Source organism: Sphingomonas albertensis, assembly GCF_014358075.1.
Taxonomy (GTDB): domain Bacteria; phylum Pseudomonadota; class Alphaproteobacteria; order Sphingomonadales; family Sphingomonadaceae; genus Sphingomonas; species Sphingomonas albertensis.
In genome coordinates, this window is the sequence record NZ_JACONT010000029.1 from 1 (window position 1) to 55,169 (window position 55,169).

Below are 55,169 nucleotides of genomic sequence, written 5' to 3' on the forward strand. Positions count from 1 at the left end.
CACGAAACGCTTCAGGGCATCGATCTTCAGGGCATCAAGACGGTGTCGACGACGTGTACCACACCGTTCGACTGCATCACGTCTGCCGTCGTTACGGTCGACTTGCCACCCTTGGCGTCGGTCAGCACGATCTTGCCACCGGAAACGCGTGCCGTCAGAGCCTCGCCCTGCACGGTGGTGAGCGTCGCCTTGCCGCCCCCAGCCTTGATCGCCGCCAGCGCCGCCTTTGCCGTGATCGTCCCCGGCACGACGTGATAGGTCAGGACACCGGCAAGCTGAGCCTTGTTCTCCGGCTTCAAGAGCGTCGGCACCGTGCCGGCGGGTAGCTTCGAAAAGGCCGCGTTCGTGGGTGCGAACACCGTGAACGGGCCAGGACCAGACAGGGTCTCGACCAGATCCGCGGCCTTCACCGCGGCCACAAGCGTGCTCAGGTTGCTCGCGGCGGACGCATTCTGGACGATCGTCTTGCTTGCATACATGGCGGCGCCGCCAACCTTCGGGTTAGCCGCCACCGCAATAACCGGCACCGATACCGATAGGGCTAAGCAAACGCCCAATGTGCGCGCGATCCGTGATGTCATGTTGATTTCTCCTAGCGTCATACACCCCCGCTTGCTCGCCACCGACAAGCTTTCGGGACCCTGAAACGACAGGCTTGGAGTAAAACCACACCCCCACTTGGGGGCGCGACATGCCTCTCTGTCGCTCCGTTGCGGTGTTTTGCTACTCGACGTGCGGCAAGCAATACGGACTAAGGGATAGGTTCGACCTAGCAAGGGTACGAAGACATCGATTGATCACGAGACGACGACGTTGGCGGCGACGGGATGTGGGACAGGCGCGCAACGGGAAGCACGGCCGATCGCTTCCAAATTTCTTTGCCGGCGCCTGATCCAGCGGGATAGCGTACATGATGGCTCGACTCAAAACCACGATTCGCCAACTCAGCTATTTCGTTGCGCTTGCCGAAGAAGGCAGCTTCACGCGGGCCGCCGAACGCATGGGCATTTCGCAGCCTTCGCTGTCGCAACAGATCCGCATCCTCGAAACGATCGTCGGCACCACGTTGTTCGAGCGGGGCGGACCCGCCATCCTGACCCCGCTCGGGCGGGATCTGCTCGACAAGGCGCGGCGCATCCTCCTCGATGTCGCCGATCTCGAAGACTTCGGGACGACATCGAGCGATCCGTTGATCGGCACGATCCGGCTCGGCGTGTCGCCGACGCTGGGCGCCTATCTGTTGCCCGGCCTCGTCGCGCGCCTGCACCGCGAGCATCCGGCACTCCGGGTCCATGTCCGCGAAGGCCTGCCGACCGCACTCGCGTCCGGGCTTGCCAGTGGCATCCACGATCTGATCCTGGCGCAACTCCCCGTGCCGGGCGGCGCGTTTCACAGCGAACGGCTGTTTCGCGAGCCGCTGTACGTCGCGATGGCAACCGATCATCCGCTCGGTGCCAAGGCGATCATTGCCCCCGCCGATCTGCGCGGTGCCAATTTGCTGACCCTGCTGCCCGAATATCGGCTTTCCGAGCAGATCGCGGCGATCGCCGCCGATGTCGAGGCAACGGTCTTGCGCGATTACGAAGGCACCAGCCTCGACGCGATCCGGCAGATGGCGGGCATGAACATGGGGCTCGCCTTGTTGCCCGAACTCTATGTCCGGCAGGAAATTCGAGAGGGTGACGATGTCACGGTCAGGCCGATCAAGGGTGGCCGCTATTACCGGGAGATCGGCCTTTTGTGGCGACAGGGCGCAGGGCGAGCACCTGCCTATGGCCTGATTGCCGATCTGTTACGCGCCGTCGGCCCATAGGCAAATCCTATCGAAGAGATAGGCACCGCTGCCTTGCTCCAATGCAAAGGACCGGCGATCCTTGTATCAAGTGAGGTGCGAGGGTCGGATGGCGAGCGAACATATCGGATGGCGGGCGGCATCGGGCTGGCTCGCGGAGATCGTCGGGCCGGACATGCCCTATGTCCGCCTCGCGATGGTATATGGCGTGGCGATCAGCCTGTTGTCGCTCGCCACGCCGATCTCGGTCCAGCTACTGATCAACAGCGTCGCCAATACCGCGATGCCGGCGCCGCTCTGGACGCTCGCGGGGTTGCTGCTGGGGCTGCTGCTGGTGGTCGCAGGGCTGAGCGCGATGCGGTTCTGGATGATGGCGTTGTTCGAGCGACGGCTGTTCGCGCGCATCGTCGCCGAGATCACCGTCCGCGCGGTCCATGCGCAGAACCCGTTCTTCGCGGATCAGAACCGCGGCGACCTGTTCAACCGCTATTTCGATCTCGTGGTGGTGCAGAAAGCCGTGCCGAGCCTGGTCATCGGCGGGTTCACGATCATCCTGCAATCCGCGGTCGGGCTGATCGTCACCAGCTTCTACCACCCGTTCTTCCTCGGCTTCAACGCGCTGCTGCTGCTCGTCATCCTGGCCATCTGGATGATCTGGTCGCGCGGCTCGATCCGCTCCGCGGTCCAGCTCAGCCATGCCAAACACGACGCTGCGCGCTGGCTCGAAAGCGTCGGCGGATCGAACGGCTTCTATAAATCGAGCCGTCATTTCGACTTCGCGATGGACCGATCGGAGGCGGTCACTGCGACCTATGTCGACCGGCATCGCCGCTATTTCCGCTACAGTTTCACCCAGACCGTCGCATTCCTGCTGCTCTATGCCTTTGCGAGTGCGGCGCTGCTCGCGCTTGGCGGCAATCTGATCCTGCGCGGCGAGCTGTCGATCGGGCAGTTGGTCGCCGCCGAGCTGATCCTCAGCGGCGTCTTCTACGGCGTGTCGCAGCTCGGCTGGTATCTCGACTCGTTTTACGATCTCGTCGCGAGCGCGGAGGAATTGTCGCTGCTCTACGCGATCCCGCAGGAGGATGCGGTGCGGACGTCCGGCAAGGCGCCTGGCGATGGCGCGGTGCGTCTCGACGGCGTGGTGACCAAGGGCGCCCGGTTCGATTTCACGCTCGCGGCGGGCGAACAGCTCGTCATGCGGGCCGATGGCGACGCCGAGCGGCAGCTGGCGATGGTGCTCAAGCGCCATGTCGTGCCCGAGCGCGGGCTGGTGACGGTGGGCGGCGCCGACATGGCGACGTTCGACATGTATCTGCTGCGCTCCGAGGTGATGGTGCTCGACCGGCCGACGATCGTCGAGGTGACGATTCGCGACTATCTGACGCTCGCCGCCGCGGATGCCGATGCGACGGCCATGCTCGAGGTGCTCGAGACAGTCGGCTTGCGGCAGCGCGTCGCCGCCCTGCCGCATGGGCTGGATACCCCGCTCGCGGCATCGGGCTATCCGCTGTCGATCGGCGAGGTCATGGCGCTGAAGCTCGCCAACGCATTGCTCGTACGGCCGCATGTGCTGCTGCTGTCCCAGCTCTATGACCTGATCCCGACCGATCGGCTGGCCGAGGTGTTGCGCCGGCTCAAGACGAGCGGGACGACGGTGTTGCTGAGCACGGGGCGCCCCGAGGACATCGTGCTCGATGGCTGGTTCCATCTCGAACCCGATCGGCAACGCCGCTTCCCCGATTGTACGGCGCTGATCGCGGCGACGCAGCAGGAGGCCGGCCATGCCGTATAAGCCCGATCGCATCGCGCATTTCCCGACCCTGGCGGGCATGCGCGCGCCACGGATCGCGACGACGATCGCCTGGATGCTGGTGCTCGGGATCGCCAGCGCCGCAGCGATCATGCTGCTCGTACCGTGGTTGCAGACCGCCAACGGCACGGGACAGGTCGTCGCGCTCGATCCCGGCGATCGTCAACAACAGGTGACCGCGCTCGTCCCCGGCCGGGTCGATCGCTGGTACGTGCAGGACGGCCAGCACGTCGAGCGCGGCGATCCGATCGCCCGCGTGGCCGATCTCGATCCCGACCTGCTGTCGCGGCTCGCCGCCGAGCGCGCGCAGGTGCAGGCCGAGATCGCCGCGATCCAGCAGAGCCGCGCGGTCGCGGGCATCGACGTCGCGCGCACCGGGCAGTTGCTCGCCGAAGGTCTCGCCGCGCGCCGCGACTATGAGCAGACCCAGATCAAGGTCGCCGACGCCGGCGCCAAGCTTGCCGAGTCGCGCGCGAAGCTCAACCGGATCGACATCCAGCTCAACCGCCAGTCTGCCCAGCTCGTGCGCGCGCCCCGCGACGGCCGCGTCCAGCAGCTGAACGCGGCTAGCGGCAGCGCGCTGGTGTCGCCCGGCACGGTGCTGGCGGTGATCGCCCCGGAACGCGTCGAGCGCGCGGTCGAACTGTATGTCGATGGCCGCGACATGCCCGTGATCCGGCCGGGTCGCCCGGTCCGGCTGGAGTTCGAAGGCTGGCCCGCGATCCAGTTCAGCGGCTGGCCTTCGGTCGCGCAAGGGATGTTCGACGGGCGCGTCCGGATGATCGATCCGAATGCGGCCCCCGACGGGACGTTCCGCATCTTGGTCGAACCACGGCCGGGCAAACCGGGCTGGCCGACCGATGCATTCGTCCGCCCCGGCGGGAAGGTGCGCGGCTGGGTGCAGGGCGAAACGGTTCGCGTCGGCTATGAGATATGGCGCCAGCTCAACGACTTCCCGCTGGAATTCGGCCGGCGCGGGGCGGCGGCGCTCACCGCGCAACCCAAGGCGCCAGCCAAGGCTGGCGGCGACGATGCGGCCAAGGACGGGGACGCCAAGAAGTGAAGCGGATGATCGCCATTCTGCTCGTGGTGCTGTGCCCCGTAGTCGCGTCCGCGCAAGTCGCGCCGCTGACGCTCGACGAGGTGCTGCGATCGTCCGCGCTTTCGGCGCCGCAGATCGTCGAGGCGCTCGCCAAGGTGCGGCAGGCTGACGGGAAAGCCTTGTCCGCCGAGGGGGCGTTCGACACCGTGTTCGACGTCGATTCGAAGGCGCGCGTCGCTGGCTATTATGACGGCACCGTCGTCGAGGGCCGGGCGACGCGACCGCTGACCGGCAATGGCGGCTATGTCTATGGCGGCTATCGCGCGTCGCGTGGCACGTTCCCGGTCTATGAGGACCAGGCCTATACAAACAAGCTGGGCGAGGCGAAGGTCGGCGCGCTGTTCGCGCTGCTGCGCGACCGGGTGATCGACGAGCGCCGCGCGAGGCGGACCATCGCCGGCACCGAGATCGACGTCGCGCGGTTCGAGGCGGACATGGTCGCGATCGGCGTGCAGCGGCGCGCGGTCGACGCCTACCAGGCCTGGGTCGCGGCGGGCTTGCGCCTGCGCGCCTATCGCGACCTGTTGCAGCTCGCCGAGCAGCGCCGCAGCGCGATCGGCCGGCTGGTGACGCTGGGCGCACGGCCCGAGATCCTGCTCGTCGAGAACGACCAGAACCTCGTCCGGCGTCGCGCGCTGGCGGTGCGCGCGGAACAGGATGTCGCGGCCGCCGCCAATGCGCTGTCGCTCTATCTGCGCGACGAGGCAGGCGCGCCCGTGACGGTATCGGACGACCGCATGCCGGCAGATGCCGGCGCGTTGGCGGCGCTGGCCGTCGCGAAGACCCGGACGGGGCCGGTCGAGCGCCCCGATTACCGCGCGGTGCTCGCGCGGATCGACCAGGCGACGTCGCGGCTGATCCTGGCGGAGAACGACCTGTCGCCGCGGCTCGACCTGCGCGGCGAGGTCGGCAAGGATGTCGGCCCGGTCGGTCTCGGCGGGCCCAACCGGACGCCGCTGGAGGCCGCGGTCGGATTCAAGTTCAGCGTCCCGTTGCAGAACCGCGCCGCCAAGGGTCGCGTCGCCGAGGCCCGTGCAGAGATCGACGCACTCGGCCAGCGCAGCCGTTTCCTGCGCGACCAGATCGGCGTGGAGGTCCAGGGGATCGTCATCGCGGTGAATGCTGCCGAACGCCTCGCGGCGATCGCCGACAAGGAGCGCCAGCTTGCCGACCGACTGGCCAATGCCGAGCGCCGTCGGTTCGAACTGGGATCGGCCGACTTCTTCCTGGTCAACCAGCGCGAGGAGACTGCCACCGACGCACGCGTCCGCTTGGTCGATGCACAAGCGCGCATCGCATCCGCCCGTGCCGAGCTGGCCGCTGCGACCGCCGATCGAGCAGCGCTGAAGCTAAGCCAGGAATAGCGATATGCACAGGTCTGCGTAAAATCGGAAATGGCGCCAACCGAGGCCGAGACGAGCGTGTCTCACGCCGCCCGATGTCAGCCGTGGTCTAAACTTCACGCCTTATCCGAAATAGGCCGACCGTCATAAAACGTCAGCATAACTGACGCGCTTCTGTCGCTGCGGCAGCATAAGCGCGGCAGTCGAGGCCGTAGAACGGTCTTGTGCAAGGGCAGAGCCCACCTTCCCGTGTCCGGGACGCCGCTCTGCTCGTCCCTGTCGGAGATGCTGGCCCAATGTCGTTTCTTTCGCCCGCCCGGCGCGTCCGCCTCATCGCGTCCGCCGCGTGTACGCTCCCGCTGCTTTTCGTCGCCAGTGCCGCAAACGCCGAGGACCCGACCGCCGATCCCGACCAGACCAAGTCCGATATCGTCGTCATGGGCGAACGCGCGATCCGATCCGACAAGGAACAGTCGACGTCGGTCCGCGATTCGATCGTTTACGACGATCTCGAGACGCTGTCCGCCGACGGGAGCGTCGCCGGCCAGTTGATCCTGCTGCCCGGGATCAGCGCGATCGAGGACGGCGATGCGCCGCGCTTCGTCAGCATCCGCGGCATCTCGCCCGATCTCAACCAAACCACGATCGACGGGATCACCCTCGCCACGATCGGCAATGACGGCGAAGGCTCGCGCAAGGTCAACCTCCAGCAGATCCCGTCCGAACTCTCCTTCCACAACGACGTCTACAAGACCTTCACCGCCGAGCAGGACGGCGCGGCGATCGGCGGCATCGTCGACGTCGTCACGCGCAGCGCCTTCGCGCTGAAGCGACGCTATGTGATGATCGACGGCTACGGCATCTATTCGTCGTTCAAGGGCGATGGCGGCAGCAACGCCGGCAATGGCAGCACGCCGCATTTCGGCGGCGGCGGCAAGATGGTGTTCGCGGACAAGTTCGGTGCGGGCGACCAGTTCGGCGTGGTCCTGTCGGCGCGGTATGAAAACCGCATCCGCAACTCGCGCAAATGGTGGCAGGATACCAAATATTACTTCAGCGACGCCGGCAAGAAGCTGGCGGGGCCGGACGATCCCGCGTGGAACGGCATCGCCGTGCCCTACAACCACAGCTATGGCAGCTACACCAACCGCCTCCAGACCGCGGGCAGCTCGGCGAAGTTCGAATGGCGCCCGCTCGGCACCGATATCTATGCGTCGCTGCTCGGGTTCAATTATCGTCAGTGGGAATCCTCGACGATGAACAAGAACGATTTCTACACCAAGAATGCGGTCAGCGATCTCACCGCGGAGGGCGGCGGATCGGACATCAACAGCATCTATTCGCGCTATCGCTACGATACCTGGAACAAGGCGACCGTCGGCGCGATCGGAAATGTCGAATGGCACGACGACCGCTCGTCGCTGCGCGTTCGCGGCGGCTATACGCGCGCCAGATACGACAATACGCAGCCCTATATCGGCGTTCGGACGTATCCGACCGGGCTTTCGCTGGACTGGGCCGCGGGAAACGACGGTAATGGTGGCCTGCCGTACGTCACCGGGATCAACAAGCCCGGCATGGTGATCGGGTCGCCCTACAAGCTCAGCACCGCACAGACGACCTACCGCATGGCCAACGAGGGGCTGGCGAATGCGCGCGTCGACTATGGCTGGAACGCCGAGCCCGAAGATCGCGGCTTCGGGTTCGTCACCGGCATCGAATTCCGCAACCTCGAACTGTCGCGCAACGTCGACATGACCGAATACAAGCTCGGCCAGGCGATGAACGATTATCTCTATGATCCCGGCTATGTACCGGTCGGCGCACCGCAATCCTTCCCCTGGGTCGATTACGCGCGGGTGAAGAGCGAGCTGTGGCCCAAGTTCGTCAAGGACGTGCCCAATTCGACCTATGACAGCATCACCGGCGACTATCGCTATACCGAACGGCTGGTAACGCCGTATCTGTCGCTCCATTACGCCACCGACGACACCACGCTGGTCGCTGGCGTCCGCTACGACCACACGCGCTTTTCCGCGTTCCAGCCGACGATCACCGGCGGCACGGCGTCGGCGGTGATGACGCGAAGCAAGGGCGGGTACCAGTATCTGCTGCCGTCGTTTACCGGCATCCAGGACTTCGCCGGCGGCAAGAAGCTGCGGTTCTCGTACAGCCGTACGCTCGGGCGCCCGACGCCCGGCAACATCGCCCAGCCGGAATCGCTCAATTGCGGCGACGAGGACAGCGGCGGCGCGGATTGCTCGATCAGCCGCGGCAATCCCGACCTTCGCCCACGCCGATCGGACAATCTCGATGTCCAGTTCGAGCAGTATTTCCACAAGGACGGCATCATCTCGCTAGGTGCCTTCGCAAAGTGGATCAAGGACGACATCTTCACGCTGACCACGACGCAGCTGATCGACGACGTCAACTACCGCGTCCGCCAGCCGCTCAATGCGGACAGCTCGCGGCTCTACGGCGTGGAGTTCCAGGCGGCCGATCATGACGTCAACCTGTTCGGTCAGCGGATCGATCCGTTCTTCAACGCGACCTGGCTGAAGGGCCGGATGTCGATCACCAGCGATGCCGGGACGCGGTCGCTAGACCGGCTGATCTATCAGCCGAAATGGATCGTCAACGGCGGTGCCACGCTGCGCCTGCCCGCGATCGACGGGGCGTTTCGCGCCACCGTCACGCACCGCGGCAGCTACATGGAGGGCATCGGCGAGACCGCGCAGGACGACAACGGCCGCGCCGAACTGACCACCGTCAACCTCGGGCTGTGGCACCGCGTGACGAAACACGTGACGTTCAAATACGAGATCACCAACCTGCTCAACGACCAGCCGAAGTTCCTGGTCGGCAACGGCCTTCGCTACGTCAGCGAAGTCGACGACTATGGCCAGGGTGCCTTTTTCCACATCATGCTGCGCTGATAAGCCGAACGGAGTCACGACCATGTACGAAGTCGACCGCCGCTATCTTCTGTCCGCGCTGGGGAGCCTGACCGCCGCCGGTCTGCTGCCGTGGCGCGCCGGTGCCGCCGAGGTGCGCCCGCGCAACCTGATCGAGGACCCGCGCTTTCCGACTCCGCCGTTCACGCTGGGTGTAGCGGCCGGCGATCCGGATGCCTCGGGCTTCGTCATCTGGACCCGGCTCGCCCCGCTGCCGCTTCAACCGGATGGCGGGATGATGATGGCCCCGGTGCTAGTCGCATGGGAGGTCGCCGCCGACCCCGACTTCCGCCAGGTGCTCCAGCGCGGCGAGACGATCGCGCACCCTGAGCTGGCGCATTCGGTGCACGTCGAAGTCGCCGGGCTCGCCCCCGCGCGGCCCTATTGGTATCGCTTCACCTGCGGCGGCGAGCGCAGCGCCGCCGGGCGCGGCGCCACCCTGCCCCCGCCCGGCGCACCGCTCGACCGCGTGCGCTTCGCGGTCGCCGGGTGCCAGCATTACGAGGAAGGCTATTACACCGCGTGGCGGCACATCGCCGCCGAGCCGATCGACTTCGTGTTCCACTACGGCGATTACATCTACGAGGGCCCCGATCGCGGCGAACAGCCGCGTGGCGCCAAGAAGCCGCTGGTCCGCCGCCATCTCGGCCACGAGATCTATTCGATCGGCGATTACCGCCAGCGCTACGCGCAATATAAGAGCGACCCCGATCTGCAGGCCGCGCACGCCGCCGCGCCGTGGTTCGTCAGCTTCGACGACCACGAGATCGACAATAACTGGGCCGGCGACATCGATCAGGACAATACCGCGCCCAAGGTGTTCCGCACACGCCGCGCGATGGCGATGCAGGCCTATTACGAACATATGCCGCTGCGCCGCTCGTCGATGCCCGACGGATCGCACATGCAGATGTATCGCGGCGCGCGCTTCGGCGACCTGATGGACGCTTTCTTCCTCGATACGCGGCAATATCGCTCCGATCAGGTGTACGGCGATCGTGATGCGGCGCAAGGACCGGACGCGTTCGCGACCGACCGGTCGATCACCGGCGCCCCGCAGGAAGCGTGGCTGTTCAAGGGGCTCGATCGTTCCAAGGCACGCTGGAACCTGATCGCGCAGCAGGTCTGTCTGATGAACCTGAACTATCACAAGGCAGGGCAGCCCGAGCAGTTGGTCTCGATGGACCAATGGTCGGGCTATATGAACAGCCGCCGCCGCCTGCTCGCGCACATCGACGCGCATTGCCCGGGCAACGTGATGACCGTCAGCGGCGACGCGCACCGTCATTATGCCGGCGACCTGATCCAGGACCATGGCAACGGCAAAGTCATCAGCAGCGAATATCTCGCGACCTCGATCAGTTCGGGTGCCGACGGTGTGGGCGAGAATGATGATTATACCCGCTCGTCGCGCGCGGAAAATCCGAACCTCAAGGCGCTGATCGACAAGCGTGGCTATGTGCTGTGCGATATCGCGCGCGACGCGTGGCGCGGCGACCTGAAGGTCCTCGACACGATCGCGACGCGCAACGGAACGCTGACGACGCACGCAAGCTTCGTCACCGAGCGCGGCAAGCCGGGCTTGCAGCGCGCTTGATCCGTGCGCGCGGGCCGACAGGCGAAGTCCTTTCGTGAGTGCTGCCCGCCAGCCCGCTGCGACCTCTAGACGTCCGACGCTCGTTCGCGCGACGATGGCGGATTGATCAACGGCATGCTTCTCGGTCGCACCCCGATGGCGGCGGTAAGCGCGTTGGCGAGTGCCGCGGCGGTCGGGCCTTGCGCGCACTCGCCCGTGCCGAGGAACGGCATGCCCGGACGGTCGATCACCTCCACGCTAACGCTGCGCGGCACATCGGCGAAGCGGAGTATCGGATAGGTGCTCCAGTCGTAATCGGTCCGGCGTGCACCGTCATGGCCAGCCGTCTCGATCGCGGTCCAGCTCAGCGACTGGACGATCCCGCCCTCGACCTGGTTGCGGATCCCGTCCGGATTGACCGCCTCGCCGCTGTCCACCGCAACAACCGCGCGATGGACGATCAGCCGCCCCTCGTCGGGGATACGCTCGACATCGAGCGCGACCGCGCAATAGGCCCCGTGGTTCTTGTAGCGCGCGAAGGCGAACCCCCGCCCGCGATTGGGTGCGGGTCGGTATCGTCCCCAGCCGAACCGGTCCGCCGCGCGTCGGATCACTGCGACTGCGCGCGGATCGTCGAGATGCGCCAGTCGGAACGCGACCGGATCGCGCCCCGCCGCAGCCGCCAGTTCGTCCATGAAGCTTTCGAGCGCGAAGATGTTCAGGTGCGCGCCGAGCCCCCGCAACGCCGAGACGCGCACCGGCATGTCCGGCAGGAAATGGCTGACGATGGTCTGGTTCGGAAAACGATAGAGCGGAATGGCATTGCGGTCGCCGCCGCCATTCGGCTGCGGGATCGGCTTGGGTGGCGTCGGCGTGAAGGGCGGCACCATTTCGACGCCGGCGAGGAGATCGCCGGCTGCCGTTGGGCGGGTGCTGTGCGTGTTGCTCCACACCTGATGCCGCCAGTCGACGATCCGCCCCGACGCATCCAGCGCCGCATCGACTTGCGCGAGCATCGCCGGGCCGAGCGGTTCCCAGCCATGTTCCTGCTCGCGGCTCCATTGCAGTCGCACGGGCACGCCGGGCATCGCGCGCGCGATCAGTGCGACGTCGCCCGCGACGTCGTCGGCACCGTTATGCCCGTAGCAGCCCGCTCCCTCGCGGTGGACGCAGCGGATGCGATCGACCGGCATCGCAAGGAGTTCGGCGATCGCCTGGCGCAACGGCTCGACGCCCTGGCTGTGCGTCCAGACCGTCAGTCGGCCCTCCTCGAAAAGCGCCACGGCACAGGATGGTCCTATCGCGCCGTGCATCAGATAAGGGCGGTCGTAGCGCGCCGACAGCCGCCGGATGCCGCGCGCCGCGGGATCGTCGCGACGCGTGTCGATCACTTGGGTTTCGCGGCGCATGGCCAACAGTCCCGCCGGCATGGGCGGTAGCGCCGGCACCGCGGCATCGCGCACCCAGCGGCCACGATTAGCGACCCGCAACGCCTGCTCGAGCGGCCATTCGCGCGGTCCGACGATCGCTGCGAACCGCCCTACCTCCACGACTTTGGCGACGCCAGATTGCCGACGCAGCGCGGCAAGGTCGGGCGTCAGTCGCGTGCCGGACGAGGGACCGCGCAGCACACGGGCGTGCACCATGCCGGGCAGCACCATGTCGTGCACATAACTCGGCAAGCCGGTCAGCTTGGCGGGCAGGTCGACGCGCGGCACCGACCGGCCGATCAGCCGCCGCGCCGCCAGACGCTTGCGCGGCACGTCGGCGCGTGCACGCACGGCCAGCGACGTCGACGCAGCGAGTTCGGCATAGGTCGCGCGCCGTCCCTGCCCGTCGAGTACGGCGCCGTCGCGGGTGAACAGCGTGGTCGCGGCCACGCCCCACTGCGTCGCCGCGGTCTCTGCCAGCAACAGCCGGACGTTGGCGGCGGCGTTGGCGATCGCGGTGCCGCTCTGCTCGAGCGTCTGACTACCTGCGGTCACGCCCTCGTTAGGGGTCAGGGCGGTATCCGCGGTGATGAGATCGACCCGTTCGATCGCCACGTCGAGTTCGTCGGCGGCCACTTGCGCCATCGCGGTCTTCACGCCGGTCCCGAGTTCGACCTTGCCCGTGAACACCGTCACGCGACCATTCGGTGCAATGCGGATCCAGGCGTCGAGATCGGGAAACTTTGCCAAGGTCCCCGGCAGATCGGGCGCAACGGTCGGGGGGCCGCCACTGCCCTCGCCGCCGCCGGTCTGTGCCAGCGCGGCCGCCGGCGCGAGCGAGAATGCAACCAGCAGCCCGCCTAGCACATCGCGACGTGACGCCTGCCCGCTCATGTCACCGGTTCCGCGGCATCGACCACCCCGCCGCCGCGCATCGCCGCCGCGCGCCGAACCGCGCGCAAAATCCGCATATGGGTTCCGCACCGACAGAGCGACGGCGCCATCGCCGTCCGCATCTCGTCTTCGGTCGGCGTGGTCGTCTTGCGCAGCAGCGCCTCCGCGCGCGCCATCATCCCGGGGATGCAATAGCCGCATTGCGCCGCCTGCTCGTGGAGGAAGGCGCGCTGGACGTCGCCCGGTTTGTCGGCTGTGCCTAGCCCCTCGACCGTGGTGACTTTGCGCGTCCCGATCGCACCGACCGGCATCAGACAGGAGAATACCGGTCGATCGTCGACCAGCACGGTGCACGCCCCGCACTGCCCCAGCCCGCACCCGAACTTGGCGGCATGGAGATGGAGGTCGTCGCGCAGGACATAGAGCAGCGGAGTGGCGGGATCGACGTCGACCCGCGCCGCCGCCCCGTTGACGGTCAAGTCGATCATTTGCCCTCCTCGCGCGCCTTGGCGACGTCTTTCTCCAGGTCCTTCCAGGCTGGACCGGTGCCATGCCGTGCCTGCAGATACGCCACGATCTCCGCCACCTGACGGTCGTCGAGCGCATCGGCATAGGCCGGCATATAAGGCCCGCGCGCCGAAACCGGCGGATGTAGCCCCTGCAGGATGATCTGGATCGTGTCGCGGGGGTTGTCCTCGTGCAGCGGCGTGCCGAGCGGCAACACCGGGCGCCCCGCGACCGTCATTGCCGCACCCGGCTCGTGGCACACCGCGCAGGCACCCTCGTACAGGCGCGCGCCAATCGGATGCCGCTGCGACGCCGATGCCCGACGATCGGGCAGCGGCGGCTCGACGCGCGCGGCTGGCGCCTCTCGCATCTGCCACGCGTAATAGGTCGCGAGCGCGCGCACATCCGCCGGCGTAGCGCGCGCCAGATTATACGTCACCGGCCCCATCGGCCCGGCGGCTGCGGCATGCGCGGTACTCAGGCCGGTGCGGAAATACGCATCGAGCCGGTCCGCCGTCCATCCCCGAACGGCCGGAGAGCGCGCGTTGATCGGGGGGGCATACCAGCCGCCCAACCACCCGCCATCATAGGCCTCGGGACCACGCTTTTCCTGCTGCAACAGGCCGCGCGGACTATGGCAGGCGGTGCAATGCGCCAGCGTCTCTCCGATGTAGCGCCCCCGGTTCCATGCGGCCGACTGGCGAGGATCGGCTGCGATCGGCTGCGGTCGGAAGAACAGCAGCTTCCAGCCGGCCAGCAAGGGCCGAACGCCGAGCGGCGGGATCATCGTATTGGCCGGCGGCACCACACGCACGGCTGGCCGGGTCATCAGGAACGCGTACAACGCGCCCAGATCGCTGTCCGTCACGTTGGCATAATGGGTATACGGAAAGGCCGGATACAAATGGCTGCCGTCACGTCCCACGCCCTCGCGCATCGCGCGGTTGAACGCAGCCGGTGACCATTTCCCGATTCCCGTCTCCGGGTCAGGCGTGATGTTGCTGCCGTAAACTGTCCCGAACGGCGTCTTGATCGGATAGCCGCCCGCATAGGGACGCTCGCCCGCGGACTGGTGGCAACTAACGCAGTTCCCCAGCCGAGCGAGATTGGCGCCGCGCGCGACCAGCGCCGCATCGAACAACCGCGGATCAGGTCGCGTCACCGCCGCAATAGTTGGTCGGTAGGCGATGATCGCAAAGACCACTATGCCCGCGCACAGCGCAATCGCGGCCCATATGACGGTGCGCGTGATCCCTGACCGCCTCATCCCCCGCTCTATCCCTGGATCAGCGCTCGGCTTCGCCGCCTTCGCCCCGCTCGTTTTCACCACCCTCATATTCGCCTTCGCCACGCTGGCCTGAATGCTGCTGCGCGGCGCGGGCGCGACGGGGGCTGCGGACGACATGCCGAGACTTGGCCGAGCGGACGACCTGACGCCCCTCGCCTTCACCTTCTCCCTCGCCGCGCTCGTTCTCGCCGCCTTCGCCGACCTGATCGACCGACGACGCCAGCGGCTTGGCGGCTGCTTCGGTCAGGATCGCCTGGCCCGATTGCGCGACCACGAAGGCACCGACGCCCATCCACAATTTCGTACGCATGATATTTCCTTACTCGCCAAGCCGTTGGCCGCATGAGGGCTTACTGATAGTGCTCGCGACCCGACGCCATGCCGATGCCACGAGTTTCCCCATGCTGATCATGATTGCCAACGTTCTGGATGCTGACAATCTCCAGTGGCTGCGAGATAATCTCGGCAAGACCCGCTTCGTCGACGGGCGCCAGACCGCCGGTCGCGAGGCGCGGCCGGTCAAGCGCAACGAGCAGGTCGACCGCAGCGACCCGCTGCTCGCCGACATGCAGGACCTCGTGATCGACCGGCTGCTGGCGAACCCGCTGTTCCGGATGGCGACGCGGCCACACGTGGTGCGCCCTCCATTGTTCAGCCGCTATGAGCCCGGCATGGCCTATGGCAACCATGTCGACGACGCGATCATGGGCGGGATGCGGACCGATGTGTCGGTCACGATCTTCCTGTCCGATCCCGACGCCTACGAGGGCGGCGAACTGGTGATCGACTCCGCGGCGGGCGAACAGGACGTAAAGCTCGCGGCGGGCGATGCCGTGGTCTACCCGACGACCGCGCTGCACCGCGTGGCGCCGGTCGTTTCCGGCGAACGGCTGGCCGCCGTCACCTGGGTCCGCAGCCTGATCCGCGATGCCGACGCCCGCGAGCTGCTGTTCGATCTCGAAACCGCCCGGCACGCGCTGTTCGAGCAGCTGGGCAAGACACCCGAGCTGGACCTGCTGGCGAAGACGCAGTCCAATCTGCTCAGGCGCTGGGCAGAAGATTAAGACGGAGCCAGGGTGCGATCTTGACGCCATAGTGGCGAAACATCCGAAGCCACGGGTCGCGAGCTCAACGGCCGATCTTGACGCGAAGCCCTACCACGACGGCATCCTCGAGCTGCGTGTCGCCTCCGGGGTTCACGACATATTGCAGATCCGGCTGGACGCTCAGCCACGGCGCCAGCACCGCGTTATAGACCGCCTCCACGACCAGTTCATGCGCGTCACGCACGCCGCCGTCCCCGGATTGATCGCGTCGATAGCGATCGCCGAACCCGGCGGAGGCGAAGGACACGCCGACCTGGTCGTCAGGACGGTCCGGTGCGATGCCGGTATGGACCAGCCCCCCACCAAGATAACGGCCGATGCGATTGAACCGAGTGTCGGCGACGCCGAAGCGCAGCCATCCCGCCAAGCCGTGTGCATCGTCGGCGCGAGAGCCGACCAGCCGCTGCTCGGCGAACACGTACGCGCCTTTGTTCCCGCGTCGAGGCGCGGCGGGATCGGACGACCGGACATCGTCGAACCGGGCGGTGTATCCCCAGACCCCGATCGCCGCCTTCGTCCCGCGATTGAGATAATCGACTTCGCCGACGACAAGCGCACCGTCCCGCGAAGACAGCGCGATCGCGGTACGCCGGGGATGCGACGGATCGCCGGGGACGCCGTCGAGCACCGCGACGCGCCCCAGCCAATGCTCGGCGAGCTTCATTTCGCCCCGTACCGCGAACGACGTCACCGGGAAGATCGACGGACCGCGTCGCCCCGACTGCGAAAAATCCGGACCGATCCCGTGCGACGAGATCAGGAACAGCCCGCCACTCTGCGTCGTGTCGAATTCGGAGTTCAGGTTGTACAGGCCGAGCTTGATCGAGGCGTTGCGGCCGACGTCCTGCTCGACCCACGCCTCGAACAGCCGCGCCGCCCGCACATTGGTCTCGATGTTCGAAATCCCCTGCGCGTCGCCGACCAGATCGCCCGACAGCGACGCACCATTGTCGTAGATGCCGTACAGGAACAGCCGCGCGCCGTGCCATCCGACCAGCCGGTCCGCGTCGATCGCCACCTGGAGATCGAGATTGTCGAGGTACCGCGTGCCGCGCGCGATCCCGCCCGAGACGTTGCTGCGAATATCGGCGACATACACCGCCGACAGCGTGACCGGCTTATCGGAGCGTTCGTTGGCCGAGCGCGGATAGCCGGTCGGCCGCTCGTCCTGCGCATAGGCCGGCGCTGCGAGTCCGACTATCAGCAGCAGTCGCGCGGCAATCCGCCGGATCACACGACATCGTCCAGGCTGAACCGATCCGCATCTTCGTCATACGCGAACACCTCGGCATAGCGGCCCCAATGCGTCACCGTCCGCAACGTCTCGTCGGCATAATCCTCCGACATATGATCCTCCAGCTCGTCGCGGAACCGGCGCGCGGGGGCAACATGTCCGCTCCGCTCGTCGAGGATGCGGCGGATGTGCTGCGCGAGCGGGACGTGTGCGAGCAACGCCTGCGCGAACAGCGCTTTCCGCGCGTCGACATCGGCCTGCGCATAGCGTCGCGCGGCCGGCGTCAGGAGAATATCCGCCCCCTGCAACTCGGCGAACCGCAGCAACTGGAGCGTCTCCGCCATCGGAAACAGATCGTCGACCTCCAGCTGGAGCTGATCGGCGAGATCGGCCATCGCCGCGCGGCCGTCGAAGGGGCTGGCGTCGACTTCCTCGATTAGCCCGGCCAGCGCGTTGGTCGAGACGCGCGGCAATACCATCTGGATGCCGGTGCCGGGGAACAGCCCGTCGCGGACCGGCTCGGCCGGCGCGCGCGCGGTCATCTGCGCATAGATGTCGTCGACCAGCTTGCGGAAGGCGGGATCGAGCCGGTCGCGCGGTTGCGGCAGGTCGACCCTGATCTCGGCGGCGACGCGACCGGGGTTGGACGAGAAGACGAGGATGCGGTCGCACATCAGCACCGCCTCCTCGATATTGTGCGTGACGATCAGGATCGACTTGATCGGCATCCGCCCCTCCGCCCACAGATCGAGCAGGTCGGTGCGCAAGGTCTCGGCGGTCAGCACGTCGAGCGCGGAGAAGGGCTCGTCCATCAGCAACAGCGACGGATTGACGACGATCGCGCGCGCCAGCCCGACGCGCTGCCGCATCCCGCCCGACAATTCCTTAGGATAGGCGTTCTCGAACCCGTCGAGACCGATCAGGTCGATCGCCGCGAGCGCGCGCGTGCGGCGCTCGTCCGCCGGAACGCGCTGCGCCTCCAGGCCAAGCTCGACATTCTGAAGCACGGTCAGCCACGGGAACAGCGCAAAGGTCTGGAAGACCATGCTGATCGTATGTGCGGGACCGTCGGGAACGTCGGCGAACCGTACGCTCCCTTCGTCGGGCCGGATCAGCCCCGCGATCGAACGCAGCAAGGTCGACTTGCCCGAGCCCGAGCGACCGAGCAGCCCGACGACCTCGTCCTCGTGCAGCGTCAGGCTGACGTCTTCGAGCACCGGCGCGCCGCCATCGCCGCGGCCATAGCGATGACTGACGTGCTCGACCCGAACGAGCGGGCGGCTGGCCGGAGCGCGGAGGAATGCTGTTGCCATGTCTTGTCCTTTCGACATCAGGCGAGCCGGAGACGGCGTTCGGCAAAGGCGTACATCGGACGCCAGACGAGCCGGTTGAAGGCGATCACGAACATCGACATCACCGCGATGCCGAGCGCGACGCGGGGATAGTCGCCGGCCTCGGTCGCCTTGGCGATGAACGTGCCGAGCCCGTGCGCCTCGACCTTCTGCGTCCCCCACGAGACCGCTTCGGCGACGATGCTGGCGTTCCACGATCCGCCCGATGCGGTCAGCGCGCCGGTGACGTAATAGGGAAACACGCCGGGCAGCGCGACCTGTCGCCACCATTGCCAGCCGCGAACGCCGAACATCCCCGCCGCCTCGCGCAGGTCGGTCGGGATCGCGCTGGCACCGGCGATGACGTTGAACAGGATGTACCACTGCGTCCCCAGGATCATCAGCGGCGACAGCCAGATGTCAGGCGACAACCGCCAGTGGACGATTCCGATCACCGCGAACGGGAACAGGACGTTGGCAGGGAACGCCGCGAGGAACTGCGCGACGGGTTGCAGGCGCTCCGCCCATTTGGGGTTGAGGCCGATCCAGACGCCGATCGGCACCCAGACGAGGCTGGCGAGTGCGATCAGCACGACGACCCGTAGCATCGTGATACAGGCCAGCCCGAACACCGCGACCGCATCGCTGAGCCGCAGCGTCGCGAAGACATAGCGTCCCGCGAGCCAGAGCGCGGCGACCACCGATACCAGGACCAACGCCTGCCACAGCCGTTCCAGCACGATGCTCGGTTCGTGGACGCGGCGCTCACGCGGGCGCGCCCTGCCCCGGTCGAGCGTCAGCAGGAGCCGGCCGAGCGCGGTGACCGGCGCGAACAGCACGGGCAACAGGCGCGTGCGGCGGAACAGGTCGTAGGCCCAGGACTGTGGCCGCTCTGTGCTGGCGGTCTGTTCGAACCGGAAGCGGTCCGCCCAGGCGACCACCGGCCGGAAGACCAGCTGGTCGTACAGCAGGATGACGATCCCCATCGCGACCACCGCCAGACCGATCGCGCTGAAATCCTTGCGGGCGATCGCGAGCGCCAGCCATGAGCCGACCCCGGGCAGGGTCACGGTCGTGTTGCCGACCGTGATCGCTTCGGACGCAACCACGAAGAACCAGCCGCCCGACATCGACATCATCGCGTTCCAGACCAGCGACGGAGTCGCGAACGGCAGATCGAGCCGGAGGAAGCGGCGCACCGGCGACAAGGCGAAACCGCGGGTCACCTCGTCCAGGTCGGACGGCACCGAGCGCAGCGACTGATAGAAGCTGAACGCCATGTTCCACGCCTGGCTGGTGAAGATCGCGAACACCGCCGCCAGCTCCACGCCCAGGATCTGGCCGGGGAACAGCCCCATGAAGGCAGTGACGGTAAAGGTCAGGAAGCCGAGGATCGGCACCGATTGCAGGATGTCGAGCATCGGCACGATGATCTGCCCCGCGCGGCGGCTGCGCGCGGCCAGCGTCGCGACGACCAGCGTGAAGACCAGGCTCGCCGCGAGTGCTGCGAACATCCGGATCACCGTGCGCAACGCATAATAGGGCAGATAGCGCGGATCGAGCGTGACCGGCTCGACCCGCAGGCGCGACAGCGGCTCGGCCACGCCTTCGGCGCCGCGGACCAGTAGCGCGGCGACACCGATCAGCAGCACCAAGGCGATGAGGTCGGCGCGGTTGGGCTGCGTCAGGCGGAGGATGCGCGAGAACGAGCGGACTCGGCCGGCAGTCGCTACCGTATCAGTCGCCATGCCATTCCTCCCCGCCGACGGGACGCGCTAGCGTCGCCGCGTGACAGGCGCGCGTCATGCCGAGCGCTCGGCCACGGCACGGGATCCGCGCGCCGCCCATCCTCGCAGGATGCGGCCACGGTGAAGCGGCGCGGCGGCCAGCGCGGCGTGGATAGCGCGATCATGCTGGATCGTGCGGAAAACTACATTGGTCATCAGGCGTCTCTTCCGGGCTCGTGGGGCGAGTCCGGGACAGACGCTCAGCCGGATCGCACTCGCGATTTGTGAACGGCGTGCCCGAACCCGGGACGTCCAGCCGTGATCGTCAGCAGGGCAGAGCCTCTACTGTCGCCATCGCCGGACAAGGGGGTAGATCGGGGTTTCATGTGCGTCCTGTTCGTTACCGGTGCCGCGATTGCGCCACCTGCCGGGCGCCCTTGGCGTCGCGACGAGCGCCCGCTATACCCTAGGGGGGTATAGATCAAGAGGGTAGTGCGCGTCGGCCATGAGTCATGTCGAAAAAGAGAAGAAGAAGCTGCTCAACCGGCTCAAGCGGCTGAAAGGCCAGATCGAGGCACTCGAGCGCGCGATCGAGGAAGACCGCGAATGCGCGCGGGTGCTGCAACAGGCGACCTCGTGTCGCGGCGCGCTCGACGGGTTCATCGCCGAGGTGATCGAGGATCATATCCGCGAGCACATGATCGATCCCGCGACCGCGCGGGACGATCCGCGTACGGTCGCAGCCGAGGAGCTGGTCGAGATCGTCCACGCGTACCTCACCTGACCCTTGCCTACGCCGCGAACTCCTCAGGCAGATAGCGATCGGCGACGATCTCGAACCGGTCGCCATCGACCAGAACCTGCGGGCTGAGCGCGCGGCAATTATAGGTCGACGCCATCGCCGCGCCATACGCACCGGTGGCGTGCAGCACCGCGAGGTCGCCGCGGCGGACACGGTCGATGTCGCGCGCGACTGCGAACACGTCGCCGCTCTCGCAGACCGGGCCGGCGATGGTGGCGACCATCCGCTCGCCGTCCGGCGAAACGGCTTCGAACCGGTGAAAGGCATCGTACAGCGCCGGCCGCGCGAGGTCGTTCATCGCCGCATCGACGATCACGAACGGATGGTCGGCGCCCGGCTTCACCCAGATCACCCGCGTCAGCAGCACGCCGGCGAGCCCTGCGACCACCCGCCCCGGCTCGAACGTGAGTTCGACGTCCCAGTCGCGCGTGACCCGCGCGACCATCGCGGCATAGGCGTCGAGCGTCGGAACGACGTCGTCGGCGCGGTAGGGGATGCCGAGACCGCCGCCGAGATCGACGCGGCCGACGACATGGCCCCGCCCGCGCAAGTCCGCCACTAAGCGGCCGATCCGATCATAGGCCTCCTCCAGCGGCGCGAGATCGCGCAGCTGGCTGCCGATGTGCACCGCGACCCCGACCAGGTCGAGACCCTCAAGGCGCGACAGTCGATCGTACATCGCGGGCACGTCGGCGATCGGCACCCCGAACTTGTTGCCGCGCCGCCCTGTCGAGATCTTGGCATGCGTGCCGCCATCGACATCGGGATTGACGCGCAGCACCGCCGTCGCCCGCCTGCCCTGCGCCTGGGCCAGCGCGGCGAGCACCTGTCCCTCCTCCTCCAGTTCGAGGTTGAACTGACCGACGCCGGCGGCGAGCGCGTCGGCGAGTTCGCGATCGGTCTTGCCGACGCCCGAAAAGACGATGTCCGATGCCGCGATCCCCGCGTCGAGCGCGCGCCGCATCTCACCCCCGGAGACGATGTCGGCGCCGAAGCCGGACCCGGCCAGCAAATGCAGCACCGCGCCATTCGGGTTCGCCTTGACGGCAAACGCGACGCGGACGCGTGGCAGGATCGACAGCGCCAATTTGAATCGCTGCGCCGCATCGCGCAGCGCGGCGGCGGAATAGACGTGGACGGGTGTCCCCACCGCTTCGGCGATGGCGGGCAGCGGCACGGCTTCGGCGCACAGGACGCCGTCCCGCGGACTGAAATAGGTCATGAGTGTTCGGTGTCCGGTTATCGGGAATGCGGCGGGTCGGCCCGCCGGCGGGTACGACGGAGTCGCACGGCGTGGATCGCTTGCGCGGTATGCCCGTGACCATGACGTTCGGCGCGCAGCACCACCGCCACGCGCTTGCCGTTGATCATCAGCGTCAGGCCGAGCAGCGCGATCGGAAACACGAGCATCGCCTGCGCCGACCCGTTCATCGCCGCGGCCACACCGCAGGCTCCGACGGCCAGCACCAGGCCGATCCCGCGCCAGAGCATATCGCGCCGGGTCATGCCGCAATTCCTCGAACATGGCATGCCGCATCGTCGGCGACCACGATCCGCCCGGCGTTTAGGACGGCACACGCTGCCTCCGGACGACGGTCGCGCGCGCGGTCGTGGCAGATCACGATATCGGCCGGCAGGTCCTGCTCGTCGCGCAAGGCCGCGACCATGTCCGCCACCGCGAAGTCGACGCCGATCGCCAAGTCGATGACGCGGTGCGCCGCTGCCCGCGCCCGCCCGATCAACAGCGGCGATCGGTCGATGCCGCGCCCCTCGATCGCGGTAAAACCGAGCCGCCTCGCCTCCGCCAAGGCCTGCAACAACAGCGTCCCGGCACCACATTCGGCATCGACGATGCGCACCGCGTGCCGGCCATTCGTCCGCAGCGCCGCCAAGGCAGCCTCGATCCGGGGCCAGCGCGGGTCATGGGCGGCGGCCTTCGACACGTGCCGGAACGGGCACGTTGACGTGGCTCCGCCGACCGCCGTGCGCAACCGGACGGGAAGAGCATGTACGTTCATTTCCATCCCTCCGTCAGGCCGCCCGCGGCAGCGCACGCTCGTCGCGACCCACCGGAGCAAAGGACACGAGCGGCGTGAGCGGCACATTGGCGATCTCGACGCTCGCATGGTAGATGTCCCGCTCGGCCTGCGCATAGCGCATCGCGGCACCGTACGAGATGAAGCGGCCTTCGAGGTTACGCCTGCTGTCCTGGACCAGCCAATGGCCTGCGCGATCCTGGCCGACATAGATGACGAGCCCGGTAGGATCGGGCTCCGATATGGGTTCAGACGACATTTCGCCTACGTGCCTTTCGTATCGCGAGCGTCCTGCCCGCCCCCGATAATTACGGGGTGGGGCATAGCGCTTCGAGATCGATCCCGGCCGATCGCATAGTGCGCGCATAGTGTTGCGCTCGGTTCGCCGCGTTCCAGCCCCTCAGGTGCTACGGAATGACGAGAGTCAGATCGGCTGAAACGTCCCGAACGGGTCGCTGCACGTCAATCGGCCGGGGGCGTCGATACGCCCTGATACCCGCCGCAGATAGTTCGGGACTTTCGCTGCAACGACCGTGATGTCGTACCACCCATGGCTCTTGCCCAGCGGCCAGCTACGCTGTGCTTCAGTCAGCGGCGTCACCAAGGTCGTCGCGCCAATGCGTTCGGTCCGCGCGATCAGCTCGTGCGTGCGGTGCCCAGCGGGAAGGAGCAATGCCATCTCGGTCGTGGTCGCGCGCCAGACTAGCCCGGACAATAGCGCCGGGTCGTCCCTGTGCCCCATGAAATGTCGGTGAAACCCGTTCGGACCGAGCACCCAGAGATCGTAGCGGCCTTCGTGATCGAACGGCCAGCGCCCATCCAATGCGCGTCCGGGCTCGACCGTGAAGCGGCGCGGCGTCTGGGTCAGATTGGTCCGATCATAGACGTGGAACACGGCGGCCTGCGTGCCGTCTGCCGCGAAGCGAAGCGTGATCGCGCCATCGGCGATCGTCTCGCCGACGGTCAACGCATACGGTAGCGGACGGGATCGGCGGATCCCGGGTTCCTGCCATGGAGGTGATGAACCAGCCGGCGCCTGCGGGCTTACCTGCTTGGGGATCGCGGCAGCCCGCACGGCGTCGATACGCGGATCGGGCATGGCGGCGAACGGCGCAGGGTCGGCGGCGGTGAAGTCGAACGCGGAGGTTAGGTCGCCGCAGACCGCGCGGCGCCAGGGCGCGATGTTGGGTTCGTGGAAGTCGAAGCGGCGTTCGAGGAAGCGGATCACCGAGGTGTGATCGAATACCTGCGAATTGACCCACCCGCCGCGGCTCCACGGCGACACGACGTACATCGGCACGCGCGGGCCCAGCCCGTACGCCCGCCCGCGATACGCCGGGAGATCGAGCGCCGCGTCGCCCTTGCTCGGGTGAACGTGATAGCTGCCGGCGAGATCGGCGGTCGAGCCGCCGAGGACCGTGCCGTCTGCCGCGTGCGACGGCGGCGCCGGTGGCGGGACGTGATCGAAGAAACCGTCATTCTCGTCGAACATGACCAGGAACGCGGTCCGCGCCCAGACCTTCGGGTCCGCGGTCAGCGCATCGAGCACCTCGGCGGTATAGGCGGCCCCTTGCGCCGGGCTCGACGGGCCGGGATGCTCGGAGCCTTTCGCGGTGGCGATGACGTAGGACACCTGCGGCAATCGCCCGGCAAGCACGTCGGCGCGCAATACGTCGAGTCCCCGGGTCGTCAACGCGCGCCCGCGCAACGCCGGGTCCCCGCCACCCCGGTGCGCATCGCGGAACGCGGCGAAGCCGACCAGCGGGTTGTCGGTGAAATTATCCGCCATGTCCTGGTAGATGCGCCAGTCGACGCCCTTGGCCTGCAATCGCTCGACCACCGTCGTCCAGCGGTACGGTTCGGGGTTGCCGCCATCCTCGACGAAGCTGTCGTGCGAATTGCCGATCGCGGGACCGCCCAGCGTGCCGCCGGGATCGTTGGTCCCGCTCCACAGGAACAGCCGGTTGGTGTTGGTGCCGGTCTGGACCGAGCAATGATACGCGTCGCACACCGTGAACGCCTCGGCGAGCGCGAACTGGAACGGAATGTCCTCGCGCCGGTAATAGCCCATCGCGCGCTGGCTCTTCGCCTCGGGCCAGTGCGCCATCCGCCCTTCGTCCCAGCCGCGCTGCGCATCGGGCCAGCTATGCGGCGTGCCTTCCATCCGCATCAGGTCGAAATTCGTGCGCGTCGCAAGATGGAACGGCGACACGGTGCGCGCGCCACCCAGGGCCGTCCGGTCGCGCTGATACCAGACCGGTGCAGGCTTCGTCGCATCGGACTCCGCGGGAACGGGTATCGGCAAGCGGTCGGCAAACCCGCGAACGCCGCGCAGCGACCCGAAATAATGATCGAAGCCGCGATTTTCCTGCATCAGGATGACGACGTGCTCGACATCCATGATCGAGCCCGTCTTCACGTCGGGCGCGATCGCCGCCGCCCGCGCGATCGCCGCGGGAAACGCGGACAGCGCCGCCCCGGCAAGGCCGGCACCGAGCAGCGTACGGCGAGAGAGTTCGGTCATCGGGCAACCCACAGGTGAAGAACATGGTCCGCAAACGCACGCGGACCATGCCTATTTCGGATCAGAAGTCGAGCGCCCCCTCTCCGCATCAGAAGTCGAGCGACAGCGACGCGGTCACGGTCCGCGGCGTGCCGAGGAACGCCGAGCCGCCATCGGCGCTCGACAGATAGCGTTCGTCGGTCAGATTGGTCGCCTGCACCGTGAACGACACACCCTTGAGCTGCTCGCTCACCGCTTCAAGATCGGCGCCGACATAGCCGCTCACCAGCGTGAAGCTGCCGGCCTGCGCCTTGCCCTGCGTATCGATGTTGCGGTCGCCGACGAACTTGGTGGCGATGCCGGCCTTAAAGAACGACTTCTTATAGTCCGCCGACACCACCCACATCGTACGCGGCGAGTTGATAACCTGCTGGCCGGGCGTCACGCCGACATCGGCATCCTGTGCGGCGTCGCCGGTGCCGATATAAGTCGCGTGGTTGTAGGTGAAGCTACCCGACAGAGTGAGCGGCGGCAGCACGCGGTAGGCGAGCGCCGCCTCGATACCGCGGCTCTTCACCCCGCCGACGTTCAGATAGACGCTGTCCTGCTGTTCGAGATAGTCGATCCCGGTGACGAGGTTCGACGAGATCGAGACGATCTGGTTCTTGAACTTGATGTCGTAGCCGGTCAGCGAGGCCTGGATTCGCCCGGTATTGTAGCGTGCGCCGATCTCGATGTTGTTCGCGGTTTCCGGCCGCAGGTTGCGGATCGCCTCGGGCGGCTGGCCGAGCGGGCCGTTGCCGATCGCCGCGAAATTCTGCGAATAGCCGGCGAACAGCTCCATCCCCTGGAGCGGCGTGACGTAGGTCAGGCCGGCGTTGATCAGCGGATCGGAATGCGACTGGATCGACGTCGCGCTCAGATTGCCGAGCAGTTCGGTACGGCTCTGGTCGAGGAAGAACTGCTTGACGCCGAGGCGTGCGGTGAGCGGGCCATAGGTCACCGCGTCCTCGGCATAATACATTACTTCGTCGAGCCCGTAGTCGGTGCTGAACTGCACGTAATAGGGCGTACCGTCGAACGCCGGTCCGACCCGCGCGTTGGTCACCTTGTGCCAGTCGCGAAGCTGGTTGGCGCGGCTGTGCTCGAACCAGAATCCGGCGCGGAACTGGTTCTGCACAACGCCGAAATCATGCTGCCAGTCGACGTCGCTGGTAAAGCCCATGCGGTCGTTCTTGTAGTGGGTGTGACGGTACGACATGACCGGCGTCGCGTTGGCCGCGTAGCAGGCGGGCGAGTATTCCGCGGGTACGCCGCTGGTGCCGACGCAGCCCGCGGTCATCGCCGCAGCCGCCCCGGTCGGCGTGACGAAGTAGATCTTGCCGAGCGCGTCGCTGCCGCGCACCGTCGGGCCGCCGACATATTCGCTTTCCGGATTGCCGGTGCCGTCATCGCGGACATCGACCAGATAGGGCGGCGCGAAATCGCCGCGGCCGCGCATCCGGTGGTAATAGCCCGCCACCTGCAACTTCACTTCGCCGATTTCGGTACGCGCCTTCAGATACCCGAACAGGTTCTTCCGCAGCGCGCGCGACGTCGAGCGATAGGCCTGGTCGACATACGGCAAACCAGTCCAATTGTCGGTATAGGCATCGTGGTTCGGGTCGTTCGCGAACTGCGCGGGGGATACCGATCCGAACTCGGACTCGTCCGCATCGTCGTACGACACGAAGCCGGTCAGATCGACCGTACCGACACGACTGAGCACCTTGGCGTCCAAATGGTCACGGCTGGTCTTGCCCGATCCGCCGATCCAGTCGCGGACGCGCGAGGTCGACGCGCTGACATAGGCGGTCGTATTCGGTGCGATCGTGCCGGTATCGCCGCGCACGTAGAATTTGCGCGCGCCGAAGTCACCGCCCGCCGCGGTGAAGCGCAACCGGCTGTCCGCGGTCGGATCGGAGGTCACGTAATCCAGCGTCGCGCCGAGCGCCTCGTTCGAGCGCGACGAGATGTCGGCGGTCCCTTGCGACACGTTGACGGTCTTCAGGTCGAGAACGTCGATATACCGGTTGGCGCGCGATCCGCCGCCATAGCCCGAGCCGCCGTTCGGCAGGCCGTCGATCGTCGAGCCGATCTGCTGGCCGCCGCCACCGCCGCTGTTGAAGCCGCGGATGCTGATCGAGGTCGCCCAGTCGGACGACCCGAACGCATCGCCCTCGCCGACGAACACGCCTGGCAGTTCGCTGATGACGTCGTTGACGCTGGACAGCGCGGACTGGCGCTCGATCATCGGCGCGGTCACCCGCGTGTTCGCAAAGGCCGTGGATTGCCCCGTCACGACGATCTCGTCACTGCGCGGCGGCTCCGCCTCGCCCGTCGGCGCCGCGGTCGGCACGTTGGCCGGCGCCGAGGCCGGCGTTTCCATCGTCTGCGCATGCGCGTTCGTCGATGCCACGATCGCGAGGATCGCAGCCCCCATCATCCACTTGGTCATGTCGTCTTCCCCTGCCGCGGTCCGAAATTCGCCGGGCATCCCGTGCCGATGCCCTTGCAAGCGCGGTGTGACATGGCTGTGACATTATGTGGATATGATTGGCATTTTGTGGCTTGTGCCGGATGGGAGATGCAGAGAAACAGGCGCGACAGGAGAAGCTTTAGTGACGCAGTCGGATCGTATCGCCAGTCTGGTCGCGTTGCTCGAAGCGCGAGGATCGTGTTCGATCACGATGCTCGCCGATCACTTCGCGGTGTCGGACGAGACGATCCGGCGCGACGTGCGCCAACTCGAGGCGAGCGGTCGCGCGTACAAAGTGCATGGCGGGGTCAAGCTTCCCGACAATCGCCTGGAGGCGCCGTACCGGCTGCGAATGCAGGCCCAGGCGGATGCAAAGCAGGCGATCGCGCGCCGTGCCGCAACGCTGATCGAGGACGGGATGACCGTGCTGATCGATTCGGGCACCACCTCGTGCTGGGTCGCACGCGCGCTCGCCGATCGGCGACGACTGACGATCGTCACGAACAACCTGGAGGTGGCAGGCGACATGCTCGGTCGCGACGGGATCCGCGTCTTCCTGGCCGGCGGGGCGGTCAACGTCGATTACCGGGCGACGTTCGACGCGGAGGCGATCCGGTATTCGCGCGGCTTCTCGCCCGACGCGACGATCCTGTCGATGGGCGCGATCGAGGCCAAGCGCGGCTTCATGGATTTCGAACCCGACGAAGCTGCGTATAAACGCGCGCTGCTCGATGGCGCGCGCCGGGTGATCGTCGTCGCCGACGCGGCGAAGTTCGACCGCGCCGGCACCGTCCATGTCGCCGACTTCGCGCAGGTCCATGACCTCGTCACCGACCTGCCCGCGCCACCGGTGATCGCCGATGCCGCCACCCGCGCCGGCGTCCGGCTCCACACCGTCTGAGCGCCCTCACCGCGTCGGCGGATGTCGGACGAACCAGAACGCCGAGACGGAGGTCAGCACCAGCAACGCGGCGCCGGTCAGCACGCCTGCATCTAGGAACAACCCGAGCCAGTCCCGCCCGGGCGCGGTCGTGCTCCGCATGAGCAACAGAGCGATGCTGCCCGAATAGCCGAACGCATCCGCTAAATAGATCAGGAATCCCGCGGTGCCAGGCGACGGACTCGCGGCCATGATGCGGTCGAACAGGATCGCGCTGAACGGGGCATAAGCGAGGTAGATACCGATGCCGGTCAGGATCATGCCGGTCACCGGCCCTATCGTCCCTGCGCGCAACGCCAGCATCGATCCGCCAAGGATCACGGCGCCCGCCATGATGACGCCGTGGATCGTGACCACCGCATACCGGTTGTCGCGCACCAGCCCAAGCATCGCCAGGCCGAGCAGCACGATCACCGCCACGGGTACCTCCGTCGCGACGTACAGCGCAGGCGTCGCCGGGTGATCGAGCGCGATCCACAGTTCGGGCGCGAAATTGTCGCGCAGGTCGCGAAGTGCCGCCAACATCGTGTAACCCGCGACCAGCGCGGTCACCGGCACCCAGTGCCGCTTCAGATAGGCGCGCCGTGCCATCGCATCCATCGGACCGCGAACGCCTCTCGCCTTCGAGTCCGCGACGTCCGGCGGTGGAGATCGGGCAAGCGCCGCCATGCCGGCGAGCAGCAGCGGCGTGAAGATCAGCCCGGTCAGTGCCGGCATCCAGAACGCGCCGACGCCGTGCACCAGCAACAGGCTCCCGACCGATCGCGTCGCGCCCGACGACAGGATGAAGCTTGCGGTCAGGATCGACGCCAGCACCTCCGAGTTGCGCCGCCCCTCCAGATAGCTGAACACCAGCCCCCAGATCATCCCGAGCGGCAAGCCGTTGAGCAGCATCGCCAGCGGGCCAAACCGGGCAGGCAACAGCGCCAGCATCAACAACGCCGCCCACGCCGCGCCGATCAGCAACAGGATCAGGCGCGTGCGATGCTCCGGCCGGTGGACCGACACGACATGCACCCCGATCATCTTCGACAGCGCATAGCCGACCGCCTGCGACAGGATCAGCGCCGTCTTGTAGTCGAGCCCGGCGAATACGGCGGGCACGCCGTCGAACCCCGCCGCGGCGATTGGCTTGCGAAACCCGTACATCGCAAAATACACGCAGAACGCAGCGATGCCCGGCATGATCGTCAATAGCTTGGCCGGGCGCTTGGCCGGGCAGAGTTTTGACGACGGGGACCACGAGTTCACCGCCAGTCGCTATGCCAGATACGTTTCACCGGCGTGACACGGCCCTGGTTCTATCGTGGGAGATCGCCGGCAACCGGTATGATCGCTTGGATGGCGCGAGCACGAAACGCGTCGAAAGCGGCCGCATGATCGACGTGCACCGCCATCAAGCAAACCGCGCAATCTTATTGATAACGACTTGCATTAGGTTTTTATACGTTCCAATAGGCCGCAAGCGCTACCTGGGGGAAACGAATGACTGCCTTGCTCGCCGTTCTGATGACCGCGGCCACTCTCGATGCCGAGCCCGTAAATAAGCCCGATGTCGGGACCGAGCCCCTACTCCAGGCGGGCCAATCGACTGAAGAGATCGTCGTCACCGGCGCACGGACCGAGGGCAGCAGCGATTACACGATCCCCGGGCAGACGACCGCGACGCGGCTCAACCTGACACTTCGGGAGACGCCACAGTCGGTCAGCGTCGTCACGCGCGCGCAGATCGAGGATTTCCAGCTCAACGACGTCAATACGCTGCTTGCCACGGTTCCCGGGGTGAACGTGCAGGCCGGCGAGACCGACCGCGTATATTTCTCCGCGCGCGGCTTCGACATCCAGACGTTCCAGGTCGACGGCATCGGCGTGCCGTTCGCGTTCGGCATCCAGACCGGCTCGATCGACACCGCCTTCTATGACCATATCGAAGTGGTCCGTGGCGCGCCCGGCCTGCTGTCCTCGACCGGCAACCCGTCGGCAGTGGTCAACTTCATTCGCAAGCGTCCGACCAAGGGCCTTCAGGTGCGCGCGAGCGGGCAATATGGCTCGTTCGATCAATATCGCGGCGAGGCCGATGTGAGCGTGCCGATCACCAAGGACGGCAGCATCCGCGCGCGCGCAGTTGGCGCGTATCAGGACGGCGACAGCTATCTCGACCGCTACGGCCTGCGCCGCTGGGTCGGCTACGGCATCGTCGAGGCGGATCTCGGCACCAACACGACCGTCAGCGCAGGTTACGGCCATCAGGATCACAAGAGCCGCGGCGCGATGTGGGGCGCGATCCCGATCACCTATAGCGACGGCACGCCGCTGGACTTCGCCCGTTCGTCGAACGTCGCGCCCGACTGGTCGAGCTGGAACGTCATCGATCGCCAGATCTTCGGCGACATCACGCACCGCTTCGGCAACGGCTGGGTCGCCCGCGCCAGCGCCATCCGTCGCGCAACCGACGAGAACAACACGCTGTTCTACGTCTATGGCAACCCGCTGCGGAACGACGCGGACGGCATCGGCATCGATCCAGCAACCGGGCTTCAGGTCGGCATCCAGAGCTACCCCGGCAAGTTCCGCGCGACCACCCGCAACCTGACGATGGAAGCCTATATCGCCGGCCCCGTGACGTTCCTCGGCCGCGAGCACGAGATCAACATCGGCGTGAACCGCAGCGCGCAGGAATATATCCAGCAGTCGAGCTACGACGACAGCACGATCGGCACGTACCTGCCTTACCCCGACCTGTTCGCGGGCAATTTCCCGCTGCCCAACTTCCCGACCGAATTCTCAAGCGATCCGATCTCGAGCCAGAACACGCACACCACGCGCGAGACCGCTTACGGCCTCATTCGCTTCAACCCCGGCGACGCGGTGAAGGTGATGTTCGGCGGCAACGTGACCCACGCCAAGAGCACGGGCTTCTCCTACGGCACGAACACCGATTTCGATGCCACCCGCTTCCTGCCGTTCGCAGGCGCGACGGTCGACATTACGCGCAACCTCAGCGTCTACGGCAGCTATGCGACGATCTTCAATCCGCAGAACCAGCTGCTCGACTTCAACCGGCGCATCATCGATCCGATCGAGGGCGAAAACCTCGAACTGGGGATCAAGGGCGACTGGTTCGCCGGCCGGCTGAACGCGACGGTCGCGCTGTTCAGGACGCGGCAGGACAACACTGCCGAGGCGGCGGGCATCGTCGTCGAGAACAACGTCACCCGCACCTATTATGTCGGGATCGACGCGCAGTCTGAAGGCGTCGAGATCGATGTCGGCGGTCAGATCGCACCGGGTCTGCAGATGACCGGCGGCTACACGGTGATGCGGATCGAGGATCCCGAGGGCAATCCGGTCCGCCGCTATGTCGCGCGCAACACCGGGCGGCTGAACCTCAGCTATACGCTGCCGATGTTGCCCGCACTCAAGCTGGGCGCCGCCGCGCAGTACCAGAGCCGCATCATCTCGCCGAGCGGGCTGGGCCGGCAGGGCAATTACGCGTTGCTCGACCTATTGGCGGCGTACAGCATCACCCCCAACATCTCGGCCGCGGTAAACCTGCGGAACGTCACCAACACCAAATACCTGACCGCAACCAACTTCGACGGCGGCTATTACGGCGCCCCACGCTCGGTGATGGGGACGATCAGCGTGCGATACTGACGGGCAGGTGCGCGGGTTGAGCGTGGCAACGGCGGCCAGTTCGCCGTCGCCGTGGTGCATGCCCTGCGCGACCGGACTGCCCCTGCTCCAAACTAGCCATTCCGATGACGGTGAAGCGCGTGTAGACCTAAGCGGTCAGGACCTGCAGTGTTCGACGTAAGCGGCCGACACGAGCGGCATCATACGACGCTGCCCGAGCAGCGCTGACACGGGAGAAGGCATGAAAAACTTACTGCTGGCCGCGCTCGCGGCGACGAGTGCACTCACCGCCGGCACCGCCGATGCCCGTCCGCGCTGGACCGAGGCGCAGGCCACCGCCTGGTACGCCAAGCAACCGTGGCTGGTGGGTGCGAACTACACCCCCGCTTCCGCGATCAACCAGCTCGAAATGTGGCAGGCGACGACGTGGGATCCCAAGCGGATCGACTACGAACTGGGGCTCGCCCAGGGTATCGGGATGAACACGATGCGCGTGTTCCTCCACGACCAGCTCTGGGTCCAGGATCCCGAAGGTTTCAAGCGCCGCGTCGACGAATTCCTGACGATGGCGCGCGCGCACGGCATCCGTCCGCTGTTCGTGCTGTTCGACAGCTGCTGGGATCCCGATCCAAAGCTCGGGCCACAGCATCCGCCGATCCCCGGCGTGCACAATTCGGGCTGGGTGCAGGGTCCGGGCCTGCCGGGGTTGCGCGACCGGAGCCGCTATCCCGCGTACAAGGCGTATGTGCAGGGGATCGTCGGCGCGTTCGCCAAGGACGACCGCATCCTGGGCTGGGACGTCTGGAACGAACCCGACAACGGCGCCGACCAATATAAGGGCCAGGAGGGCAAGGAACCGCTGGTCCGGGCGCTGCTGGCGCAGGCGTTCGACTGGGCACGCGACGCCGACCCGTCGCAGCCGCTGACCTCGGGCGTGTGGCAGCATGACGACTGGACCCCGACCGGTGGCAAGCTGTCGCCGATGGAGAAGCTGCAGCTCGGCCAGTCCGACGTCATCACGTTCCACGATTACAGCTGGCCCGAAACGTTCGAGGCGCGCGTACGTCAGCTCTTGCCGTACAACCGGCCGATCCTGTGCACCGAATATATGGCCCGCGGCAACGGATCGACGTTCGACGGCTCGCTGCCGATCGCCAAGCGCTACAATGTCGCCATGATGAACTGGGGGTTCGTCGACGGGAAAACGCAGACCCGCCTGCCTTGGGACAGCTGGAAAAAGCCGTATGTGATGGAGGAACCGACGATCTGGTTCCACGAGGTCTTCCGCGCCGATGGCACGCCGTATCGCAAGGCGGAGACCGATCTGATCCGCCGGCTCAGCGCTGCACCCAAGACTGTGGTCCCCGGTGAACCGACCACCGTGCCGCAGTCCGGCACACGTCGTCGCCGCTGACGGGGCCGGGGCCGGGGCCGGGGCCGGGCACACGATCCCGGCGTATTACGGCAGGACCGAAGCGGAGCGTCCCCATTGGTTTGGTGTGCGACCCAGCTCGAGTTCCAGCATGCCGCCCTGGGTGATCGCGGCCTGTGTCAGGAACGGTGCGTCGAGCCGCTGTCCGTTCAGCCTCGCCGCGCGGATGTAACGCGTACCCGCCCCCTGCCCGCGCGCGACGATGGTGAAGGTCCGCCCGTTCTCGAGCGTGATCCGGGTGCGCGGCTGGTGCGGCGCGTGAAGATAATAGAGATCGCTGCCAAGCTTCGGGAACAGCCCGATGCGGTTGAAGACATAATGCGAACTCATCGCGCCACTGTCCTCGTCGCCGGGATAGGCGTTCGCGGTAAACCGCCTGAAGACCACATCGGCATAATAGCTCGCCAGGTCCGGCCGACCGACGTCGCTGAAGAGCCACGGCGTTGAGAAGGACGGCTCGTTGGTGAAATCGATCAGCTTGGCATCGAAGGCGTGCTGCAGTCGCCGGGTGAAGGCCGCTCGCCCTCCCATGATCGCGACCATCCCAGGCACGTCGTGGACCGGCGCGTAGGAATAAATCCACCCCGTGCCTTCGTAGAAGCCGAAATTGTCGTGCGTCTTTCCATCCCAGCCCAGCTTGGGATCGTTGGGTTGGAAACGCCCGTCGGCAAAACGAGGACCGACAAAGCCGGTATATCCGTCGCTCACGGCATTCGCGTCCCAGACGTCACGCCAGTTGCCCGCCCGCTTCGCCAACACCGCCGCCTCGTCCGGACGGCCCGTGCCCGCCGCCAGCCTTGCCGCGTAATAGTCGTTGAGCGCCATGCCCGTGGTGGCCGAACCCGAGCGCGACCGCTGCGGCGTTCCTTCGGGACTGCGATCGTCGACCGCGAAATAGCCGTCGATAAGATACCGTGGCCGGCGCCGTTCGAACGCGTTGAACAGGGCGACATCGGCGGCTTTCGTCCAGTCGACCCCAGCCACGCCGCGCAGGAAGCCTTCGCCGATCACGTTGTCGACCTCGTCGCCCGCCTGCCCGATATGAAAATTGCGGCCGGAAATGAACGCGGTATCGGCCGCGCCGTAGCGTTCCCATGTCCGGATGAACGATCCGATCACGCCCGCATAGGTCTTGGGCCGGACGATCGACATCAGGGGATAGAGCGTGTGGTACGTATCCCATAATGTGTAGTGATCGTCATAGAGCGGCGACGTCCGCTCGCTTTCCACCTGGTCCTGCGATCGATCGCGGGGCTGGATCGTACTGTGATACAACGACGTGTAGAACCGGCGGCGATCTGCCTTGCCGACGCCCTCGATCGTGATGCGTGCCAGGGCGTCGTTCCAGGCCTTGGCCGCCGCCATCCGGACACCGGCCAGATCCCAGCCGGGTATGTCCTGCTCGAGCAACTCCTCTGCACGCTGCGCGCTGGCGAAGGAGACCGCGATCTTCATCTCGATGGGTTTGCGATCGGTGCTGCCGAACGTCCACCAGGCGCGCAGCGGCTGGTCGGCGGGGGCGCTGCCGCTGGTCGCGCCCGCCTGCCGTACGTTCGATCGCTCGATGCCCCACGCGGTCGGCTTCGCATCGACCTTTGCGACGAACCAGATATCGACCTGCGCGGGCGACCAGTAGTTCTTGGTGCGGACCCGGCCGACGATCTTCCCTTTGTCGGGAAACAGCGTCACGTCGGACCCCGCGCTCCCCATTTGGCCCATGATCTTGCGGGTGACGTCGAACAGCAGGTGTGCATCGTCGGACCGGGAGCCGGAGCGGGGAAAAGTGAACCGGTACAGCGCGGCATGGTGTGCCGGGGCAATCTCCACGTCGGTGCCATAGCGCGTCAGGGTCACCGAATAGCCGTCGGCCGCCGCATGCTCGTTCCGCTTTGGCGAGAGATGATCGGCTTCCAGCGTCTGCAACGTGCCGGTCTGGGGCGAGACGAGAAACGTGCCGTAACTCGGCGTGCCGCCAGACCCTTGCGTATGGAGTTGCGCAAACCCGCTCAGCGGTGCGTCGCGGTCATAGCCCGCATTGCTCGTCGTCGACGTGATCGTGTTCGGGCTCGGGTGGATCGATCCGGCGGGCAGCGTCGGACCGGGGATCGTGTCGCCCTGGTCGTCGTCGCCCGTGCCGAGCAGTGGGTCGACATATTGGCTGAGCGATACGTGATCCTGACCGACCCCGACCCCGACCCCGGCCCGTCCCTGCGCCACCGACGCCAGCGAGGCCAGCGCGAGGCCGAAACCGATCGACGACAGCGACGCGGCGGACCGCCGCGCGCGTGCCGATCCGCCCCTCCACCGGTTCATCGTCTTGCGGGGGTCGCGCGTGCCTCGGCAGTCAGCACGAGTTCGGCCGCGAGCAGCGCACCCTCCTGATCCTGCGCGACCGACGTGTGTTCGACGAGATCCGTCACGAACTGCGGCCCGAACGGCAACGGCACCTTCGAACAGTCGAGATAGCGCGTCCCCTTCTTGTCGGCGATCAGCAGGTGGTTGCCGCCCGGCCGCCCGGCGATGTCCACATATTTGCGAAGCTCGATATAGCCCTCGGTGCCGAGGATGAAGAGTCGGCCGTCGCCCCAGGTCGGCAGGCCGTCGGGCGTGAACCAGTCGACGCGGACATAGCCCGAACCGCCGTCGCCGCTCAGCATCATGTCGCCGAAATCCTCGAACTTGGGATGCGCGGGATTGCCGAAGTTCCCCGTCTGCGATGCGAGCACCTGCGCGCGCTTGCTGCCCGTCAGGTAGACGAACTGGTCGGCCTGGTGACTGCCGACATCGGTCAGGATACCGCCGTTCTGCGCCGGGTCCCAGAACCAGTCGGGACGGCTCGCGGCGGACAGCCGGTGCGGTGCGAGGTTCACGGTCTGGATCACCCGCCCGATCGCGCCGTCATGGACAAGTTGCCCCGCCATCACCGCGGCAGGCACTTCGAGCCGTTCGGAATACATGATCCCGTATTTGCGCCCGGTCTCCTTGATCGCGCGGCGGACGTCGGCAAGCTGCTTCAGCGTCGTCACCGCCGCCTTGTCGCTGAGATAATCCTTGCCCGCACGCATGACCCGGATGCCCAGCGGCGCGCGCAGGCTGGGGATCGCCGCGCTGCACACCAGCTTGATCGTTCGGTCGTCGAGGATCTCCTGCTCGGATCGCGCGAGCTTCACGTCGCCGTAGCGCTTCCTGAACATCGCGATCTGTTTCGGATCGGTCGCGTAGAAGGTCGTGAGCACGCCGCCGCCGCGGATGATCGCATCGGTGATGCCATAGATGTGGTTGTGGTCCATCCCGATCACCGCGAACGGCAGGCGGTATTTCGCCTCCGGTGCCGGACGCGCGACCGCACCCTCGGTGGGCGCATCGCCGCGCGTGGCGGATTGCGCGAACGCGTCGGCGGCAAACCCGGCGGCAAGGCCAGCGGTCAGGCCAAGTCCGAGGACCCCGCGTCGGTTGGTATCGGTCACAGCTATTCCCCTTGTCAGATCGCAACCAGATTCGTCGGCCAGGTCATCGCTTCGCCGCGGTCCATCGCCTGTTCGCCGAGCAGCGAGGCGACGCTCGCCTGATAGGCTTGGCGCAGCAGGCCGGGCAGCGGCTTGCCCGCGCGCACCGCCGCGCCGAACCCCTCGAACTGCAGCATCGTCTCGTCATATTCGCCCCAGCCGAGCGACTCGCCCGGCGTCGTCACGGGCAATTCGGGGAACCAGGTGGCGCCGCCGATCGGCACGGTGCGCTTGTGACCTCGCGCGACATCCTTCTGCATCCGCTGCAGCGCCAGCACCTTGGCCGGCACCTCCTGATAGATGCGGCCGAGTTCGGGCTCGATCGTGCCCCTGCTGCCTTGGATCTGCTCCTCGCAGCCATAGCGCGCGTTGTTCAGCAGCGAGGTGTAGATGAACTTCCGCCCGCCCGAATATTCGTAGATCAGCGCGACATGGTCGTAGACCTCGCGGCCGTCCTTCCAGAAACAGATGCTGCCCGAGCCGATCACCCGCGTCGGCGGCGCGTCGAAGAACCAGTTGCCGACCTGAAGCTGGTGCGTCGCCAGTTCGGTCATCAACCCCGCCGAGCTGTCGCGGTACAGGCGCCAGTTGATCTGGCGATCGGTGGCGTCGGCAGGCACCGCGCGACGCCAGGCATTGTTGCGGTGCCAGCTCGCCCGGATCTGGGTCAGCGATCCGATCTCGCCGGCCTTGGCGCGCTTCAAGGCGTTGAGATAGGTCGGGTGGAACATCCGCTGGTGGCCGATCTGGAGCACCTTGTTCGCCGCCTGCGACCGGGTCACCATCGCGCCGCAATCCGCGATCGTGCGCGCCATCGCCTTTTCGCACCACACATGCAGCCCCGCATCGAACGCGTCGAAGCTGTGCCGCGCGTGCAGATGCAGCGGCGTCGCGATCACCACCGCATCGATCCCGCCCGCGTCGAGCATCGCGCGGTGATCGCTGAAGACGCGCGTCGTCGGGCCGACCCACTGGCGTGCCTTCGCCAGGTTCGGCGCATAGGTATCGCAGATCGAGACGACCGCGCAGTTGCGTGTCTTGTTGATGTTCTGGATCAGTGTCCGGCCACGGTCGCCGGTGCCGATCACGCCGAGCCGGACCGGGTTCGCCTTCACAGGATCGGCACCCGCCGCCGACGCCGCGGACACGGCCCAGGGCGCCGCGGCCGCCATTCCGGCACCAGCGGTCGCCATCATCACGCGATCGATGAACGATCGCCGCGTGAGGTCGAAATCCTTGTCGGTCATGCCGCGTGCATCCTCGCTACGTCGACGGTCGGCGCCGCCTCTTGGGAAAGATCATATAGAAAACGGCGGGTCGGCGCGCCCTCCACCAGCCGTCGCGCGCCAGCGTCATCCGCGACCAGCAGCGCCGTACTCAGCGCCTCCGCTCGGCCGCCGCTGCGATCGACCGCCACCGCACAGCGTGCCGCAGTGACGATCGCGCCATCGCTCGGCCGGATCATCGCCGCACGCTCGGGCGCGTGCGTCCCCGCGCCCACCGTCGTCGAGATCGACAGCGCCTCGTCGATGAGGTCGAGCTCGACCAGCACCGCGCCGTCGATCGACGGATGGGGTATCGCGAACGGCCAGCCCCCTCCGAGCGGATGCTCGCCGATCACCGCCAGCGAGCTCTCGCCGGCCGAAAGACACGCCGAGACGACGCCCGCATCGCGCAACGCCGCGCAGGCCCGGTCGAGCGCGAACCCCTTGCCGAAGCCGCCGAAATCCAGCGCGAGCGGTCGCGTCGCCGCGATCTGCGCCGTGCGCGCGTCGAACACGACATCGCCCCACCCCGCCCTGCCGAACCGCTGGTCGATCGCGGGATCGAACAGCCCGTCGGTCAGCGCATGCACGTCCTGGATCGCGATCAGCGCCTCGATCAGCACCGGATCGTCGATCGCGACGCCGCGCCCGGCGAGAAGCGCGTCGTTGACTTCGGTCGTCGGCGACGGTCGATGGATCGTCAACGCATCGTCGACCTCCTCGATCGCGCGCCGCGCCGCGATCACGGCATCCGCAAATTCGCCGCCGAACACGTGCAGCTCGACCCGCGTTCCCATCGCAACGAAGCGCTCGACCTGCGCGACGATGCTCACGTCAGGCCTTGACCTCCCAGCCCGGTTCGTACGCGACCGACCACAGCTTCATCGCCTCCGCGCTGCTCGGCTTGCCGGTCGTCGGATCGACGATCAGCACGCTGGTGGTGCGGTAGGCCATGTTGCCCAGATGGCAGAGCGTCGTGCTGATATGCCCCTCGGCGATTGGCGAATTGAGCGCGGAGGCGCGGCCGCGGATCACGTCGACGAAATTGCCGGCGTGATAGACGTCGAGGACACCCTCGCCGACCGTACCGGTGGTTTCCGACGTCGCCTTGGCCATCACCTGCCGGATCGACTTGCCCGCGAGGTCGTAGAGTTCGAAACCGTTGCGATCGACCACCGCGGATCCCTTGGTGCCGAGCAGCAGGACGCCGCGTCCGCGCCCATAGGTCAGCATTGCATTGCAGCTCTGGCCGTTCCAGCGGATCACCCGGTCGTTGTCGTAGTTCAGGTCCAGCGCGAGCGAATCGTACATTTCCCAGTCGTCGCCGGCATGGAAGCGCTTGGCGCCCTGCGCGGACACGGTCTTGGGATAGGTCAGCCCCATCAGCCAGCGTGCAACGTCGAGTTCGTGCATCGCGTTGTTGCAGAGTTCGCCGGTCCCGTATTGCCAGAACCAGTGCCAGTTGTAGGGGACCAGGTTCGACCGATACGGCGCGCGCGGCCGTGGCCCCTGCCACATGTCCCAGTTGAGATTGGCCGGCGGCGTCGTCACCTGCCCCTTGCCGATCGTCTTGCGATTGTTCGCGTACCAGGTCTGTGCCTCGTACACGTCCCCCAGCTCGCCGGCCTGGACGAGCGCGAGCAGCTGCCGCGTCTCGGGGCTCGATCGCTGCTGGTTGCCGACCTGCAGGATGCGCTTGGTGCTCTTCTGCGCGGCGATCATCGCCTCGCCTTCGGCAGGCGCGATGCCGATCGGCTTTTCGCAATACACGTGATGCCCGGATTTCATCCCGTCGACCGCGAGCTTGGCGTGCCAATGGTCCGGCGTCGCGATCGTGATGATGTCCAGCGCCTTGTTGTCGAACAGGCGGCGGTAATCGCCCTCGGTCTTGGGCGCCGGATTGCCGCGCGCCGCGAACTCACCCGCACGCTTGGCCAGCACCGCCGAATCGACGTCGCAGAAATGCGTGATCTCGACGTTCGGCACCTTGGTGAACGCGCCCATATGCGCCTGGCCGCGCCCGTTCACGCCGATCACCGCGACGCTGAGCCGGTCGTTCGCGCCCTTGATCCGCGCATAGCTGCGCGCACTCATCGCCATGCCGAGCCCAAGCCCCACCGTGGCACCCGCACCCTTGATCATCGTCCGACGGTCCATCGATCCATCCCCCTTCAGAGTTCGCGCAGCTTGATCGACCGGAACTCGACCCGGTCGCCGTGATCCTGAAGCAGGATCGGTCCTTGCTTGCCTTCGCCGAAACCCGGCACGCCGGCATATTTGCTCTGTGCCACCAGCGCCCGGAACGCCGGGGAGCCGCGGTCATACTCGACCATCTTGAAGCCGTTCAGCCAATGCTCGACATGCGTGCCCCGGACGACGATCACCGCGCGGTTCCAGGAGCCCGGCGGATTGATCCGCTTGCCCGGGCTGTCGGGATCGGACAGGTTTTTCGCGGTGATCAGGTCATACAGCGATCCGAGCGTCCGGTTGCCATCGCGTCCCATCTTGGCGTCGGGATGCCGCTCGTCGTCGAGCAACTGATATTCGAGCCCGATCGACTCGCCCTTTTTGAGCAGGCCCGCATCGACGAAATACTTGATCCCGCTATTGGCGCCGGGCGTCAGCTTGAAATCGATCGACAGTTCGAAATTGCGGTAGTCGCGGGTCGTCGCGATATCGCCGCCACCACCGCCACCCTCGACGCGCAACACACCGTCGGCCATCGACCAGCCCGTTGCCGGAAACTTCTGGCCTTTGACGCTACGCCAGCCGGCACCGGTCTTGCCGTCCCACAGCAGCTTCCAACCGGCGCGCTGCTCACCGGCGGACAAGCGATTGGTCAGCCACCCCTGCTCGGCAAGCGCCGTCGCAGGCATCGCGAACCGGGCCGGCGACTCCGTGATCATCCGCACGTTGCGGAACCGCACTTCAGGATGCCGTGCGGCCTCGGCATCGGGGATCGCATGGACCTGGAAGGCGATGAAGCCGCGTGCATCGACGTCGTCGACCACATCGGCGGCAGGCACGCCGTTGATCCACGTCCGCAGCCGCGTGCCGATCGCCTCGACACGGTAGTGGTTCCAGTCGCCCGAGCGGAAAGTCTGGCGTGCCGCCTCGTTACGACCCAGCGTATAGAGCCATTGCCGGCGCTGCTCGTCGTACAGCCCGGCACTCCAGCGGCGCGACGACGGGTCGATCTCGGCCTGATACCCATGCACCACGCCGTCACGATAATCCGGTCGGCTCTGACCGCGGATCATCATGCCCGAGTTGAGCGCCGGATCGGTCTTCGCATCGAATTCGATGATGAAGTCGCCATACTGCGCCTCGGATACGAGCCAGCTGTTGGTCTTGCCCGGCTCGGCGCGCCCGATCAGCTCGCCATTCTCGAAAGCATAGCTCGCCTTGCCGCCCGTCGCACGCCAGCCGGCCAACCCCTCGCGCGGGGTCACATCGCGCCACGGCGCCTTTGCCTGGTTAGCGGAGGATTGCTGCGTCGGTGCAGCTTGGGCCCCGGCATCGACTGATGCCTGCGCCATCAACGGCACGGCCGCCAAGGCCAGAATTGCGAGCGCTCGAGCCATTCGCCTCCCCTTTTCTCTTTTCTGCGAGCGCGGGTTGGGCAACCCTCTCCGGACAGGTCCGGTCGTCTCGCATCATGTACCGCCGACATGTCGCTGTCGTACGGCCTCTCCTGAACCACGTCTTAAATTGTGGTCGGGCCACATGCAACATGATTGTAAGGCATTTTTATCGGACCGCAGCGCGGTTTTCGGCTGCACTCGGCTCGCCGATGCTTTACGCAACGCGGTGTAGACGCGGCGTCGACGCTCGGCCGAGCCGCGCGCGCATTCGATGAGGACTGTAATGCAAGGCACTGAAGGCGGCGGCAAACTCTATCGCAAGATCGTGCAGGCGATCATCTCTGATATCGCCGACGGCGTGTATCAGGTCGGCGCGCGCCTGCCTGCCGAACGCGACCTGACCGAGCGGTTCCAGGTCAGCCGCCCGACCATCCGGGAGGCGATGATCGCACTCGAGATGAAGGGCATGGTCGAGGCCCGCAAGGGATCGGGCGTGTTCGTGCTCGCCTCCTCTTCGAACGACTCGGAAAAAGAGCTCGACATCGGCGCGTTCGAAATCACCGAGGCCCGCCGCATGCTCGAAGGCGAGGTCGCCGCCGTCGCCGCGACCGAGATAACCGAACAGCAGCTGGTCGAATTGCGCAGCCTTTTGGCGCAGATGGATCAGGACGATACGCTGGTGGCGGAGGACGCGGACCGTCGCTTTCACATCGCGATCGCAGAGGCCACGGGTAACGCCGTCATCATCTCCGCCGTCACCGACTTCTGGGACATGCGGTTTCGCTCGCCGCTTGCCCGCGAAGTGCTGGCGAAGGCAGGCAGCCTCGGCACCGAGAACCGCATGGCAGAACATGGCCGGATCCTGAGTGCGCTGGAGGCGCGATCGCCGATCGACGCACGCAATGCGATGCGCGATCATCTTGCACGGGTGATCGACCACTTGCTCGACGTCACCGAGACCGAGGCCGTCGAGCGCGCGCGCGCTGCCACCGACCAACGGCGCCGCGCCCTGGCCCGACGTTCGGTCTGATCTGACGATCGGTCGCGTCCGCAGCGGACCCTGCGTCTACGTTCTCCGTGAGCTTCGGCGCGGCAGGATCGAAGTCGGATCGAATTGGTCGAACAATCTCCCTGACCAAATGATTCAGTATTGTCATATCTAAATTGGACTGATACCTGACGAACTACGTCGACCATGGAAAACCATGGCGGCAAAATGTCGGGCAGCGTCAACTCAGCGCGCTCGGCCTATCGGGAGAGGGTCTTTGAGCCGTAAGAGCTTCGATAAGCGCAAACTGCTTATCTCGACGAGCATCGTCAGCCTATTTATCGCCGCGCCTGCCACGGCCCAGCAGACTGCGGGCAGCCAGGTGCCACAGCCTGCGGACAGTCAGACGAGCCCGCCAGATCCCGCTACCTCACCCCAGGTCGCACCGGAGGCCGAGAACGCAGATATCGTCGTGACCGGGTTTCGTGCGGCGTTGAACAACGCCCTGAACCAGAAGCGTAACGAGACCGCCGCGATCGACAGCATCGTCGCGGAGGATATCGGCAAGTTCCCGGATTCCAACCTCGCTGAATCGATGCAGCGCATTCCCGGCGTCGCGCTATCGCGCGGTGACGGCGGTGAAGGCCGCAACATCTCGGTCCGCGGTCTCGGCTCGCAGTTCACACGCGTCCGCATCAACGGCATGGAAGGCGTGTCGCAGGTCAGCGGCAGCGACATTCGCGGTGGCGTCGCGACAGGTCGTTCCTTCGACTTCGTGACCTTCCCGACCGAAATCTTCTCCGCGCTCTCGGTCCGCAAGACACTGTCGGCGGATGTCGAGGAAGGCTCGCTGGGCGCGACGGTCGATCTTCGCGCACCCAAGCCGTTCGACCAGAAAAAGGATTTCGTCCTCACCGGTACCGCGCGCGGCATCTATAACGACATCAGCAAAAAGGCCGATCCGCGGCTGTCCGCGCTCGTCTCCAAGAAGTTCGGCGATACGTTCGGCATCCTGGGCAGCGTCGCCTATTCCAAGCGCCATATCGACGAATATGCCTATTCGGCAGTCGATGTCGTGCCGACCACGGTTTACGGTCAGGCCCAGCCCGCGGGCACCGCGAACGCCGGCGTCATCTTCCCGTTCTGCACGCCCGTCGGCTACACCTATAACGGCGCCGCGACGAACAGCCCGGTCGGAGGCTATACCCAGCCCAACGGCACGGCGATCGGCGCCGACGCCAACAATTGCAGCACCGGCAATCCGCGCACCGGCACCGCGGCGGCCTATGACTATATCATGAGCCGTACCGGGGTGAACGGTCGTCCGGGCGGCGGTGTCTTCCTCCCGCGCTTGCCCCGCCCGGTGAAGAGCAGCCAAGACCAGGAACGTCTCGCCGGCACGCTGACGCTGCAATGGAAGCCCAGCGCCAACACCGACATCTCGCTCGACGGCCTGTATTCGCGGTTCAAGGTCGATCGGCTCGACACGTATTTCGATGCACGGTCGTTCGGTCGCGCGATCTCCAACAATGGCCAGCCGCTGACGTCGGTCCGCGAGATCGAGGTCGACGACAACGGGTCGCTGGTTCACGGCCTGTTCGACGGCGTCGACTTGCGGTCGGAGATGCAGCAGGAGAAGTTCACGTCGACCTATCGCCAGGTCAATCTGAACTTCGACCACCGCTTCTCGGATACCGTTCGGGTCTATGGCCTGGCCGGCGTCAACCAGTCGCGGCTCGACGTCGACCGCCTGCAAGTCGCGATCGATTCGAACGACACGCGCGATTTCTCGATCGATTTTCGCGACAATCCCGACATTCCGAAGATCGGCTACGGGATCGACACGACCAATCCCGCTCTGTTCCAATACGGCCCACCGCTCGCGAACGGCGACCAGCGCGGACAATTGTCGAACTTCATCCGCCGTAACACGATCACCAGCAAGACATTCGAACTCAACGGCGAGTGGGAGGCGGCGCCCGACTTCACGCTTCAGGTCGGCGGCCAGTATCGCACCAACAAATATACCGCGCGCGAGCGGCAGCTTGCCACCAATACGCCGCTCGATCTGCCGGCGGGCGTCACGCTCGCAAGTTTGACCACCGTGACGAAGGGCGTCGGCAGCAATCTCGACGGGTTGCTGCAGGATTTCGTCTCGATCGATCCGGAGAAGTTCCGCGATGCGGTCGGCCTCGACAATTATGTCTATTGCAGCCTCGAATGCGCAAAGGGCACGTTTGGCGGTGTCTACGAGAAATACGGCTCGGGCTACGCCATGGTGAAGTTCAACACTGCCAACTCCCTGCCCTTCGCGCTGCGCGGCGATGCCGGCGTCCGCTACGTCCATACCAGCCTGGACACCTATGGTCCGATCACCTCGGCGGCGCCCGCCGGGTCGCTCTATCCGTCGCGTTTCGTGATATCGGAGGTCAGCCGCAGCTATGACGACTGGCTGCCGTCGGCGAACCTCGCGCTGGACATCACGCCGGATCTGATCGCACGCGCGTCGGTGGCGCGTGTCATGTCGCGACCGGCGTACGGCCAGCTGATCCCCGCGGGCTCCGCGAACCTCGTGATCCAGACCGCATCCTTCAGCAATCCGTTCCTCGAACCGATCCGCGCCAATACGTTCGACGCGGCGCTCGAATGGTATTTCGCCAAGGGCTCGCTGATCTCGGTCGCGTATTTCTACAAGAATATCGAAAGCTATATCCAGACGACCAGCCAGGCGGTCGCGTTCCAGGACATCGGCCTGCCGCTGACCCTGCTCAACGGTACGCAGCTGCGCCCGACCGATGTGTTCACGGTCCAGCGCAGCAACAACACCGAGGGCGGGCCGTTGCGCGGGTTCGAGGTAAACGTCCAGCTGCCCTTCACCTTCCTGCCCGGCGTGCTGCGCAATTTCGGCGCGCTCGGCAACTTCACGCGGGTTCGTTCGAACATCAATTACGTCATATCGCCGACGCTTTCCCGGACGGCGCCGCTGGTCGGGCTGTCACCGGAAACCGCAAGCGGGACGCTCTATTACGAAGACGACAAGTTCAGCATCCGCTCGACGGTCAACTACCGCTCGGCGTTCCTGACGGCGGTTCCCAGCGGCTCGGTCGATGCGGATTCGACGTCGAACGCGAGTTCGATCTTCGTCGACGCATCGGCCTCGTACAATTTGAACGAACATATCAAGCTGATCGCCGAGGTCTCCAACATCACAAACGAGACCAACCGCCTGACCGTCGACACGACACGCCAGGACCCCCTCTACACCTCCTATTTCGGCCGCACCTATGCCTTGGCGGTCAATTTCCAGTTCTGAATTCTTCCTTCCCCCCATCGACATCGGCGCTCCCCATTGCCGATGTCGACCAACCTAAGGGTGCGCCGCAAATTATCCCCGGCGCACCCATTTTTCTGTCCGAGCTAGACCCGGCGGAGGTATGCGAACCCGGAGAAGTCATCGTGAAACGCTCGCCTTCACTAGTCGACCTCCGCTCTACAAAATGGCCTGACCACTTTATTCCATCTGGCCTATTAGATTTGTAATCGCTAAACAGGCATGAACTGCAGCGAGGCCAGAAGGTCCGCGCAATCGAGGGAGGAAGCTGGGTGCCAATGATCGAGACGATGCGCTGGTTCGGCCCCTCCGATCCGGTAACGTTGCGCGATATTCGCCAGGCCGGCGCGACCGGCATTGTGACCGCGCTGCACGAGATCGCAAATGGCGCCGTCTGGCCACAGGACGCGATAGCGACACGCCGAGCCGAAATCGAAGCGGCCGGGCTCGTCTGGTCGGTGGTCGAAAGCCTGCCGGTGCACGAAGCGATCAAGACATGCGGCGCCGACCGGGACGTGCTGATCGACAATTACCGGCAGAGCCTGATCAACCTGGCCGCGTGCGGAATCCGCACGGTCACCTATAACTTCATGCCGGTTATCGACTGGACGCGCACCGACCTGGCCTGGACGATGCCCGACGGCGCGCGTGCGCTTCGCTTCGAACTGGAGGCCGCCGCGGTCTTCGATATCCACATTCTGCGGCGTGCGGGGGCCGAGCGCGATTACTCCCCAGCGCTTGTCGAAAGCGCCGCGCGCCGGTTCGCAGCCATGGATACAGACTCGCGCCGCCTGCTCGAGAAGACCATCATCGCAGGACTGCCCGGCAGCGAAGAGACCTTTACCGCCGATCGGTTCCGGGATGCCCTGGCCCAGTATGACGCGATTGATGCTGAGGGACTTCGCGCCAATCACATCGCGTTCCTGGAGGCGGTCTGCCCGCTGGCCGACGAACTCGACATGCGGCTGGTGGTGCATCCCGACGACCCGCCCTTCGCCTTGTTCGGCCTGCCCCGCGTGGTCAGTACCGAGGCCGATGTCACGACGCTTTTCGCGCGGGTGCCCAACCGCTCTAACGGTCTGTGTTTCTGCGCCGGCTCGTTCGGCGCCCGTGCGGACAACGACCTTCCCGGCATGATCGAGCGGCTGGGCGACCGGATCGGCTTTCTCCACCTGAGATCGGTCCAGCGCGAGCCCGATGGTGCCTTCCACGAGGCCGCGCATCTCGCCGGTGATGCGGATATGGTTGCGCTGGTCGCCGCGATTCATGCCTTGCAGACACGCGAGGGTCGTTCGATCCCGATGCGCCCCGATCATGGCCACCAGATGCTGGACGATCTCTCGAAACACACGCTGCCCGGCTATTCGCTGCTCGGGCGGATGCGCGGTCTTGCCGAACTGCGCGGTCTCGAGCGCGGGATCGCACATATGGCCGCGCACGCTTGAGCCGCCCGCTTCGCCTCTCGCCCGACCGATTGTTCTCCAGCGATCCGGACCAGCGGTCGATCGCGCGCGCGCTGTATGCCGAGATCGCCACGCTGCCGATCGTCTCGCCGCATGGCCATACCGATCCGCGCTGGTTCGCGACCAACGAACCATGGCGCGACGCGACCAGCCTGTTGCTGGCGCCCGACCATTATCTGTTCCGGATGCTCTACAGCCAGGGCATCGCGCTCGATCGGCTCGGGGTACCGTCACGGCAGGGTGTACCCGACACCGACCCGCGCGAGGCTTGGCGCACGCTCGCCAGTCATTACCATCTGTTCCGCGGCACGCCCTCACAGGCGTGGCTGGATTACGTCTTCGCCGAGGTGCTTGGGTTCGAGGTGGCGCTGGATGCCTCGACGAGCGACCTGTATTTCGACGGCATTGCCGAACGACTTGCGACCGACGCGTTTTGCCCGCGTGCGCTGTTCGAGCGGTTCGGGATCGAATTCCTCGCGACCACCGAGGGCGCAGACGATCCGCTCGACGCACACCGTGCGATCCGCGACTCCGGCTGGACGGGCCGCGTCGTGACGACCTACCGTCCCGACGGCGTCATCGACGTCGAGCACGAAGCGTTCCGGCCGACGATGGAGCGGTTCGCCGCGTTGACCGGCGAGGATGTCTGGACCTGGCCCGGCTATCTCGCCGCACACCGCAAGCGCCGCGCTGACTTTAGTGCCGCAGGGGCGACCGCGACCGATCACGGCCACCCGACCGCACAGACCGCGAACCTCGATCCGGGCGCCGCTGCGGCGTTGTTCGCCCGCGTCGTCGGTCCGGATCCGACGCCGGCCGATGCAGAACTGTTCCGCGCGCAGATGCTGACCGAGATGGCGCGCATGTCGATCGAGGACGGCATGGTCATGCAGATCCATCCGGGCAGCGTCCGCAATCACAACGCACGCCTGTTCGCCAGCCACGGACGCGACCGCGGCGCCGACATCCCCGCGCGCGCCGATTTCGTGAACGGCCTGCGCCCGATGCTCGACGAGGTCGGCAACGATCCGAACCTGACCATCATCCTCTTCACGCTCGATGAATCGACCTATGCGCGCGAACTGGCGCCTCTCGCCGGCCATTATCCTTGCCTGCGTCTCGGCCCTGCGTGGTGGTTTCATGATTCCCCCGAAGGCATGCGTCGCTTCCGCGAGATGACGACCGAGACGGCAGGCTTCTACAATACGGTCGGGTTCAACGACGACACACGGGCCTTCCTGTCGATCCCTGCGCGCCACGACGTCGCGCGCCGCGTCGATTGCGCGTTTCTCGCGCGTCTCGTCGCCGAGCACCGGCTCGCGGATTGGGAGGCGGCCGACCTCGCGCACGAGCTGACCGTCGGACTTGCGCGCCGGGCCTACCGCCTGTGAGGCTGTCCGCCGCCACGATCGACCGGCTGCCGACGAATGTCGCGCGGCCGGACTATGACCGGATGGGCCAGCGTATCGGCATCGTCCATCTCGGCATCGGCGCCTTCATGCGCGCGCATCAGGCGATGTTTACCGACCGCGCCATGGCCGCAGGCGACCGGGATTGGAGCATCGTCGGCGCATCGCTGCGATCGCCGGCCGTCCGCGACATGCTGGTTCCGCAGGACGGCCTGTTCACGGTGACCGAGAACGACGCGGGCGGCACGCGAACGCGGCTGATCGGGTCGGTCCGCGACGTGGTAGCCGCATCGGGCGCGAACGATGATCTCCACCGCGCGCTCGTATCGCCAGACACGGCGATCGTGACCATGACCGTGACCGAGAAAGGCTATCATCGTCGTGCCGACGGATCGCTCGACCTTGCCGCCGTGGAGCGGGCGGGCGGCACGCTCTACCACCACCTCGCGCGCGCATTCGCCGGTCGCCGTGATGCCGGTATCGGTGGAATGACGTTGTTGTCGTGCGACAACCTCGCAGACAATGGCGGCATGCTCGCGAGCGCGCTCGGCGCTTGGCTCGATCACGTCGATCCCTCGCTCGGCAGCTGGTTCGCAGGCGAGTGCACCTGCCCGTCGACGATGGTCGACCGCATCGTGCCCGCCGTCACGCCCGCCGATCTCGACGCGGTCGAGGCGACGCTAGGCCTCCGCGACGAGGCCGCGATCCTGACCGAGCCCTTTGCCCAATGGGTGATCGAAGACGATTTCGCGGGCCGCCGTCCACGCTGGGACGCGGTCGGCGCACAGATCGTCGCCGACGTCGGGCCGTATGAGACGGCCAAACTGTGGATGCTCAACGGCGCGCATTCCGCGCTCGCCTATCTGGGACTGCAAGCCGGCCTGCATTACGTCCACGAAGCGATAGGCGATCCCGCGATCGGTCCAAGCGTGGAGCGACTGATGCGCGATGAGGCGGCGGCAAGCCTCGATCCTGCGCCGGGGCAAGACCTTACCGCTTATGCCGACGCGTTGCTGGCCCGCTTCGCCAATCCAACGCTGCGCCATGCCCTGCGCCAGATCGCCAGCGACGGATCGCAGAAGATCCCGCAGCGCTGGCTCGCCTCGCTCGAAGCCAATCGCGAGCGCGGACGGACCTGTCCGGAAACGCTGTCGGCGCTGGCCGCGTGGATGCTGCACGTCCGTGGCGATGGCAGCCCGGTCGACGATCCGCGTGCAGCAGAGCTGGCGGCGGCGTGGGATTCGGCAGGTCGCGACGGCATCGTCGACGCAGTGGTCGGCGAGCGCGGTCTGCTGGCCGGCATCTGGCGTCCGCGCGTGCAGGACCGCGCGATACTGGCCGAGACACTGGCAGCATTCGACAGACGATAAAAGCGGACAAACCGCGAGGGGAGAGCGAGCGTGGACGGTTCAATACAGGCGACGAATCCCGGCCCGCAAAAGGCCGGCGGCAACGTCCGCTGGGTCATCTGCGCGTTGCTGTTCTTCGCGACGACGATCAATTACATCGACCGCCAGGTTATCGGCATCCTCAAGCCCACACTGCAGGGCGAACTCGGCTGGTCCGAGGTCGACTATGGCATGATCGTCTTCTGGTTCCAGGCTGCCTACGCGATCGGCCTGCTTGCCTGTGGGCCGATCATCGACAAGGTCGGGTCGAAGATTGGCTATGCCGCAGCGATCACGGTGTGGAGCCTCGCCGCGCTGGTCCACGCCTTCGTCCGCAGCCCCGGCGGTTTCTCGGTCGCGCGCTTCGCGCTGGGGCTCGGCGAGGCCGCGAACTTCCCGGCGGCGATCAAGTCGGTCGCCGAATGGTTTCCGAAGAAGGAACGCGCGCTCGCGGCCGGCATCCTGAACGCCGGCGCCAATGTCGGCGCGATCGCCACGCCGATCGTCGTGCCGATCATCACGCTCGCCTATGGCTGGCGCGCGGCGTTCATCGTGACGGGGATGCTCGGGTTCGTCTGGCTTGCGGCGTGGCTGATCTTCTACCGCGCGCCCGAGCACCATCCGCGGGTCTCGGCACAGGAGCTTGCCTATATCCGTGCCGATCAGGACAACGACGCGGGCACTGCACCGATCCCGTGGCGTCGCCTGTTCCGCTATCGCGGCACCTGGGCCTTCGTTACGGCGAAGTTCCTGACCGATCCGGTCTGGTACCTCTTCCTGTTCTGGCTGCCGGATTTCTTTGCCAAGCGCCACGGCCTCGACCTCAAAACCTTCGGCCCGCCACTGATCGCGGTCTATTTGCTGGCGGACGTCGGCAGCATCGGCGGCGGCTGGTTGTCGTCGGCGTTGATCAAGCGCGGATACAGCGTCAACGCCGGCCGCAAGTTGGCGCTGCTGGCCTCTGCCATACTGGTACTGCCGATCATGCTGGCCAGCACCGTCTCCAGCCTGTTTGCCGCAGTTGCGATCATCGGCGTTGCCGCAGCCGCGCACCAGGGGTGGTCGTCGAACCTGTACACGATGGTCTCCGATACCTTTCCGAAGAGCTCGGTCGCCTCCGTCATGGGCATCGGCGGTGCCGCGGGGGCGGTCGGCGGGATGATCATGGCACGCTATGTCGGGCACGTGCTCGAAACGGTCGGCAGCTACGTCCCGGTATTCATCTGGGCCGGCATCGCGTATTTCATCGCCCTCGCCATCGTCCATCTTCTGCTGCCGAACCTGGAAGAGGCGAAACCGAACTGACGTCGTGCAGGGGGCGTCATTCCGATGATCGGACCGATTATCGCAGGCGTGCCGGCTGTACGTTGGCCTTCACGGTCTCACCCGCAACGCAGCGGGCACCCTGTTCGGCTTCCTCGGCGTGCTGCTCGCCGCCCCGCTGACCGTCGTCATCTATGTGTGTGCGCTGCTCGGCGAGAACATCAAGGTTGCGGGTAACGCGTGATCGGTCGTGTTTAACCCGCTGTGGGCGAGGGCGGGAACCACCACCATCGCTCCCAAGGTCAGTACTAAAACCTGCGCGACGCTAACGCGGCTCCAGGATCCGATCGCCCGGCTACCGGGCTTCGCCGGTATCGCCGACATTGCCCTCGTCCGAACTTCCGCCCGCTGCCATACCACCGCCGCTGCCGCCGCCACCGCCTCGACTACCGCCACCACCCGATTGTTTGTCACGCGCCCCCTGGCCGCGCGTGCCTGCACCGGAAGGTCGCGTCGGTCCCTGCGCCGGAAGCACGAGGTCCTGGGGAATGGGCTGCAGATCCAAGGCCTCGCGCACGAAGTTCCGGAGCGAGATCACAAGATCGTGCGTCGGCACCGGGCGCCCGGCGACCAGTTCGTCGGCTGCGCTTGCGGCGAGCCGCACCTGCTCGTCCGTACCCAGCAGGATGATATCGGAGAGCGCTGCTTCCACCGCGTCCCGGATCCGCCGACCACGCTCCGACCCGGCCGCAGCCTCCAGATCAAGGCTTGCATCGGGGGCCGATACGGGGTCGCTGCCGCGCTTCCGGAGATCGCGCAGATGTGCAGGGTCGACGGTGAGGTTCCCGGTGAACGATCCCCCCAACGTCTTGTAGGCCGCGATCAGGGTGCGCAGGCGTTCGTTGATCTGCCGGTTCATCCGCTCGCGACGCTGCTGGATCGTCATCATCGTCAGTAGCCGGATGCCGACACCCATCAGCGTCACCAGCGCGAGCCCGAACAGCGTTGCCAGGACGCTCTGCCAGGAACTGAAATCGATGTTCCGCATGCCCATTCCTTCATTCTCCTTAGGGACGACGCGGTAAGCCGGCTTCAGCGCGCCCGACGCCCCGGATGTTGCTCCGGTCAACGGTTATGCCGCTGACAACGCACGGCTGACGCTTGGAGTAGGTGCCTGCATTGCCGTCCGCCGATCCGGCCTGACCGTCGTAGTTCGCATCCATTGACCCCGATCGGCGGGCAGAACGGCTAATGAAATCGCCGCGCTATTGGCGTCAGCGCCGAGGGACAACCTCGACGATGATGTCGCCCGCTTCCAGACGGGCGGCCTCGGGTTCCCAGAAGCAAAAGTTCTGATGCCCACGATAGATGCGATGACCGAGCCCGGTGGTGATGTCGGCAAGCGACTTGCCCACTTCCTCCGCGGAGACTTCCCGTTCGCGCAGGACGACACGCCCGCCGGATGCAGCGAGATCGGCCATGTATTCGGCGGTATGGGCACCGTGCGTGGATCCGGCGAGCAGCAGACCCGCAAAACTGGCCGGGTTGATGACCACGTCCGCCCCTGCCTGGCGGGCGATCGCTTCATTGTCCTCCGATCGGATCACCACGCTGATCGGGAGATCGGGCGCGATCCGGCGCGCCGTCAGCACGATGAGGATCGAGGTATCGTCGCGACCGGCAGAGACGATGAGCGCGCGGGCCTGGGAGAGACGAGCCGCCTCCAGCGCCGCGTTGCGCGTGGCGTTCCCCTCCATCACTGTCGTGCCGCAACTCTCCGCCGTGCGTAACGCCGCGGCGCGCTCGTCGACGACCACGATCGTGCCCGGATCGGCACCGCGACGGATGAGTTCACTTACGGCCTCAGAGCCGCTCGTGCCGAAACCCGCGACCACGACATGGCCTTCGAGGTGCCGCTGGATCACCGACATACGCCATTTCTCCCACACGCCCTTGAGCAGAAAATCATACGCGGTACCTAGAAAGATGAGCCATACGAAGAGCCGTATCGGCGTCACGACGAAGGTGTCGAACATCCGCGCCTGTTGGGTCACAGGCACGATGTCGCCGTAGCCGACGGTCGTCACGGTAATCATCGTGAAATACAGGATGTCGGCGAACGTCACGGGCTCGCCCGAATTCTGCCGCAGGCCCTCGCGATCGAACCAATGGACCGCGAGCGCGATGCCGATCAGGGCCAGCGCGACCAACGCCCGCCAGGACAAGGCCAGCCACGCCGGGGTTCGGCTCTGACGGCGCAGGCGATAGTGCACCGTGTCTGCATCGTCGGTGTGCATGCCATCTCTTGCATCGCCGCAAAGCAGCTGTGAAGCTACGATCCGTCCAGGATCGGTGCAAGGCGCCGGCATATGGCGGGGTCATCCAGCTAGAGTAGGTGGGGCGGCGCCTTAGCGAAAAGCCAAGCTGACACGCCGGCGAGGCCGGTTTGCGGTCGCAGACTGAGCGCTCCTCCCGTTGCGCGCGAAATGCCTCCGAGCCGCTCGGCCGACCGGCGATAAGCGGTTCGTCGTGCGAGGCTGTAGAGCGAGCGCAAACCGACCCGAACCGGTCTGGACGCCGGATTGCCCACGTTCCACGACGGTCGCCTACCGGGGGCCCGGAGATAGTAAGCGTGTTGAAAACGATGTTGAACATGCCCGCCAAGCTGATGCGGGAAGCGAACGGGGATGACGACGCGGCGCAAGAGCATGAACCGGTCGCGTCGGGATCGCTCGTGCAGATGGTAGAGGCATTCACCGCGCTCGATCCTGCCGAGGTCGAAGGGCTGGTCATCAAATGCGCGGGTCGCGACCGGCCAATCACGTCGGCGGAGGTCCGCGACCTGCGACTGACCGCTGCGGCGGTTTAGGGTACCGGCCGGAGCGTTGGCGAGGATCCCGAGTCAGCCAGCGCGGTCACGCTGATCGAGCGAACGACGCGTTCAAGACCTAAGCTTGCACGTCAATCAAGCGCGGTCCGTTAGACGACGGTGTCTACGCGCCCCGTAG

General features: G+C 66.2%; 42 protein-coding genes. 18 read left to right on the forward strand and 24 right to left on the reverse strand.

Annotation, left to right across the window (positions count from 1 at the left end; translation table 11 throughout):
• Positions 1–26 precede the first annotated feature (26 nt).
• On the reverse strand, positions 27–581 hold the full coding sequence (locus H8S47_RS13115; RefSeq protein ID WP_187504295.1) for a fasciclin domain-containing protein: 555 nt from the start codon (positions 579–581) through the stop codon (positions 27–29).
• A 332-nt stretch (positions 582–913) separates the two neighbouring features.
• Here H8S47_RS13115 and H8S47_RS13120 point away from each other — a divergent pair, with 332 nt between their 5' ends.
• From H8S47_RS13120 to H8S47_RS13145, 6 genes are all read left to right on the forward strand, one after another.
• Positions 914–1,813, forward strand: coding sequence for a hydrogen peroxide-inducible genes activator (locus H8S47_RS13120; protein ID WP_187504296.1), 900 nt, complete (start codon positions 914–916; stop codon positions 1,811–1,813).
• An 88-nt stretch (positions 1,814–1,901) separates the two neighbouring features.
• Positions 1,902–3,587 carry an ABC transporter transmembrane domain-containing protein gene (locus tag H8S47_RS13125; protein ID WP_187504297.1) on the forward strand — a complete coding sequence of 562 codons (1,686 nt, stop codon included), beginning with the start codon at positions 1,902–1,904 and terminating at the stop codon, positions 3,585–3,587.
• Positions 3,577–4,668, forward strand: coding sequence for an efflux RND transporter periplasmic adaptor subunit (locus H8S47_RS13130; RefSeq protein WP_187504298.1), 1,092 nt, complete (start codon positions 3,577–3,579; stop codon positions 4,666–4,668). Before H8S47_RS13125 ends, H8S47_RS13130 begins: the two co-directional genes overlap by 11 nt.
• Before the next feature lie 5 nt (positions 4,669–4,673).
• Positions 4,674–6,071 carry a TolC family protein gene (locus H8S47_RS13135; RefSeq protein WP_187504299.1) on the forward strand — a complete coding sequence of 466 codons (1,398 nt, stop codon included), beginning with the start codon at positions 4,674–4,676 and terminating at the stop codon, positions 6,069–6,071.
• Between the two features lie 275 nt (positions 6,072–6,346).
• Positions 6,347–8,986 (forward strand): TonB-dependent receptor, encoded by a 2,640-nt coding sequence (locus H8S47_RS13140; RefSeq protein WP_187504300.1) that lies wholly within the window; start codon positions 6,347–6,349, stop codon positions 8,984–8,986.
• Between the two features lie 22 nt (positions 8,987–9,008).
• Positions 9,009–10,601, forward strand: a complete 1,593-nt coding sequence (locus H8S47_RS13145) for an alkaline phosphatase D family protein (RefSeq protein ID WP_187504301.1) — start codon at positions 9,009–9,011, stop codon at positions 10,599–10,601.
• A gap of 65 nt (positions 10,602–10,666) precedes the next feature.
• Here H8S47_RS13145 and H8S47_RS13150 read toward each other — a convergent pair whose 3' ends face one another.
• Genes H8S47_RS13150 through H8S47_RS13165 form a run of 4 tightly spaced genes read right to left on the reverse strand, consistent with a single transcriptional unit; the run spans position 10,667 to position 15,009 of the window.
• Positions 10,667–12,904: a molybdopterin cofactor-binding domain-containing protein gene (locus tag H8S47_RS13150; RefSeq protein WP_187504302.1), complete on the reverse strand. Its 2,238-nt coding sequence runs from the start codon at positions 12,902–12,904 to the stop codon at positions 10,667–10,669.
• A complete protein-coding gene (locus tag H8S47_RS13155) occupies positions 12,901–13,392 on the reverse strand; it encodes a (2Fe-2S)-binding protein (RefSeq protein WP_187504303.1) in 492 nt (163 codons plus the stop codon). The genes H8S47_RS13150 and H8S47_RS13155 overlap by 4 nt, the downstream gene beginning before the upstream one ends.
• Positions 13,389–14,678, reverse strand: a complete 1,290-nt coding sequence (locus H8S47_RS13160) for a cytochrome c (RefSeq protein ID WP_187504304.1) — start codon at positions 14,676–14,678, stop codon at positions 13,389–13,391. The genes H8S47_RS13155 and H8S47_RS13160 overlap by 4 nt, the downstream gene beginning before the upstream one ends.
• A 19-nt stretch (positions 14,679–14,697) precedes the next feature.
• A complete protein-coding gene (locus H8S47_RS13165) occupies positions 14,698–15,009 on the reverse strand; it encodes a hypothetical protein (RefSeq protein WP_187504305.1) in 312 nt (103 codons plus the stop codon).
• Between the two features lie 91 nt (positions 15,010–15,100).
• Here H8S47_RS13165 and H8S47_RS13170 point away from each other — a divergent pair, with 91 nt between their 5' ends.
• Positions 15,101–15,763: a Fe2+-dependent dioxygenase gene (locus H8S47_RS13170; protein WP_187504306.1), complete on the forward strand. Its 663-nt coding sequence runs from the start codon at positions 15,101–15,103 to the stop codon at positions 15,761–15,763.
• Positions 15,764–15,827: 64 nt separating this feature from the next.
• Here the strand turns inward: H8S47_RS13170 and H8S47_RS13175 are convergent, their stop codons facing one another.
• The 4 genes from H8S47_RS13175 to H8S47_RS13190 are packed head-to-tail and all read right to left on the reverse strand — an operon-like array spanning position 15,828 to position 20,313.
• Positions 15,828–17,039, reverse strand: coding sequence for a carbohydrate porin (locus H8S47_RS13175; RefSeq protein ID WP_328805540.1), 1,212 nt, complete (start codon positions 17,037–17,039; stop codon positions 15,828–15,830).
• Positions 17,036–18,352, reverse strand: coding sequence for an ABC transporter ATP-binding protein (locus tag H8S47_RS13180; RefSeq protein ID WP_187504307.1), 1,317 nt, complete (start codon positions 18,350–18,352; stop codon positions 17,036–17,038). The genes H8S47_RS13175 and H8S47_RS13180 overlap by 4 nt, the downstream gene beginning before the upstream one ends.
• Before the next feature lie 17 nt (positions 18,353–18,369).
• Positions 18,370–20,118 carry an ABC transporter permease gene (locus tag H8S47_RS13185; protein WP_187504308.1) on the reverse strand — a complete coding sequence of 583 codons (1,749 nt, stop codon included), beginning with the start codon at positions 20,116–20,118 and terminating at the stop codon, positions 18,370–18,372.
• 54 nt (positions 20,119–20,172) lie between these two features.
• On the reverse strand, positions 20,173–20,313 hold the full coding sequence (locus tag H8S47_RS13190) for a hypothetical protein (RefSeq protein WP_187504309.1): 141 nt from the start codon (positions 20,311–20,313) through the stop codon (positions 20,173–20,175).
• Between the two features lie 289 nt (positions 20,314–20,602).
• Between H8S47_RS13190 and H8S47_RS13195 the strand changes: the two genes are divergently transcribed.
• Positions 20,603–20,881, forward strand: coding sequence for a metal/formaldehyde-sensitive transcriptional repressor (locus H8S47_RS13195; RefSeq protein ID WP_132734421.1), 279 nt, complete (start codon positions 20,603–20,605; stop codon positions 20,879–20,881).
• 7 nt (positions 20,882–20,888) lie between these two features.
• On the opposite strand, the gene lysA is transcribed toward H8S47_RS13195, so the two are convergent.
• The 6 genes from lysA to H8S47_RS13225 all read right to left on the reverse strand — a co-directional run bounded on the left by lysA (position 20,889) and on the right by H8S47_RS13225 (position 27,974).
• A complete protein-coding gene (gene lysA, locus H8S47_RS13200; RefSeq protein ID WP_187504310.1) occupies positions 20,889–22,121 on the reverse strand; it encodes a diaminopimelate decarboxylase in 1,233 nt (410 codons plus the stop codon).
• 17 nt (positions 22,122–22,138) lie between these two features.
• Complete coding sequence (locus tag H8S47_RS13205; RefSeq protein ID WP_187504311.1) at positions 22,139–22,405, reverse strand: hypothetical protein; 267 nt, start codon at positions 22,403–22,405, stop codon at positions 22,139–22,141.
• Positions 22,402–22,842: a methyltransferase domain-containing protein gene (locus H8S47_RS13210; protein WP_187504312.1), complete on the reverse strand. Its 441-nt coding sequence runs from the start codon at positions 22,840–22,842 to the stop codon at positions 22,402–22,404. Before H8S47_RS13210 ends, H8S47_RS13205 begins: the two co-directional genes overlap by 4 nt.
• Before the next feature lie 88 nt (positions 22,843–22,930).
• The gene (locus H8S47_RS13215) at positions 22,931–23,194 is read right to left on the reverse strand and encodes a hypothetical protein (protein WP_187504313.1); all 264 of its coding nucleotides are present in this window, start codon (positions 23,192–23,194) and stop codon (positions 22,931–22,933) included.
• Positions 23,195–23,359: 165 nt separating this feature from the next.
• Positions 23,360–25,459: a phosphocholine-specific phospholipase C gene (locus tag H8S47_RS13220; RefSeq protein ID WP_187504314.1), complete on the reverse strand. Its 2,100-nt coding sequence runs from the start codon at positions 25,457–25,459 to the stop codon at positions 23,360–23,362.
• Between the two features lie 88 nt (positions 25,460–25,547).
• Positions 25,548–27,974 carry a TonB-dependent receptor domain-containing protein gene (locus tag H8S47_RS13225; protein ID WP_214655074.1) on the reverse strand — a complete coding sequence of 809 codons (2,427 nt, stop codon included), beginning with the start codon at positions 27,972–27,974 and terminating at the stop codon, positions 25,548–25,550.
• Positions 27,975–28,098: 124 nt separating this feature from the next.
• Here H8S47_RS13225 and H8S47_RS13230 point away from each other — a divergent pair, with 124 nt between their 5' ends.
• Positions 28,099–28,857, forward strand: a complete 759-nt coding sequence (locus H8S47_RS13230) for a DeoR/GlpR family DNA-binding transcription regulator (RefSeq protein ID WP_328805541.1) — start codon at positions 28,099–28,101, stop codon at positions 28,855–28,857.
• A 6-nt stretch (positions 28,858–28,863) separates the two neighbouring features.
• Here H8S47_RS13230 and H8S47_RS13235 read toward each other — a convergent pair whose 3' ends face one another.
• Entirely contained in the window at positions 28,864–30,147 is a 1,284-nt protein-coding gene (locus H8S47_RS13235; RefSeq protein ID WP_214655075.1) for a DUF5690 family protein, read from the reverse strand.
• Between the two features lie 258 nt (positions 30,148–30,405).
• Between H8S47_RS13235 and H8S47_RS13240 the strand changes: the two genes are divergently transcribed.
• On the forward strand, positions 30,406–32,553 hold the full coding sequence (locus tag H8S47_RS13240) for a TonB-dependent siderophore receptor (protein WP_187504316.1): 2,148 nt from the start codon (positions 30,406–30,408) through the stop codon (positions 32,551–32,553).
• A 220-nt stretch (positions 32,554–32,773) separates the two neighbouring features.
• Positions 32,774–33,946 carry a cellulase family glycosylhydrolase gene (locus H8S47_RS13245; RefSeq protein ID WP_187504317.1) on the forward strand — a complete coding sequence of 391 codons (1,173 nt, stop codon included), beginning with the start codon at positions 32,774–32,776 and terminating at the stop codon, positions 33,944–33,946.
• A 45-nt stretch (positions 33,947–33,991) separates the two neighbouring features.
• On the opposite strand, the gene H8S47_RS13250 is transcribed toward H8S47_RS13245, so the two are convergent.
• From H8S47_RS13250 to H8S47_RS13275, 6 genes are read right to left on the reverse strand one after another with little or no spacing between them, the layout of a single operon-like run.
• The gene (locus tag H8S47_RS13250) at positions 33,992–36,277 is read right to left on the reverse strand and encodes a GH92 family glycosyl hydrolase (protein ID WP_187504318.1); all 2,286 of its coding nucleotides are present in this window, start codon (positions 36,275–36,277) and stop codon (positions 33,992–33,994) included.
• A complete protein-coding gene (locus H8S47_RS13255; RefSeq protein ID WP_187504319.1) occupies positions 36,274–37,431 on the reverse strand; it encodes a Gfo/Idh/MocA family protein in 1,158 nt (385 codons plus the stop codon). Before H8S47_RS13255 ends, H8S47_RS13250 begins: the two co-directional genes overlap by 4 nt.
• Positions 37,432–37,445: 14 nt before the next feature.
• Positions 37,446–38,717, reverse strand: a complete 1,272-nt coding sequence (locus tag H8S47_RS13260) for a Gfo/Idh/MocA family protein (RefSeq protein WP_187504320.1) — start codon at positions 38,715–38,717, stop codon at positions 37,446–37,448.
• The gene (locus H8S47_RS13265; RefSeq protein WP_187504321.1) at positions 38,714–39,568 is read right to left on the reverse strand and encodes an FAD:protein FMN transferase; all 855 of its coding nucleotides are present in this window, start codon (positions 39,566–39,568) and stop codon (positions 38,714–38,716) included. The genes H8S47_RS13260 and H8S47_RS13265 overlap by 4 nt, the downstream gene beginning before the upstream one ends.
• A 1-nt stretch (position 39,569) precedes the next feature.
• Entirely contained in the window at positions 39,570–40,892 is a 1,323-nt protein-coding gene (locus H8S47_RS13270; protein ID WP_187504322.1) for a Gfo/Idh/MocA family protein, read from the reverse strand.
• A 14-nt stretch (positions 40,893–40,906) separates the two neighbouring features.
• A complete protein-coding gene (locus H8S47_RS13275) occupies positions 40,907–42,319 on the reverse strand; it encodes a 3-keto-disaccharide hydrolase (RefSeq protein WP_235982877.1) in 1,413 nt (470 codons plus the stop codon).
• A gap of 283 nt (positions 42,320–42,602) precedes the next feature.
• Here H8S47_RS13275 and H8S47_RS13280 point away from each other — a divergent pair, with 283 nt between their 5' ends.
• The 6 genes from H8S47_RS13280 (at position 42,603) to H8S47_RS13305 (ending at position 52,203) form a co-directional block, all read left to right on the forward strand.
• A complete protein-coding gene (locus tag H8S47_RS13280) occupies positions 42,603–43,349 on the forward strand; it encodes a FadR/GntR family transcriptional regulator (RefSeq protein WP_187504323.1) in 747 nt (248 codons plus the stop codon).
• 235 nt (positions 43,350–43,584) lie between these two features.
• The gene (locus H8S47_RS13285) at positions 43,585–46,620 is read left to right on the forward strand and encodes a TonB-dependent receptor (protein ID WP_235982879.1); all 3,036 of its coding nucleotides are present in this window, start codon (positions 43,585–43,587) and stop codon (positions 46,618–46,620) included.
• A gap of 296 nt (positions 46,621–46,916) precedes the next feature.
• Positions 46,917–48,083, forward strand: coding sequence for a mannonate dehydratase (gene uxuA / locus H8S47_RS13290; RefSeq protein WP_187504325.1), 1,167 nt, complete (start codon positions 46,917–46,919; stop codon positions 48,081–48,083).
• Positions 48,080–49,492: a glucuronate isomerase gene (gene uxaC, locus H8S47_RS13295; protein ID WP_187504326.1), complete on the forward strand. Its 1,413-nt coding sequence runs from the start codon at positions 48,080–48,082 to the stop codon at positions 49,490–49,492. Before uxuA ends, uxaC begins: the two co-directional genes overlap by 4 nt.
• Positions 49,489–50,880 carry a mannitol dehydrogenase family protein gene (locus tag H8S47_RS13300; protein ID WP_328805543.1) on the forward strand — a complete coding sequence of 464 codons (1,392 nt, stop codon included), beginning with the start codon at positions 49,489–49,491 and terminating at the stop codon, positions 50,878–50,880. Before uxaC ends, H8S47_RS13300 begins: the two co-directional genes overlap by 4 nt.
• A 30-nt stretch (positions 50,881–50,910) precedes the next feature.
• Positions 50,911–52,203, forward strand: a complete 1,293-nt coding sequence (locus H8S47_RS13305) for an MFS transporter (RefSeq protein ID WP_328805544.1) — start codon at positions 50,911–50,913, stop codon at positions 52,201–52,203.
• A gap of 313 nt (positions 52,204–52,516) precedes the next feature.
• Here H8S47_RS13305 and H8S47_RS13310 read toward each other — a convergent pair whose 3' ends face one another.
• Positions 52,517–53,209, reverse strand: a complete 693-nt coding sequence (locus H8S47_RS13310) for a hypothetical protein (RefSeq protein ID WP_187504327.1) — start codon at positions 53,207–53,209, stop codon at positions 52,517–52,519.
• Between the two features lie 226 nt (positions 53,210–53,435).
• On the reverse strand, positions 53,436–54,458 hold the full coding sequence (locus tag H8S47_RS13315; RefSeq protein ID WP_187504328.1) for a potassium channel family protein: 1,023 nt from the start codon (positions 54,456–54,458) through the stop codon (positions 53,436–53,438).
• Between the two features lie 335 nt (positions 54,459–54,793).
• Here H8S47_RS13315 and H8S47_RS13320 point away from each other — a divergent pair, with 335 nt between their 5' ends.
• A complete protein-coding gene (locus H8S47_RS13320; protein ID WP_187504329.1) occupies positions 54,794–55,030 on the forward strand; it encodes a hypothetical protein in 237 nt (78 codons plus the stop codon).
• Positions 55,031–55,169 lie beyond the last annotated feature (139 nt).

Coding starts and splice junctions, on each gene's coding strand:
- H8S47_RS13170 (WP_187504306.1), top strand. CDS start 15,101: ATGCTGATCATGATTGCCAACGTTCTGGATGCTGACAATCTCCAGTGG.
- H8S47_RS13135 (WP_187504299.1), top strand. CDS start 4,674: ATGATCGCCATTCTGCTCGTGGTGCTGTGCCCCGTAGTCGCGTCCGCG.
- H8S47_RS13150 (WP_187504302.1), bottom strand. CDS start 12,904: ATGAGCGGGCAGGCGTCACGTCGCGATGTGCTAGGCGGGCTGCTGGTT.
- H8S47_RS13260 (WP_187504320.1), bottom strand. CDS start 38,717: ATGACCGACAAGGATTTCGACCTCACGCGGCGATCGTTCATCGATCGC.
- H8S47_RS13140 (WP_187504300.1), top strand. CDS start 6,347: ATGTCGTTTCTTTCGCCCGCCCGGCGCGTCCGCCTCATCGCGTCCGCC.
- H8S47_RS13280 (WP_187504323.1), top strand. CDS start 42,603: ATGCAAGGCACTGAAGGCGGCGGCAAACTCTATCGCAAGATCGTGCAG.
- H8S47_RS13310 (WP_187504327.1), bottom strand. CDS start 53,209: ATGCGGAACATCGATTTCAGTTCCTGGCAGAGCGTCCTGGCAACGCTG.
- H8S47_RS13315 (WP_187504328.1), bottom strand. CDS start 54,458: ATGCACACCGACGATGCAGACACGGTGCACTATCGCCTGCGCCGTCAG.
- H8S47_RS13145 (WP_187504301.1), top strand. CDS start 9,009: ATGTACGAAGTCGACCGCCGCTATCTTCTGTCCGCGCTGGGGAGCCTG.
- H8S47_RS13190 (WP_187504309.1), bottom strand. CDS start 20,313: ATGACCAATGTAGTTTTCCGCACGATCCAGCATGATCGCGCTATCCAC.
- H8S47_RS13185 (WP_187504308.1), bottom strand. CDS start 20,118: ATGGCGACTGATACGGTAGCGACTGCCGGCCGAGTCCGCTCGTTCTCG.
- uxuA (WP_187504325.1), top strand. CDS start 46,917: ATGATCGAGACGATGCGCTGGTTCGGCCCCTCCGATCCGGTAACGTTG.
- H8S47_RS13130 (WP_187504298.1), top strand. CDS start 3,577: ATGCCGTATAAGCCCGATCGCATCGCGCATTTCCCGACCCTGGCGGGC.
- H8S47_RS13180 (WP_187504307.1), bottom strand. CDS start 18,352: ATGGCAACAGCATTCCTCCGCGCTCCGGCCAGCCGCCCGCTCGTTCGG.
- H8S47_RS13115 (WP_187504295.1), bottom strand. CDS start 581: ATGACATCACGGATCGCGCGCACATTGGGCGTTTGCTTAGCCCTATCG.
- H8S47_RS13275 (WP_235982877.1), bottom strand. CDS start 42,319: ATGGCTCGAGCGCTCGCAATTCTGGCCTTGGCGGCCGTGCCGTTGATG.
- H8S47_RS13240 (WP_187504316.1), top strand. CDS start 30,406: ATGACCGCGGCCACTCTCGATGCCGAGCCCGTAAATAAGCCCGATGTC.
- H8S47_RS13160 (WP_187504304.1), bottom strand. CDS start 14,678: ATGAGGCGGTCAGGGATCACGCGCACCGTCATATGGGCCGCGATTGCG.
- lysA (WP_187504310.1), bottom strand. CDS start 22,121: ATGACCTATTTCAGTCCGCGGGACGGCGTCCTGTGCGCCGAAGCCGTG.
- H8S47_RS13120 (WP_187504296.1), top strand. CDS start 914: ATGGCTCGACTCAAAACCACGATTCGCCAACTCAGCTATTTCGTTGCG.
- H8S47_RS13225 (WP_214655074.1), bottom strand. CDS start 27,974: ATGCCCGGCGAATTTCGGACCGCGGCAGGGGAAGACGACATGACCAAG.
- H8S47_RS13155 (WP_187504303.1), bottom strand. CDS start 13,392: ATGATCGACTTGACCGTCAACGGGGCGGCGGCGCGGGTCGACGTCGAT.
- H8S47_RS13165 (WP_187504305.1), bottom strand. CDS start 15,009: ATGCGTACGAAATTGTGGATGGGCGTCGGTGCCTTCGTGGTCGCGCAA.
- H8S47_RS13220 (WP_187504314.1), bottom strand. CDS start 25,459: ATGACCGAACTCTCTCGCCGTACGCTGCTCGGTGCCGGCCTTGCCGGG.
- H8S47_RS13215 (WP_187504313.1), bottom strand. CDS start 23,194: ATGTCGTCTGAACCCATATCGGAGCCCGATCCTACCGGGCTCGTCATC.
- H8S47_RS13250 (WP_187504318.1), bottom strand. CDS start 36,277: ATGAACCGGTGGAGGGGCGGATCGGCACGCGCGCGGCGGTCCGCCGCG.
- H8S47_RS13270 (WP_187504322.1), bottom strand. CDS start 40,892: ATGGACCGTCGGACGATGATCAAGGGTGCGGGTGCCACGGTGGGGCTT.
- H8S47_RS13195 (WP_132734421.1), top strand. CDS start 20,603: ATGAGTCATGTCGAAAAAGAGAAGAAGAAGCTGCTCAACCGGCTCAAG.
- H8S47_RS13245 (WP_187504317.1), top strand. CDS start 32,774: ATGAAAAACTTACTGCTGGCCGCGCTCGCGGCGACGAGTGCACTCACC.
- H8S47_RS13125 (WP_187504297.1), top strand. CDS start 1,902: ATGGCGAGCGAACATATCGGATGGCGGGCGGCATCGGGCTGGCTCGCG.
- H8S47_RS13205 (WP_187504311.1), bottom strand. CDS start 22,405: ATGACCCGGCGCGATATGCTCTGGCGCGGGATCGGCCTGGTGCTGGCC.